This window comes from Alkalibacillus silvisoli, assembly GCF_039521975.1.
In the GTDB taxonomy this organism is placed as follows: Bacteria; Bacillota; Bacilli; order Bacillales; family Alkalibacillaceae; genus Alkalibacillus; species Alkalibacillus silvisoli.
On the sequence record NZ_BAAACZ010000009.1, the window covers coordinates 115,343 to 173,013 of the forward strand.

The 57,671-nt window shown below is 35.5% G+C and carries 59 protein-coding genes, 2 tRNA genes and 2 other annotated features (2 of these 63 running past the window's edge); of the genes, 57 read left to right on the top strand and 4 right to left on the bottom strand.

Translation table 11 applies throughout. The features are described 5' to 3' along the window. The 17 genes from fadR to ABDZ63_RS04800 form a co-directional block, all read left to right on the top strand. On the top strand, positions 1-32 hold the 3' end of the coding sequence (gene fadR / locus ABDZ63_RS04720) for a fatty acid metabolism transcriptional regulator FadR (protein WP_343782118.1). Its footprint begins 559 nt before the window's first position; 32 of the gene's 591 nt are visible here — the last part of the coding sequence; its start codon lies off the left edge, out of view; the stop codon is at positions 30-32. A 14-nt stretch (positions 33-46) separates the two neighbouring features. Continuing rightward, positions 47-820: an enoyl-CoA hydratase gene (locus ABDZ63_RS04725; protein WP_343782119.1), complete on the top strand. Its 774-nt coding sequence runs from the start codon at positions 47-49 to the stop codon at positions 818-820. A gap of 27 nt (positions 821-847) precedes the next feature. After that, a complete protein-coding gene (locus tag ABDZ63_RS04730) occupies positions 848-1,621 on the top strand; it encodes an electron transfer flavoprotein subunit beta/FixA family protein (protein WP_343782120.1) in 774 nt (257 codons plus the stop codon). Between the two features lie 31 nt (positions 1,622-1,652). Further along, positions 1,653-2,624, top strand: a complete 972-nt coding sequence (locus tag ABDZ63_RS04735) for an electron transfer flavoprotein subunit alpha/FixB family protein (protein ID WP_343782121.1) — start codon at positions 1,653-1,655, stop codon at positions 2,622-2,624. A gap of 145 nt (positions 2,625-2,769) precedes the next feature. Next, positions 2,770-3,084 (top strand): thioredoxin, encoded by a 315-nt coding sequence (trxA, locus tag ABDZ63_RS04740; RefSeq protein WP_343782122.1) that lies wholly within the window; start codon positions 2,770-2,772, stop codon positions 3,082-3,084. Positions 3,085-3,188: 104 nt separating this feature from the next. Then, entirely contained in the window at positions 3,189-4,988 is a 1,800-nt protein-coding gene (gene uvrC, locus ABDZ63_RS04745) for an excinuclease ABC subunit UvrC (RefSeq protein WP_343782123.1), read from the top strand. Positions 4,989-5,152: 164 nt separating this feature from the next. Further along, on the top strand, positions 5,153-5,767 hold the full coding sequence (locus ABDZ63_RS04750; protein ID WP_343782124.1) for a succinate dehydrogenase cytochrome b558 subunit: 615 nt from the start codon (positions 5,153-5,155) through the stop codon (positions 5,765-5,767). Positions 5,768-5,821: 54 nt separating this feature from the next. Further along, on the top strand, positions 5,822-7,576 hold the full coding sequence (sdhA, locus tag ABDZ63_RS04755; RefSeq protein ID WP_343782125.1) for a succinate dehydrogenase flavoprotein subunit: 1,755 nt from the start codon (positions 5,822-5,824) through the stop codon (positions 7,574-7,576). Between the two features lie 18 nt (positions 7,577-7,594). Beyond that, complete coding sequence (sdhB, locus tag ABDZ63_RS04760) at positions 7,595-8,362, top strand: succinate dehydrogenase iron-sulfur subunit (protein WP_343782126.1); 768 nt, start codon at positions 7,595-7,597, stop codon at positions 8,360-8,362. A 92-nt stretch (positions 8,363-8,454) separates the two neighbouring features. Beyond that, positions 8,455-8,916 carry an acyl-CoA thioesterase gene (locus ABDZ63_RS04765; RefSeq protein WP_343782128.1) on the top strand — a complete coding sequence of 154 codons (462 nt, stop codon included), beginning with the start codon at positions 8,455-8,457 and terminating at the stop codon, positions 8,914-8,916. A 113-nt stretch (positions 8,917-9,029) separates the two neighbouring features. Further along, entirely contained in the window at positions 9,030-9,254 is a 225-nt protein-coding gene (locus tag ABDZ63_RS04770; RefSeq protein ID WP_343782130.1) for a helix-turn-helix domain-containing protein, read from the top strand. 140 nt (positions 9,255-9,394) lie between these two features. After that, on the top strand, positions 9,395-9,874 hold the full coding sequence (locus tag ABDZ63_RS04775; protein WP_343782131.1) for a MarR family winged helix-turn-helix transcriptional regulator: 480 nt from the start codon (positions 9,395-9,397) through the stop codon (positions 9,872-9,874). A gap of 2 nt (positions 9,875-9,876) precedes the next feature. After that, positions 9,877-10,683: a glutamate racemase gene (gene racE / locus ABDZ63_RS04780; protein WP_343782132.1), complete on the top strand. Its 807-nt coding sequence runs from the start codon at positions 9,877-9,879 to the stop codon at positions 10,681-10,683. Positions 10,684-10,862: 179 nt separating this feature from the next. Continuing rightward, positions 10,863-11,603 (top strand): ribonuclease PH, encoded by a 741-nt coding sequence (gene rph, locus ABDZ63_RS04785; RefSeq protein ID WP_343782133.1) that lies wholly within the window; start codon positions 10,863-10,865, stop codon positions 11,601-11,603. A 9-nt stretch (positions 11,604-11,612) separates the two neighbouring features. Further along, positions 11,613-12,221 (top strand): XTP/dITP diphosphatase, encoded by a 609-nt coding sequence (locus tag ABDZ63_RS04790; protein ID WP_343782134.1) that lies wholly within the window; start codon positions 11,613-11,615, stop codon positions 12,219-12,221. Between the two features lie 174 nt (positions 12,222-12,395). Beyond that, positions 12,396-12,469, top strand: a tRNA-Gly gene (locus ABDZ63_RS04795). Positions 12,470-12,484: 15 nt separating this feature from the next. After that, a tRNA-Arg gene (locus tag ABDZ63_RS04800) sits at positions 12,485-12,561 on the top strand. A gap of 269 nt (positions 12,562-12,830) precedes the next feature. On the opposite strand, the gene ABDZ63_RS04805 is transcribed toward ABDZ63_RS04800, so the two are convergent. Both ABDZ63_RS04805 and ABDZ63_RS04810 read right to left on the bottom strand, forming a co-directional pair. Then, a complete protein-coding gene (locus tag ABDZ63_RS04805; protein ID WP_343782135.1) occupies positions 12,831-13,034 on the bottom strand; it encodes an aspartyl-phosphate phosphatase Spo0E family protein in 204 nt (67 codons plus the stop codon). Between the two features lie 162 nt (positions 13,035-13,196). Further along, a complete protein-coding gene (locus tag ABDZ63_RS04810; RefSeq protein WP_343782136.1) occupies positions 13,197-13,568 on the bottom strand; it encodes a YuzC family spore coat inner layer protein in 372 nt (123 codons plus the stop codon). 630 nt (positions 13,569-14,198) lie between these two features. Here ABDZ63_RS04810 and ABDZ63_RS04815 point away from each other — a divergent pair. From ABDZ63_RS04815 to ABDZ63_RS04850, 8 genes are all read left to right on the top strand, one after another. Continuing rightward, a complete protein-coding gene (locus ABDZ63_RS04815; RefSeq protein ID WP_343782137.1) occupies positions 14,199-15,452 on the top strand; it encodes a C40 family peptidase in 1,254 nt (417 codons plus the stop codon). Positions 15,453-15,759: 307 nt separating this feature from the next. Continuing rightward, positions 15,760-17,220: an aldehyde dehydrogenase family protein gene (locus ABDZ63_RS04820; protein WP_343782138.1), complete on the top strand. Its 1,461-nt coding sequence runs from the start codon at positions 15,760-15,762 to the stop codon at positions 17,218-17,220. 253 nt (positions 17,221-17,473) lie between these two features. Beyond that, entirely contained in the window at positions 17,474-18,469 is a 996-nt protein-coding gene (locus tag ABDZ63_RS04825; protein ID WP_343782139.1) for a hypothetical protein, read from the top strand. 116 nt (positions 18,470-18,585) lie between these two features. Further along, positions 18,586-19,872: a trigger factor gene (gene tig, locus ABDZ63_RS04830; RefSeq protein WP_343782140.1), complete on the top strand. Its 1,287-nt coding sequence runs from the start codon at positions 18,586-18,588 to the stop codon at positions 19,870-19,872. 315 nt (positions 19,873-20,187) lie between these two features. After that, positions 20,188-21,465 carry an ATP-dependent protease ATP-binding subunit ClpX gene (gene clpX / locus ABDZ63_RS04835; protein WP_343782141.1) on the top strand — a complete coding sequence of 426 codons (1,278 nt, stop codon included), beginning with the start codon at positions 20,188-20,190 and terminating at the stop codon, positions 21,463-21,465. A 148-nt stretch (positions 21,466-21,613) separates the two neighbouring features. Further along, positions 21,614-23,989 (top strand): endopeptidase La, encoded by a 2,376-nt coding sequence (gene lon / locus ABDZ63_RS04840; RefSeq protein WP_425541939.1) that lies wholly within the window; start codon positions 21,614-21,616, stop codon positions 23,987-23,989. Positions 23,990-23,994: 5 nt separating this feature from the next. Continuing rightward, positions 23,995-24,576 carry a ribosome biogenesis GTP-binding protein YihA/YsxC gene (gene yihA / locus ABDZ63_RS04845; RefSeq protein ID WP_343782142.1) on the top strand — a complete coding sequence of 194 codons (582 nt, stop codon included), beginning with the start codon at positions 23,995-23,997 and terminating at the stop codon, positions 24,574-24,576. A gap of 180 nt (positions 24,577-24,756) precedes the next feature. Further along, a complete protein-coding gene (locus ABDZ63_RS04850) occupies positions 24,757-25,893 on the top strand; it encodes an MFS transporter (RefSeq protein WP_343782143.1) in 1,137 nt (378 codons plus the stop codon). A gap of 71 nt (positions 25,894-25,964) precedes the next feature. On the opposite strand, the gene ABDZ63_RS04855 is transcribed toward ABDZ63_RS04850, so the two are convergent. Then, positions 25,965-26,444: a LiaI-LiaF-like domain-containing protein gene (locus ABDZ63_RS04855; protein ID WP_343782144.1), complete on the bottom strand. Its 480-nt coding sequence runs from the start codon at positions 26,442-26,444 to the stop codon at positions 25,965-25,967. Positions 26,445-26,642: 198 nt separating this feature from the next. On the opposite strand from ABDZ63_RS04855, the gene hemA reads away from it, so the two are divergent. The 7 genes from hemA to ABDZ63_RS04890 all read left to right on the top strand — a co-directional run bounded on the left by hemA (position 26,643) and on the right by ABDZ63_RS04890 (position 34,235). Further along, positions 26,643-28,007 (top strand): glutamyl-tRNA reductase, encoded by a 1,365-nt coding sequence (hemA, locus tag ABDZ63_RS04860; RefSeq protein WP_343782146.1) that lies wholly within the window; start codon positions 26,643-26,645, stop codon positions 28,005-28,007. Positions 28,008-28,029: 22 nt separating this feature from the next. Further along, positions 28,030-28,857 carry a cytochrome C assembly family protein gene (locus ABDZ63_RS04865; RefSeq protein ID WP_343782148.1) on the top strand — a complete coding sequence of 276 codons (828 nt, stop codon included), beginning with the start codon at positions 28,030-28,032 and terminating at the stop codon, positions 28,855-28,857. A 19-nt stretch (positions 28,858-28,876) separates the two neighbouring features. Further along, on the top strand, positions 28,877-29,824 hold the full coding sequence (gene hemC / locus ABDZ63_RS04870; protein ID WP_343782149.1) for a hydroxymethylbilane synthase: 948 nt from the start codon (positions 28,877-28,879) through the stop codon (positions 29,822-29,824). Continuing rightward, positions 29,808-30,566 carry a uroporphyrinogen-III synthase gene (locus ABDZ63_RS04875; RefSeq protein ID WP_343782150.1) on the top strand — a complete coding sequence of 253 codons (759 nt, stop codon included), beginning with the start codon at positions 29,808-29,810 and terminating at the stop codon, positions 30,564-30,566. Before hemC ends, ABDZ63_RS04875 begins: the two co-directional genes overlap by 17 nt. Before the next feature lies 1 nt (position 30,567). Beyond that, entirely contained in the window at positions 30,568-31,545 is a 978-nt protein-coding gene (gene hemB, locus ABDZ63_RS04880) for a porphobilinogen synthase (protein ID WP_343782152.1), read from the top strand. Between the two features lie 13 nt (positions 31,546-31,558). Next, positions 31,559-32,839 carry a glutamate-1-semialdehyde 2,1-aminomutase gene (gene hemL / locus ABDZ63_RS04885; protein ID WP_343782154.1) on the top strand — a complete coding sequence of 427 codons (1,281 nt, stop codon included), beginning with the start codon at positions 31,559-31,561 and terminating at the stop codon, positions 32,837-32,839. A gap of 244 nt (positions 32,840-33,083) precedes the next feature. Beyond that, complete coding sequence (locus ABDZ63_RS04890; protein WP_343782155.1) at positions 33,084-34,235, top strand: LysM peptidoglycan-binding domain-containing protein; 1,152 nt, start codon at positions 33,084-33,086, stop codon at positions 34,233-34,235. A 2-nt stretch (positions 34,236-34,237) separates the two neighbouring features. Here ABDZ63_RS04890 and ABDZ63_RS04895 read toward each other — a convergent pair whose 3' ends face one another. After that, positions 34,238-34,426 carry a hypothetical protein gene (locus ABDZ63_RS04895; RefSeq protein WP_343782156.1) on the bottom strand — a complete coding sequence of 63 codons (189 nt, stop codon included), beginning with the start codon at positions 34,424-34,426 and terminating at the stop codon, positions 34,238-34,240. A 110-nt stretch (positions 34,427-34,536) separates the two neighbouring features. Then, positions 34,537-34,772: a binding site (T-box leader), on the top strand. 92 nt (positions 34,773-34,864) lie between these two features. Between ABDZ63_RS04895 and ABDZ63_RS04900 the strand changes: the two genes are divergently transcribed. From ABDZ63_RS04900 to ruvB, 25 genes are all read left to right on the top strand, one after another. After that, entirely contained in the window at positions 34,865-37,519 is a 2,655-nt protein-coding gene (locus ABDZ63_RS04900) for a valine--tRNA ligase (RefSeq protein ID WP_343782157.1), read from the top strand. Positions 37,520-37,695: 176 nt separating this feature from the next. Further along, entirely contained in the window at positions 37,696-38,982 is a 1,287-nt protein-coding gene (locus ABDZ63_RS04905) for a bifunctional folylpolyglutamate synthase/dihydrofolate synthase (protein ID WP_343782158.1), read from the top strand. Positions 38,983-39,022: 40 nt separating this feature from the next. Then, positions 39,023-40,747: a sensor domain-containing diguanylate cyclase gene (locus ABDZ63_RS04910; protein WP_343782159.1), complete on the top strand. Its 1,725-nt coding sequence runs from the start codon at positions 39,023-39,025 to the stop codon at positions 40,745-40,747. A gap of 156 nt (positions 40,748-40,903) precedes the next feature. After that, positions 40,904-41,734 (top strand): hypothetical protein, encoded by an 831-nt coding sequence (locus ABDZ63_RS04915; protein WP_343782160.1) that lies wholly within the window; start codon positions 40,904-40,906, stop codon positions 41,732-41,734. 158 nt (positions 41,735-41,892) lie between these two features. Further along, complete coding sequence (gene radC / locus ABDZ63_RS04920) at positions 41,893-42,579, top strand: RadC family protein (RefSeq protein ID WP_425541940.1); 687 nt, start codon at positions 41,893-41,895, stop codon at positions 42,577-42,579. Positions 42,580-42,801: 222 nt separating this feature from the next. After that, complete coding sequence (gene mreB, locus ABDZ63_RS04925; RefSeq protein ID WP_343782161.1) at positions 42,802-43,842, top strand: rod shape-determining protein; 1,041 nt, start codon at positions 42,802-42,804, stop codon at positions 43,840-43,842. A gap of 17 nt (positions 43,843-43,859) precedes the next feature. After that, entirely contained in the window at positions 43,860-44,726 is an 867-nt protein-coding gene (gene mreC, locus ABDZ63_RS04930) for a rod shape-determining protein MreC (RefSeq protein WP_343782162.1), read from the top strand. Then, entirely contained in the window at positions 44,726-45,250 is a 525-nt protein-coding gene (mreD, locus tag ABDZ63_RS04935; protein WP_343782163.1) for a rod shape-determining protein MreD, read from the top strand. Before mreC ends, mreD begins: the two co-directional genes overlap by 1 nt. 24 nt (positions 45,251-45,274) lie before the next feature. After that, positions 45,275-45,946 carry a septum site-determining protein MinC gene (gene minC, locus ABDZ63_RS04940; protein WP_343782164.1) on the top strand — a complete coding sequence of 224 codons (672 nt, stop codon included), beginning with the start codon at positions 45,275-45,277 and terminating at the stop codon, positions 45,944-45,946. A gap of 1 nt (position 45,947) precedes the next feature. After that, entirely contained in the window at positions 45,948-46,742 is a 795-nt protein-coding gene (gene minD, locus ABDZ63_RS04945; RefSeq protein WP_343782165.1) for a septum site-determining protein MinD, read from the top strand. Between the two features lie 320 nt (positions 46,743-47,062). After that, positions 47,063-47,806, top strand: a complete 744-nt coding sequence (locus ABDZ63_RS04950) for a peptidoglycan DD-metalloendopeptidase family protein (RefSeq protein ID WP_343782166.1) — start codon at positions 47,063-47,065, stop codon at positions 47,804-47,806. A gap of 1 nt (position 47,807) precedes the next feature. Continuing rightward, positions 47,808-48,650 (top strand): site-2 protease family protein, encoded by an 843-nt coding sequence (locus ABDZ63_RS04955; RefSeq protein WP_343782168.1) that lies wholly within the window; start codon positions 47,808-47,810, stop codon positions 48,648-48,650. Between the two features lies 1 nt (position 48,651). Continuing rightward, positions 48,652-50,067: a ribonuclease E/G gene (locus ABDZ63_RS04960; RefSeq protein WP_343782169.1), complete on the top strand. Its 1,416-nt coding sequence runs from the start codon at positions 48,652-48,654 to the stop codon at positions 50,065-50,067. Positions 50,068-50,109: 42 nt separating this feature from the next. Then, positions 50,110-50,195: a sequence feature (ribosomal protein L21 leader region), on the top strand. A 14-nt stretch (positions 50,196-50,209) separates the two neighbouring features. Beyond that, a complete protein-coding gene (rplU, locus tag ABDZ63_RS04965; RefSeq protein WP_343782170.1) occupies positions 50,210-50,518 on the top strand; it encodes a 50S ribosomal protein L21 in 309 nt (102 codons plus the stop codon). Positions 50,519-50,529: 11 nt separating this feature from the next. After that, on the top strand, positions 50,530-50,862 hold the full coding sequence (locus tag ABDZ63_RS04970) for a ribosomal-processing cysteine protease Prp (RefSeq protein ID WP_343782171.1): 333 nt from the start codon (positions 50,530-50,532) through the stop codon (positions 50,860-50,862). 14 nt (positions 50,863-50,876) lie between these two features. Then, positions 50,877-51,167: a 50S ribosomal protein L27 gene (gene rpmA, locus ABDZ63_RS04975; RefSeq protein WP_343782173.1), complete on the top strand. Its 291-nt coding sequence runs from the start codon at positions 50,877-50,879 to the stop codon at positions 51,165-51,167. Between the two features lie 168 nt (positions 51,168-51,335). Continuing rightward, a complete protein-coding gene (locus tag ABDZ63_RS04980; RefSeq protein WP_343782175.1) occupies positions 51,336-51,845 on the top strand; it encodes a Spo0B domain-containing protein in 510 nt (169 codons plus the stop codon). 27 nt (positions 51,846-51,872) lie between these two features. Then, entirely contained in the window at positions 51,873-53,162 is a 1,290-nt protein-coding gene (gene obgE, locus ABDZ63_RS04985; RefSeq protein ID WP_343782177.1) for a GTPase ObgE, read from the top strand. 109 nt (positions 53,163-53,271) lie between these two features. Further along, positions 53,272-53,889 (top strand): LysM peptidoglycan-binding domain-containing protein, encoded by a 618-nt coding sequence (locus ABDZ63_RS04990; protein ID WP_343782178.1) that lies wholly within the window; start codon positions 53,272-53,274, stop codon positions 53,887-53,889. A gap of 100 nt (positions 53,890-53,989) precedes the next feature. After that, on the top strand, positions 53,990-54,748 hold the full coding sequence (gene nadE / locus ABDZ63_RS04995; RefSeq protein ID WP_343782180.1) for an NAD(+) synthase: 759 nt from the start codon (positions 53,990-53,992) through the stop codon (positions 54,746-54,748). A gap of 52 nt (positions 54,749-54,800) precedes the next feature. Beyond that, positions 54,801-55,310, top strand: coding sequence for a YhcN/YlaJ family sporulation lipoprotein (locus ABDZ63_RS05000; protein ID WP_343782181.1), 510 nt, complete (start codon positions 54,801-54,803; stop codon positions 55,308-55,310). A 63-nt stretch (positions 55,311-55,373) separates the two neighbouring features. Next, on the top strand, positions 55,374-56,132 hold the full coding sequence (locus ABDZ63_RS05005; RefSeq protein ID WP_343782182.1) for an SDR family NAD(P)-dependent oxidoreductase: 759 nt from the start codon (positions 55,374-55,376) through the stop codon (positions 56,130-56,132). 21 nt (positions 56,133-56,153) lie between these two features. Beyond that, entirely contained in the window at positions 56,154-56,873 is a 720-nt protein-coding gene (locus ABDZ63_RS05010; protein WP_343782184.1) for a YebC/PmpR family DNA-binding transcriptional regulator, read from the top strand. A 136-nt stretch (positions 56,874-57,009) separates the two neighbouring features. Continuing rightward, positions 57,010-57,618: a Holliday junction branch migration protein RuvA gene (gene ruvA / locus ABDZ63_RS05015; protein WP_343782186.1), complete on the top strand. Its 609-nt coding sequence runs from the start codon at positions 57,010-57,012 to the stop codon at positions 57,616-57,618. A 12-nt stretch (positions 57,619-57,630) separates the two neighbouring features. Beyond that, positions 57,631-57,671: the 5' end (the start) of a Holliday junction branch migration DNA helicase RuvB gene (ruvB, locus tag ABDZ63_RS05020; RefSeq protein WP_343782188.1), read on the top strand. 961 nt of this gene lie beyond the right edge of the window; only the first 41 of its 1,002 coding nucleotides appear in the window; its start codon is at positions 57,631-57,633; its stop codon lies beyond the right edge, outside the window.

Below are 57,671 nucleotides of genomic sequence, written 5' to 3' on the forward strand. Positions count from 1 at the left end.
TAATCTATAACGGACTTCGCAAACATAATTAAAAGGGGTTGACGTCATGGACCATTTATCATGGGAAAAGCAAGACCAAATTGCAAATGTCCTAATTCAAAGTCCGCCTGCAAACGCTTTATCTTCTGGGATATTAAAAGACCTAGATCAAGTACTCGATGAAGTAGAAGCGGATCAATCTATTAAACTTATAATCCTAAAAGGTGAAGGGAAATTCTTTTCAGCTGGAGCAGATATTAAAGAATTTACTGCATTTCAACAAAAAGATGATTACAAGAATTTAGCGAAAAAAGGTCAACAGTTATTTGATCGAGTTGAACAATTTCACATTCCTGTAATCGCTTCAATTCATGGGGCAGCTTTAGGTGGTGGTTTAGAACTAGCGATGGCATGCCACGTCAGAATTGCAACAAAAGAGACGAAATTAGGTTTACCAGAGTTGAACTTAGGCATTATCCCTGGTTTTGCTGGTTCTCAAAGGTTGCCGCGTTATGTTGGGATCCCAAAAGCTTATGAAATGATTTTATCTGGAGACCCAATAACAGGTGAAGAAGCTGAAAAACTTGGATTAGTTAATCATGCAGTAGATGATTCACAATTAGAAGAAACAACAATGAAATTAGCTAATAAGTTTGTAGCTAAAAGCGGACCATCTATTCATGCAGTCATGAACCTATTACCATATGCAAAAACGTCGCAATTTTCAGATGGCGTTAACCAAGAAGCAGAAGAATTCGGTAAAGTGTTTGGTAATGAGGACGCTAAAGAAGGCGTTCAAGCTTTTATTGAAAAGCGTAAACCAAACTTTAAAGACCAATAGACCTATAGACCTAAAGGAGGTAATCCAATGAACATTTACGTTCTAATGAAAAAAACATTCGACACAGAAGAAAAAATTCAAATTAGCGGAGGCGCAATTGAAGAAGAAGGCGCCGAATTTATTATCAATCCATATGATGAATATGCGATTGAGGAAGCAATCAATATTAAGGACACACATGGTGGTGAAGTCACAGTCGTTACAGTAGGTGATGAAGATTCAGAACAACAGCTTCGAACAGCGCTTGCAATGGGTGCCGATCAAGCTGTACTAATAAACATTGAAGATGATGTAGAAGATGGAGATCAATATACTACTTCTAAAATATTATCAACTTATTTAAAGGATCAAGATGTAGATATTATTCTTTCAGGTAATGTTGCAATCGACCAAGCGAGTGGCCAGGTTGGACCACGAGTAGCAGACCAATTAGACATTCCGTATGTCACAACTATTACTGACATTACAATTGATGGCTCTCAAGTAAATATTGAAAGAGATGTAGAAGGTGACGTAGAAAAAGTTCAAACATCATTACCTCTTTTAGTTACTTGTCAGCAAGGGTTAAATGAACCACGCTATCCTTCATTACCAGGAATTATGAAAGCTAAGAAAAAACCTTTAGAAGAACTAGAACTTGATGATTTAGATTTAGATGAAGATGATGTAGAAGCGAAAACGGAAACGATAGATGTTTTCCTTCCACCTGAAAAAGAAGCAGGTAAAGTGTTAGAAGGCGAAGCTGATGATCAAGTGAAAGAGCTTGTATCACTACTAAGAACAGAAGCAAAAGTACTTTAATCAGACAGGTGTAGAAAGGAGCAGATATATCATGAGTAAGATTTTAGCATTTGGAGAAGCACGTGATGGAGAGTTAAGAAACGTTTCGTTTGAAACAATTGCAGCAGCAAGGCAAATAGATCAAGACGCACAAGTCGTAGCCGTTGTATTAGCTGACCAAAATACAACAGCATTAGCAGAAGAGATGATTCACTATGGTGCTGATCGCGCCTTAGTTGTCGAGCATACAGACCTTAAAGAATATACATCAGATGCATACACTCAAGCAGCAATGACTGTTATTAATGAAGAAGACCCAGATGGCATTGTTATGGGACACACATCTTCAGGGAAAGATTTATCTCCTCGAATTGCAAGTAAGTTAGATAACGGGCTAGTTTCTGATGTTACAGCAATTGAAGGTAGTTTAGAGGATGCTAAGTTTATTCGCCCAATTTATTCAGGTAAGGCATTTGAGAAGAAGGCATTAAATGATGGTGTTACATTCGTAACGATTCGTCCTAACAACATTGCCCCACTTGAAAAAGATGAAAGTCGTTCTGGAGAAGTGAGTTCACTAGATGTAGATATCAAGGATTTACGCACAACTATTCAAGAAGTGATCCGTAAAGCTTCAGAAGGTGTGGATTTATCAGAAGCGAACATTATCGTTGCTGGTGGACGTGGAGTTAAAAGCGAAGAAGGTTTTGAACCGTTATATGAACTAGCTGATGAATTAGGTGCTGCAGTTGGTGCTTCACGTGGTGCATGTGACGCTGGGTATTGTGATTATTCATTACAAATCGGTCAAACAGGTAAAGTGGTAACACCAGACCTTTATATTGCAGTAGGTATTTCAGGAGCGATTCAACACTTAGCTGGTATGTCGAACTCTAAAGTAATCGTCGCTATAAATAAAGACCCTGAGGCAAACATCTTTAACGTAGCTGACTATGGTATTGTTGGTGACTTATTTGATGTTATACCAAAGTTAACTGAAGAGATTAAAGGGTTAAAAGTATAAGTAATTAACAGGCTCTTCGCTCTTTTTAAATGGGGGAAGAGCCTGTTTTTATACCGCTTTATCTATTCACAAACAAACTATTGGCATGGATTCAGATTAACGTGCTATACTAAATTTGAATTAGAAAGTTTAGGAGGAATTACGAATGGCAATTGTAAACGCAACAGATCAAAACTTTAATAATGAAACATCTGAAGGATTAGTATTAGTAGATTTTTGGGCACCTTGGTGTGGACCTTGTAAAATGATTGCTCCTGTATTAGAAGAGTTAGACGCAGATATGAGCGATAAAGTGAAAATTGTAAAAGTTGATGTTGATGAAAACCAAGAAACAGCACAAAAATTTGGCGTAATGAGTATTCCGACTTTAATCGTATTTAAAGATGGAGAGCAAGTTGATCAGGCTCATGGTTTTCAACCAAAAGATGCACTAGAAGAATTAGTAAATAAAAATGCATAAAACGGTTTAACCTTTTTTAGAGGGCTGACTCATAAAGCGAGTTAGCTCTTTATTTTGAGTTTGACTTTATTTGACATTCAGCTTCGTGTAATGGGGTGGGTTTTATGAACGAGCGAATACAAGAGAAGTTAGCCATTTTGCCTGATCACCCAGGCTGTTATTTAATGAAGAATAAGAAAGATGAAGTTATTTATGTTGGGAAATCTAAAGTGCTGAAAAACCGCGTACGCTCTTATTTTACCAGTGCAAATGACTTAAAAACACAACGCTTAGTTAATGAAATAGTAGATTTTGAGTATATTGTTACAGGTTCTGAAATGGAAGCTTTAATTTTAGAGATGAACTTAATTAAGAAGTATGACCCTAAATATAACGTCATGTTGAAAGATGACAAAAGTTATCCATTTCTTAAAATTACAAACGAACGACACCCACGCCTAATCGTGACACGCCAAGTGAAAAAGGATCAAGGGCGCTACTTTGGCCCATATACTAATGTTTATGCGGCTCGTGAAACGAAAAAGTTATTAGATCGACTTTATCCACTCAGAAAATGTAACGTTATGCCAAAACGCGTTTGTTTATATTACCACATCAACCAATGCCTTGGCCCTTGTGAACATTTTGTTAGTAAAGAAACAAATGAAGAATTAGTACAAAGTATTTCAAGCTTTTTAAATGGCGGACATAAAGCCATTAAACAAGAAGTTCAGGGGAAAATGCTTAAAGCATCAGAGGAGTTAGACTTTGAGAAAGCTAAAGAGTATCGTGACTTAATTGAACATATTGAAACTGTCATGGAAAAACAAACGATGGATTTGCATGATTTAACAGACCGCGATATTTTCGGATATTCTTATGATAAGGGTTGGATGTGTGTTCAAGTGTTTTTTGTAAGGCAGGGTAAGCTAATCGAGAGGGATGTATCTATTTTCCCGTTTTATAATGAGCCTTCTGATGCATTTGTTAGCTTAATCGCAAGCTTTTATACACATTCTAATCATATAAAGCCTAAGGAAATTAATGTTCCAGTTGGTATTGACCATGAGTTAATCCAACAATATTTGGATGTTAAGGTTAAAACGCCCTATCGTGGCCAAAAGAAAAAGTTAGTCGATTTAGCACAAGAGAATGCACAAATCGCTTTAAATGAAAAGTTCTCGTTGATTGAAAAAGATGAAGAACGCACTATAAAAGCCGTTGAACAACTTGGTGACATATTGAATATTGAAACCCCTCATCGAATTGAAGCTTTTGATAACTCCAATATTCAAGGAGCTCACCCAGTATCTGCCTTAATCGTTTTTATTGATGGTAAGGCTAAGAAAAATCAATATCGAAAATATAAAATTAAAACAGTCGATAAGCCTGATGATTATGAAATGATGCGTGAAGTTATTAGACGCCGTTATAAGAGGGTGTTAAAAGAAGGCCTTCCTCTACCCGACTTAATTTTAGTAGACGGAGCTAAAGGTCAAATGTCAGCTGCAAATGACGTACTTGAAAATGAATTAGGACTAGACATCCCTTTATGTGGCTTAGCAAAAAATGAAAAGCATAAAACAAGTGAATTATTATACGGTGAGTCAGCAGAACCTGTAGCAATGAAGCGTAATAGTCAGCCTTTTTATCTAATACAACGCATTCAAGATGAAGTTCACCGGTTTGCGATCACATTTCATAGAGAGTTAAGAGGTAAAGGGGCAGTTCAATCTACTTTGGATGAAATTGAAGGCATTGGCCCGAAAAGAAGGCAATTATTAATGCAGCACTTTGGCTCAATTGAAGGAATCAAAAATGCTAGTCAAGAAGACTTCACAAAGTTAGGCATTCCAGAAACAGTCGCTTGGAGTATTAATCAATATTTTTATCATAATCAAACTGATTCACGAGAAGATAAATAATAAGGGTAGTGATTATGTAGCAAATAGTGTCAAAATCAGCCAATACTTTCTTGACGCTTTTACGCGTTAGAAGTACAATAAACATGTCATGTATACTATAATTTGCATAGAGTATGTGAATCTTATCGATGAATCAATTTTACATCAAATGAGGGGGGTAACACATGGCGGAAAACCGTGAGTTCTTTAATCGCAGGCTACATTCTTTATTAGGTGTTTTTCCAATTGGTTTATTCCTAATGCAGCATTTAGTAGTTAACCACTTTGCTACATATAGTCCAGAAGCATTTAATAATGCTGCACACTTTATGGAAAACTTACCTTTAAGACTATTTCTTGAGTTTGTTCTAATTTATATACCATTACTATTCCACGCAATTTATGGTGTATATATTGCCTTTACTGCCAAAAACAATTTAAGGCGTTATGGATATTTCCGAAATTGGATGTTCATGCTTCAAAGAGCAACAGGGATTATTACATTAATCTTTATTGTTTGGCACGTTTGGGAAACCCGTTTAGCTCATGCGATTTATGGAACAGAAGTTAACTTTGATATGATGGCTACCATTTTAGAATCAACGTTTATGTTCTGGTTCTATATTGTTGGTGTCGTTGCAGCCGTTTTCCACTTTGCAAATGGCCTATGGTCTTTCTTTGTAACTTGGGGTATTACTGTAACGCCAAGATCGCAAACGTTCTTAACTTATGCAACGTTAGGTGTATTCATCATCTTTACTTACATGGGTATCGCATCACTAATCGCTTTTGCTAATTAATGAGTATTAGATTTCAATTTTAGTAATTTGTTTAAAAGGGAGTGAAACTTCATTATGAGTAATAAAAATATCGTGGTAGTAGGCGGTGGCTTAGCTGGTTTAATGGCAACTATTAAAGCTGCAGAAGCTGGCGTACACGTTGATTTAATTTCACTTGTTCCTGTAAAACGCTCCCACTCTGTGTGTGCACAAGGTGGGATTAACGGCGCTGTTAATACGAAAGGTGAAGGTGACTCACCTTGGGAACACTTTGATGACACTGTATATGGTGGTGACTTCTTAGCTAATCAACCACCAGTAAGAGACATGTGTGAAGCAGCTCCAAGCATTATTCATATGCTTGATCGTATGGGTGTTATGTTTAATCGTACGCCTGAAGGTTTATTAGACTTCCGACGTTTCGGTGGAACTCAACACCATCGTACTGCTTTCGCAGGGGCAACTACAGGACAGCAATTATTATATGCATTAGATGAGCAAGTTCGTCGTCATGAAGCAAACGGACTTGTTACGAAATACGAAGGTTGGGACTTCTTAGAAGCTGTCATTGATGACGATGGCGTATCGCGAGGAGTAGTAGCTCAAGATATTCAATCACATGAAATAAGAGTATTCAAAGCTGATGCATCGATTATTGCAACTGGTGGTCCTGGTATTATTTTCGGTAAATCAACTAACTCTGTTATTAATACAGGTTCTGCCGCATCTAACCTTTATCGTCAAGGTGCGATTTATGCAAATGGTGAGTTTATTCAAATTCACCCAACTGCTATCCCTGGCGATGATAAACTTCGATTAATGTCAGAATCTGCACGTGGTGAAGGTGGACGTGTGTGGACATATAAAGACGGTAAGCCATGGTATTTCTTAGAAGAGAAGTACCCTGCATACGGAAACCTAGTACCTCGTGATATAGCTACTCGTGAAATTTTTGATGTATGTGTTAACCAAAAACTAGGTATTAATGGTGAGAATATGGTTTACTTAGACCTTTCTCATAAAGACCCTGAAGAATTAGACGTTAAGCTGGGTGGAATTATTGAGATTTATGAGAAATTCGTAGGTGAAGACCCACGAAAAGTACCAATGAAAATCTTCCCTGCTGTACACTATTCAATGGGCGGTCTTTGGGTAGACTATGATCAAATGACAAACATCCCTGGTATTTTCGCAGCAGGTGAATGTGATTACACAATTCACGGTGGAAACCGTTTAGGAGCTAATTCACTTCTATCCTGTATTTATGGTGGTATGGTGGCTGGTCCTAAAGCTGTTGAATATATCGATGGGCTAGAAGAATTAGCTGAAGACAAGTCATCACAACTATTCGATGATAAGAAGCAAGAAGAAGAAGAGAAGTTCGAAAACATTATGAACATGACAACAGGTAAAGAAAACGCTTATCAAATTCACCGTGAGTTAGGTGAATGGATGACTGATTACGTAACTGTTGTGCGTGATAATGAGAACTTAGTAAAGACAGATGAAAAGATTCAAGAATTAATGGAGCGTGCGAAAGACATTAACATTAATGACACGTCAAGATGGAGTAACCAAACAGTCATGTTCGTACGCCAATTAGATAGTATGTTGCAGTTAGCACGTGTTATAACACAAGGTGCTTATAACCGTAATGAAAGTCGTGGTGCACACTTCAAACCAGAATTCCCTGATCGTAATGATGAAGAATGGCTAAAGACTACAAAAGCGACTTTCAATGCTGAGAAGAATGGTCCTGATTTCGAATATGAAGATGTCGATACATCTCTAATCGAACCACGTAAGCGTGACTATTCTAAGACAAAATAAGCATAGGGGGTAAAGTGTATGGCGGAAGATCACAAAACAATTAAAATGATTATTCAGCGTCAGGATGAGCCTGAAGTACAACCTTATGAAGAGGAATTTGATATTCCTTATCGTAAGAATATGAACGTTATTTCCGCATTGATGGAAATCCGCCGTAACCCAGTAAATGCAAAAGGAGAACAGACAACTCCAGTTTATTGGGATATGGGTTGTTTAGAGGAAGTCTGTGGTGCTTGTTCAATGGTCATTAACGGTAAGGCGGTGCAGTCATGTACAGCTTTAATTGACCAATTAGAGCAACCGATTCGTTTAGAACCAATGAGAACATTTCCAGTTATACGTGATTTAGCTGTTGACCGTAGCCGTATGTTCGATTCACTGAAAAAGGTTAAAGCGTGGGTACCTATTGATGGTACTTATGACCTTGGAGAAGGTCCGCGAATGCCTGAGAGTAAACGTCAATGGGCTTATGAATTATCAAAATGCATGACTTGTGGTGTATGTTTAGAAGCATGTCCAAATGTTAATAGCAACTCTGATTTCATTGGACCAGCAGCATTATCACAAGTACGTTTATTTAATTCACATCCAACAGGTTCATACCATAAAGCTGAACGTATGGATGCATTATTAGATGATGGTGGTTTACAAGACTGTGGTAACTCACAAAACTGCGTACAATCTTGTCCTAAGGGTATTCCTTTAACGACATCAATCGCAGCACTTAACCGTGAAGCAACGTTACATTCATTCAAGAGCTTCTTTGGTAGTGACTATCAACACTAAAGCTAAAAAAGGCTGACAAAAGTCAGCCTTTTCTTTAGGTCTATCTATTCTGATTATTCTTAAATTTTAACAAACAGGAGTGAGTTTAAGTTATGAAAACACCTAGTTATATTGAGGATTTAAAACAGTGGAAAGACGAATTTACATTTTACATACCCATTAATATTCGCTTTTCTGAAACTGATCTCTTCGGTCATGTCAATAATGTATCTCCCTTTATATATTTTGAAGAGGCAAGAATTGCTTATATGAATGAAATTAACTTATTCGGGGATCTTAAACAAGGGGTTACTAAAGTACCTGTTGTCAGTGACTTACAATGTGATTATTTGAAGCAAATTTATTTTGGAGAACAAATCAAAATGTATGTAAAAACAGCTTATATTGGTAATAGTTCAATTGACATTCATTATATGGCTGTCAATGAACAAGAAGAAGTTTGTTTAGTGGGGCGTGGAAGGATTGTTCAGATTGATTCCACAACAGGTAAGGCTGAGGCATTTAATGAAGAGCAACAAGATCGGCTTTATCATAAAAATCCGATTAATCGTTAAAACTATGACAAATAACGCGAACGTAGAAACACCAACTGACATAAACTATGGTGACTAATCAAAATCCTCATGTAAGAAGTAGCTCACTTCTTAAATGGAGGAGGGGTTACCGCTTGGACAGCAAAAAGTATCGACCTAGCAATATATTAACAAAGAGAGAGAGAGAAGTTTTTGAATTGCTTGTTCAAGACAAAACAACTAAAGAAATAGCTGAAGAATTATTTATATCTGAAAAAACAGTAAGAAATCACATATCGAACACAATTCAAAAATTACAAGTAAAGGGGCGTTCACAAGCTGTCGTTGAATTAATACGACTCGGTGAAATAAAACTTTAAATGAACCGGCTATTATTATAGCCGGCTTTTTATTCATTTTGTTATAATAAAAGTGATTGCATTCACTATAGTTGGACTTGCATTTTTTGACTAAAAAAGTGAAAATAAATAAAAAGGTATGTTTTTAAGGGGGCAAACCATTGCATTCAACAATTGATTTAAAAGTGATTGCAGAGTTAGAGAAGGACGTAAGATACATATCTCATATGGTGAAGCAAAGAGGGCGTGAAATTTTAAATCATTATCCAATTACACCACCACAATTCATTGCTTTACAATGGTTATTAGACTCGGGGGATTTAACTATTGGTGAATTGTCAAAGAAAATGTATTTAGCCTTTAGTACAACGACAGAATTAGTTGATCGAATGGAGAAAAATGAGTTAATTGAACGTGTAAGAGACCCAAAAGATCGTCGTGTTGTACGAATACATTTATTAGACAAAGGTAAAGCAATTATTGATGAAGTGATTGGAAAACGTCAAGAATACTTGCAAGAAGTATTAAAAACATACTCTCTTGATGAAGTGGAAAAGTTACGAAGTTCCATGACACAATTATATGATGTAATGAAGGAGCATGAACAGGCTCAAGATACTAACAGCAAGAAGGAGTCCTAACATTGGAGAGACCAATCGGAGTTATTGATTCAGGCATTGGCGGTTTAACTGTCTTATATGAACTAAAACGACAATTACCGAAAGAGAAATTTGTTTATTTAGGCGATACTTTAAGGTGTCCTTATGGTTCAAAAGAGCCAATGGAAGTAAAACAATACACTTGGGAAATGGTTGAGCACTTATTAACTTTTGATATTAAATTGCTTGTCGTGGCATGCAATACAGCAACAGCAATAGTTTTAGAAGATTTAATACAACATTTAAATATACCGGTGATTGGTGTTGTTGAACCGGGTGCAAGAGCAGCGATAAAATCGACTGTATCACAGCATATCGGCATTATAGGAACAAAGAATACAATTTCAAGTCAAGCCTATGAGTATGCATTAAAACAAATTAACCCACATATTAAGACATTAGGAATTGCATGCCCGAGGTTTGTTCCGATGATTGAATCTGGTGACATTACAGGTGAAGAAGCATATCGTGTCGTATATGAAAGTTTAAAATCGATTGAACATAGCCCCAACATTGATACTTTAATTTTAGGGTGTACACATTACCCAATTATCCAGCCAGTTATTGAAGATGTATTAGGTGATAAGGTAACAGTGTTATCATCAGCTTTAGAAACTGGTGCTGAGGTAAGTGCTAGTCTAACATTTTATAATATGCACACAACTACTGATACACTTTTGTCAAATGATCCATTAATATTAACGACAGGTAGCCTACAAGTCTTACAACGTTTAAAGGATGAAATTTTTCATTTTACGAACAGCCAAGTAAAACAAGTAACTCTTGTATAAAGCTTATACCATCTTAAGTGGTGTAAGTTTTTTTATGTACATTAAATCAGTTAAGATAAAGCAAGTGATTGTTTAATTGGTATGTTATACTGAAACCTATGTATACACTGACTGTAGTGTAGTTAAAATAATAGTTGATGTTTTTTTAGGTTTAGAATGACTGATTGAGGAGGCAAATAATGAGAGTAGATGGACGTAGCAATAATGAACTTAGAAATATGACGATGACAACAAATTTCACTAAACATCCTGAAGGTTCTGTTTTAATTTCAGTTGGAGATACAAAAGTGATTTGTAACGCTAGTGTTGAAAAGAAAGTCCCTCCATTTATGAGAGGAGAAGGCAAAGGTTGGATCACAGCTGAATACGCGATGCTACCTCGTGCGACAGAACAGCGTAATATTAGAGAATCCTCTAAAGGAAAGGTAGCCGGTAGAACAATGGAAATACAAAGGTTGATTGGCCGTACCTTAAGAGCTATTATTGACTTAGAGAAAATTGGTGAGCGTACCATTTGGGTTGATTGTGATGTTATTCAAGCGGATGGTGGTACGAGGACTGCAGCAATTACTGGAGCATTCGTTGCAACAACGTTAGCTTGTGCCAAACTATTTAAAGAGAAATTAATAGAAGAGATGCCGATTACGAATTATTTAGCGGCTACTTCTGTTGGAATTTCATCAGAAGGTAATGCAATTCTTGATTTGTGTTATGAGGAAGATTCGAAGGCGGATGTTGATTTAAATATTGTGATGACCAATGAAGGTAAGTTTGTTGAGTTGCAAGGAACTGGTGAGGAAGCCACTTTTTCACCAGATCAATTGAATGAGATGCTTCAATTAGGCACAAAAGGGATCAAAGAAATCTTCGAAGTACAAAGAGAAGCCTTAGGTGAAACAGCAGACTTAATCAAAAGTTAGGGGTATTTCATGAAGACAATTTATGTTGCAACAACTAATAAAGGTAAAATTAAAGAGTTTGAGCAAATTTTATCTGCTCTTTCAATAAAAGTAGAAAGTCTTCAAGACCACGTTTCAAATATGGAAGATGTAGAAGAGACTGGTGACACATTTGAAGAGAATGCAATCTTAAAGGCTGAAACCTATGCAAAAAGACATCAAGTTCCAGTGTTAGCTGATGATTCAGGGTTGGAAGTCAATGCCTTAGATGGAGAGCCTGGTGTATATTCTGCACGTTATGCAGGAGAAGATAAAAATGATCAAGCGAATATTGATAAAGTATTAAATAAATTAAAAGGTGTTGAAATCGATCAAAGGCAAGGTGCATTTGTATGTGTCATGGCATATGCTGAACCAGGTGACAAAGCTGTTCTGACAGAAGGTAAATGTCACGGTGTTATTACTGAAACACGACAAGGGCATGATGGATTTGGTTATGATCCGATTTTTCAACCTAATGGATACGAGCAAACCTTAGCCGAACTAGGGGCACAAGTTAAAAATGAAATCAGTCATCGACGTCATGCTCTTAATGAAATGGTTCAGATATTAAGTGAAAAGGTTAAAGTTGAGGGGTAACCCCTCAACTCTTAACACATATTGTAATTGGTTTAAGGATGAGGAAATTAACTAGAAATTATTTTTTTAACATTATATTGTTGACATTTGGGCTCATATTTTTATATAATGATTCTTGTCCGCAACAAACGGGTCAGGATTAAAATAACATGAATGAACGTTGTTACATATGATGCGGGTGTAGTTTAATGGTAAAACCTCAGCCTTCCAAGCTGATGTTGTGGGTTCGATTCCCATCACCCGCTCCATTTTAATGTTTTCTTGTCCCGGTAGCTCAGCAGGATAGAGCAACAGCCTTCTAAGCTGTCGGTCGCAGGTTCGAATCCTGCCCGGGACGCCATTTAAACAATATGCTCAATCCCTTTAGTCACAAGGGATTGAGCTTTTTTAATGTCTTGTCCAACTCATTTTATTACGGCTCTAATATATTTGTTGCGGTAGCAGCAAAATTTTACGTTGCCGTATAGGTGAGTGTCTTTGATCGTGTTAGTTGGTGTTAGGTAAAAGGTTCAATAATTTTCAAATTAAGGTTCCCTCCCACAATAATTTAACTTAAATCATGAGTTGAGGGAATGATGAGAGATGTTCCTAAGTAATTGACTAAAATGATTACTTGTAGTTATCAGTTAAATTTTGATATTCATTTAATAATATATCTAGTTCTTGACTTAATTTAACAGTATTTGGATGATTTAACCCTTTTGTAACACCTGACTTAACCATTTTTATTCTTAAGTCTTTAATTTCTGTTTCAAGTCTTTTCTTTTTATTTGATTGAATATTGGACACCTCAATTAATTTGTGGGAGGACAATAAAGTAATTTCCTTATTATAAAGTGACAAAACAAAAATAAAAATTTAAAATAATTAGTTACTTTTGGTTTTTGGATCGTAAAGGAAGTTAAGTAATAGTAGTGTGGCAATCGATAGAGTGACCACTTTATCGTTATGCAAACTAAGTGGTGTCATCACTATTCACCATCTTAATAACATGGTTAAAACGCAACACTCTGCATCGTTTGCTCTTGTTTTCATTCTTAAGGTTAATCCACTGGGGGTATACTCAACTTCAAAGTCACTTTCAACACCTGTTTGTTTTAATAAGTTCTCTACACGTTTAATGTCATTAACTTGTGCTGCCTCCATCACCTCAAATGCTAATTCATCCGATTCAGATAATTCATCTAAAATGTGACTACCATCTGACATTAGGTGACTGAAAGCCTCAGCTGATTCTTTGAATTTAGATGGGTCAACTTCAGGGAATTGTTCTCTTTCGTTATTTAAAAAAGGTGTGTAAATAAAATGTGGGACTTGTGTTGGAGTGTGGTTGTATGGACCGTACATCAGGTTCTCCTCCTATTTTCTATGCTGATAACAATATATGTAAAGTAGATGTATATGTGAGATAAAAAAGTTACACTTATAAACAACTGACTTAAATAGAGAAGTCTTATTTTGATCATTTACACCACAAATTCATCCCCCAGTTTGGAGGTTTTGGCTTCGTTCCTAACTGGGGTTATGTTATTTTACAAGTTCTTTTAACTCGGATGATCTTTTACTAATAAACAACATTGACAGTCCTATTTGTAAACAGATCTATTGATCATATAAGTCACTTTAAAATGATGAAAAATTGTTAAAACTAATACTGTGACTGTCATTAAATTAAGAAACATTAGTCTTCTTAAAATTTTAGCTTGAAGCGTAGACAATGATGACACACACCTTTCAAATTGATTAGTTATTTGTCATGTTAGTATTTAATTTTAGGCAGGCCACTATACATCATAGGTAAAATAGAATAGCGTATTAGTAGGATGGATTATTCGACATAATTTGACGCAATTAAATAAATTGTCTGAACTTATTTTACAAAATGAAATATAATTGTAATGAATCTATTATCTATTTGAAAGAATATGTGTGTTATAATCTATTAAAAGAAATTTAGTAGATTAATGTTTGGGGGATATGAACGTGAATAAATTATTCTACTCAACTATTTTAACTTTTATTATTAGTGCGTTATTCGTCACAACTACATATGCAGAAACGGAAGAATTAAGAGATCGTGAATCAGAAATATCTGAAGAGCGGTCTGAGTTAGGTGAAGAATTATCAGAAGCAGAAGAAGAATTAGCAGGAGTTTTAACTGAATTAGAAGAGTTAAATAATGAGATCGAGCGCATGGATGATGCAATTGAAGAAAACGAAACAGTTTTAGAAGAAACTGAGTATAAGATTGACCGTACGAATGACGAGGTTGAAGAGTTAGAAGAAGAAATAGATGAAATACAAGAAAGAATTGATATCCGAAAAGATGTCTTAAGTGAACGTTTAGCAACGTTACAAAGAAATGGCGGTAACGTTAGTTATATGGATGTGATTCTAGGTGCAAGTAACTTTGGTGATTTTGTTAGCCGAGTTACTACTGTTAATAGAATTATGGATTCTGATAAAAATTTAGTAGACCAACAAGTATCGGATAAAAATGAAGTTGAAAGTAAACAAACTACTGTAGTCGAACGTTTAGAAGAATTAGAATCAATGGAAGAAGAATTAATTGGTATGAATCAATTATTAGAAGAGCAACGAGAGAGTTCAGAGGATAAACAAGTACAATTACAAGATAAAGAACAGGAGTTAGTAGCTTTACAGGAAGATTTAGAAGTGCAAGATCGTGAACTTGCTTCATTGCAAGAAGAAGTTAGAGCGGATATTGAACGTGCTGAAAGTGAAAGAATTACCCTAGCTTCCAACAATAATAATAACTCTAGTGATGAGAATTCAGATGGTAGTGGTGAAGTGAATCATTCGGTGCAAACTTCATCTAGTAATGTTAGTGTCAGTGGCGATGGAAGTATGGAAAGTGTAATTGAAGCTGGTATGACCCAATCTGGAACTCCGTACGTATTTGGAGGTGCATCGCCATCAGGATTTGACTGTTCAGGGTTTTTAACGTGGGCATTTAATCAAGGTGGTATTAATGTACAAGGTCGAAGTACAGATGATTTTGTCCATGTAGGTCAGCAAGTTTCACCTAGTGATATGCAACGAGGTGATCTTGTGTTTTTTGATACGTATAAAACAGATGGACATATTGGAATTTACTTAGGTAATGGACAATTTTTAGGGTCCCAAAGCTCTACAGGTGTAGCGGTTGCAAGTATGAATTCTAGTTATTGGGATGATGCTTTTAACGGTCATGTAAGGCGAGTTCAATAATTTAATGAAAGCACATTAAAGGCGATCTTTAATGTGCTTATTTTAAACTTAAGCAAAATAAGCGATAAGGTATAATCTGGCTTGTCACCACTTAATGTTGTGACAAGCTTAGTTTTTCACAATGTATTGTTTTTTAGGTGGCGTATCGAAATGGAACATACTATTAAACGAGTTATTGAAAGAATGAATGATCAATCAGAAAATTATAACTGATCACATCAAAGTCTTGCCTATTGCTATCACTTAGGAATAAATTCCCCTTCTATGCTAAGTCTAATAATTAGATTGTGTGGAAGGAGATTGTCATATGGAACAGTTCGAAAGTTATAATAAGAGTTTAATTAATGGCGATTGGATTGAAGGTGAAAGTGGTCGTAATTATCAAAATGTTAACCCGTACGATCAGTCCACAGTCAATACAATACCTTTAGCCACTAGACAACAATTGGAAGAAGCCTATTTAGCTGCTAAAAAAGCCCAGGAGAAATGGGCTGTGTCTTCAGCTGAACAACGAAAAGAAGTACTGAGGAAAGTTAATTCTTACTTGGATGGGCACCGAGATGAAATAATCCAAATTATTGCTCGTGAAACAGGTGGGAGTTTAATAAAAGCTAATGTAGAAGTCGATTTAACAATCTCTATAGTAGAAGAAGCTATTAACATGCCAGATGAACTTGACAAAGTTGATGAGCTTGATGCAGCTGTTGAGGGGAAAGTAAATAAGGTACACCGTTTGCCCTTAGGTGTAATTACGTCAATTTCACCATTTAACTTTCCAATGAATTTATCAATCAGAACGATCGCTCCTGCTATTGCTTTAGGCAATTCAGTTGTTCATAAACCGGATATTCAAACTGCGTTAACTGGTGGTTCTATAATAGCTAAAGCCTTTGAACATGCAGGGCTACCTCAAGGTGTATTTAATTGTATTTTGACTGACTTAGATGAAATAGGAGATTATATGTTAGAAACTCCGCATTCACCATTAGTTAGTTTTACGGGTTCTACCCCAGTTGGTAAGCATATTGCTGAAACAGCTGGGCGAATGTTGAAACGAGTTGCACTTGAATTGGGAGGTAACAATCCTTTTCTTGTATTAGAAGATGCCGATGTTGAACGGGCTGTTGATGCAGCTATTTTCGGTAAGTTTATTCATCAAGGTCAAATTTGTATGATTATCAACCGGTTTATTGTTCATGAGAAACATTATGATACTTTTATTGAAAAGTTTGTAGAACGTGTGAAAGAAATCCCAAGTGGTGACCCAACAGAAGAAGGTGTGATTGTTGGACCTTTAATTAATGAAGAGCAAGTCAATAATGCACTTAAAATTATAGAAACAGCAAAACAAGAAGGCGCTAACTTAATCTTAGAAGGTAAAAGAGAAGGAAATTTATTAACGCCATATGTATTTGTAGATGTTGAAAATGATAGCACTCTCGCTCAAACGGAATTGTTTGCACCAATTGCAACAATTATTAAAGCTAAATCTGATGAAGAAGCGGTTGATATGGCAAATGATACACCATATGGTTTAAGTTCGTCCTTATTTACAAATGATTTGGAACAAGGTGAACAATTAGCTTTAAAAATTGAAAGCGGTATGACCCATATTAATGACCAAACAGTAAATGACAACCCAACAATTCCCTTTGGTGGAACGAAAGAGAGTGGAGTAGGGAAATTTGGTAACCCTTGGATAGTAGAAGAGTTTACAATTACTAAATGGGTATCTGTTCAAAAAGAAATTAGAGACTTTCCGTTTTAATTTAAATTTGAGAAGGCGGTCTATTACTGCCTTCTTCCTTTAAGTTATTCAACTCTTGGCGTAATAGGTTTCGGATTTTTCATTTTTAAAAATTATAAAAGTACATGATTCTGGTGAAAATTAATATGTATACATATTTTTATTTATTATTTTTGGTACAATGAAAAGTACGACACTTTTTAAGACCTTTGTGTTTTTATCTGAATGGTTAAGGGTAAATTGTGTTGTAGAAGTTAATAAAGGGGGTGAAACCATGAGCACAGAGCGTCAAGGTGTTGTGATGTTTCCAGGTTGGCGAAAAGAGCTGGAACAGAAAACATTTGATGCGATCCAACAAAAATATTATGAAGAAGCCTTATTACATATTAAGAAGTTAGAAGATTTCAATGAAGCTTCTAATGATATTTTAACAGCAAAGGTAATCGCATTTATTGAACTATCAAGATACGATGAAGCCATTAGTTTATGTCGGAAACTAATGAAAGAAGATGACGATCATTATTATAAGTACTTACATATTTATTTGACGATTCTTTTTCAATCAAGTCAATATACGGAGTTAATTGAGTTATTAGATGAAATATTTGAAAATGAAACAATTCCATTTGAGTATGAAGAAGCTTTTAAGCAATTGTATGAAGTGGGACAAGATCTGCAAGCTTCTAGTGCTAAACAAGAGTCAGAGAAACATATTAACCATTTCTTAGAGTCATTAGAGAATGGTAACTTCCAAGAGCAATGGAAATTATTATCAATCCATCGTAAGTATGACGTAGAGACACACTTAGAGACCATTAAACCTTACTTAAGTGATACACGATTGAATCCTGTTATTAAAACAGGCATTCTGCAATGGTTAATGGATTTTAAAGTGGATAAAAAAATCGAAGTAGAAAAATTCGGTGAATCTAACTATGTCATTCCAGCAGAACTGAAAGATGTATTGGATACAAAATTTGCTAAAAATGTACTAGAGTATCTTGAGAAGGTTGAGCAAGGTGACCCGACACTTTATGAATTTGTTAAGCAAGTTTTATATCGATATTTGTATATTAAATATCCGTTCGAACCATTTGATGATTCAAAGAACGTGAAAAACTTAGGTGAGGCAGTACTTACATTGTCACAAAAATATTTGCAGTTGAATGAGGAAGCTGATGTAGCTGACCAAGCAACCGATGAACAAAAAGGCTGGATGAAAGAAATTGAACGCTTAGAAAAAATCTATTTTTCACAAATAGAGGGTTAAAATTTACTGTTTCATGAGTATTGAACGTCAATATTTCTATGTTATAATATAGTGGTTGCATTATGCATGAAACATACGAACATATAATGTATGAATAGATGTTGGAGGGAAGATTTATGTCAGCAAAATGGGAAAAGAAAGAAGGTAATGAAGGTGTCTTAACTGTAGAAGTCGAAGCTTCTGAGTTTGATAAAGCACTAGATCAAGCCTTCAAAAAAGTTGTGAAAGATGTTCAAGTACCTGGCTTCCGTAAAGGTAAGGTACCTCGTTCAATGTTTGAAAAGCGCTTTGGTGTAGAATCACTTTATCAAGATGCAGTTGACATTGTATTACCTGATGCTTACATGAAAGCTGTTGATGAAACGGGTATTACACCAGTTGATCGTCCAGAAGTTGACGTTGACCAAATTGAAAAAGGGCAACCTTTAGTGTTCACAGCGACTGTAACAGTTAAACCTGAAGTTGAGCTTGGTGAATACAAAGGATTAGAAGTAGAAGAGCAAGAAACTACTGTATCAGACGAAGAAGTTGAGGAAGAGTTGAGCTCTCTTCAAGAAAAACAAGCTGAACTAGTGGTTAAAGAAGAAGGTCAAATTGAGAATGGTGATACTGTAGTAATTGACTTTGAAGGTTTCTTAAATGGAGAAGCATTTGAAGGCGGTTCTGCTGAAAACCATACACTTGAAATTGGTTCAGGCTCATTCATTCCAGGATTCGAAGAGCAACTAGTAGGTAAAACATCTAAAGAAGATACAGAAGTATCAGTTACGTTCCCAGAAGATTATCACGCAGAAGAGTTAGCTAATCAAGAGGCAACTTTCAATGTGAAAATTCATGAAGTAAAAGCAAAAGAAATTCCTGAGTTAGACGATGATTTTGCTAAAGACGTTGACAATGATGTTGAGACTTTAGATGAGTTAAAAACGAAAACTAAAGAACGACTACAAGAGCAAAAAGATACAGAAGCAGATAATCAGAAGCGTGAAACACTAGTAGAAAAAGCGTCTGAAAATGCGACAATTGACCTTCCAGAAGCAATGGTTGATTCTGAATTAGATCGTATGCTTCAAGAGTTTGAACAACGCTTGCAAATGCAAGGTATGACATTAGATATGTACTACCAGTTCTCTAATCAAGATGAGGATGCATTAAAGGAACAAATGAAAGAAGATGCAGAAAAGCGTGTTCGCACTAACTTAACTTTAGAGGCAATCGCATCTCAAGAAAACTTAGAGGTTACAGAACAAGATGTTGAAGACCAACTTCAAGAGATGGCTTCTATGTATCAAACAGATGTAGAGCAGTTAAAACAAATGCTTGGCGGAAATACTGATGCATTAAATGAAGATCTTAAACTTAAAAAAGCAATTGATTTCTTAGTTGAACAAGCAAAAACAGTATAACTGAATATATATAAGCGAGGCGCGTAAATTACGTGCCTTGTTTTGCACTATCATTAATGTTTTTACAATTTTGAACATAGGCTGTAGTAATATCAGCTTGAGTATTGATCAAATTGTTCGAACAAATCTAATTCAAACACATATAATAAGAATAGGTTTTTCTTTTGACTAAATTGTTTTAGAAGTACATAATGGAGACAGTGTAGGTTAATGAATAAGAAACAGGCAGAAAATAACCTGACTAAAGAAATTGCTTTTTATTAAAATTAATGATAAATCGTAGTGGTTAAATATAGATCATTATGGGGTGAATGTATGTTTAAATTTAGTGATGAAAAAGGGCAGTTAAAATGCTCATTCTGTGGTAAAACGCAAGACCAAGTCCGCAAATTAGTTGCAGGACCAGGTGTTTATATATGCGATGAATGTATTGATTTATGTACAGAAATTGTTGAAGAAGAATTAGGTACAGTTGAGCAAGAAGATTTTAAAGAAGTACCTAAACCGAAAGAAATCTGTGACATATTGGATGACTATGTAATTGGTCAAGAAGAAGCAAAGAAATCCTTATCAGTCGCAGTTTATAACCACTATAAACGTGTTAATTCTAATGTGAAAAGCGATGAAGTCGAAATTTCAAAAAGTAATATTCTTCTACTTGGACCAACAGGTAGTGGTAAAACGTTACTAGCACAAACGTTAGCTCGAATATTAAATGTACCATTTGCAATTGCTGATGCAACTTCATTAACTGAAGCAGGTTATGTTGGTGAAGATGTTGAAAACATTTTATTAAAGCTAATTCAAGCTGCTGATTATGACGTTGAAAAGGCAGAAAAAGGAATTATATACATCGATGAAATAGATAAGGTAGCCAGAAAATCTGAAAACCCATCTATTACACGTGATGTTTCAGGTGAAGGTGTACAGCAGGCATTATTAAAGATTTTAGAAGGAACACAAGCAAGTGTACCCCCACAAGGCGGTAGAAAGCATCCACATCAAGAATTTATTCAAATTGATACAACGAATGTTCTATTTATCGTTGGTGGTGCTTTTGATGGTATTGACCAAGTAGTTAAACGTCGTCTTGGTGAACGTGTTATTGGCTTTGGTTCTGAATCAACAGGAGAACAGCTAGAAGAATCAGAATTATTAACGAAAGTCTTGCCTGAGGACTTATTACGTTATGGACTAATTCCTGAATTCATCGGGCGTTTACCAGTAATTGGTAGTTTAACTCCTTTAGATGAAGATGCTTTAGTTGAAATTCTAACCAAGCCGAAAAACGCACTATCAAAGCAATATGAAAAATTATTTGGGATTGACGATGTTGAATTAGAATTAAAAGATGATGCATTACGTGCGATTGCGAAAAAAGCAATTGAACGTAATACAGGAGCTAGAGGCTTACGTTCGATTATTGAAGGTATTATGTTAGATGTTATGTTTGAATTACCTTCAAGAGATGATATTGAAAAGTGTATTATCACTAAAGATACAGTTGAATTAGAGAATGGAAAACCAACATTAGTCATGGAAGATGGCTCTGTTGTAGACCAAAATAAGGAAACCCCTAGAGAAAGTGCGTAAATGCTAAGGTTTCAATGAGTTAGAGGGTACTCTCCTCTTTATAAGTGAGAGTACCTTTTTCTTTTGTTGTTCTGAGGATAATTTTAACAAATAACATTGATTAGTAATGAAAATAGATTAAAATGAAATGTATATAATAAAGATAGCTATGAAGTTATACAATGTCCATAGTGTCGTAACCGTACTTGGAGGTGTGACTAAATTGTCAAATGAGATCAATCAGGAAATTCCGTTATTACCTTTAAGAGGAGTGATTATTTACCCTTCAATGGTTCAACATTTAGATGTTGGACGTGAACATTCAGTTAAAGCGTTAGAACAAGCCATGGTACAAGATCATAAACTCCTTTTAGCAGCACAGCGTAACTCATCTTTAAATGAACCTACAGAAGATGATCTATATGAAATAGGTACGATTGTCTATATTAAGCAGATGGTTAAATTGCCGAATGGTACAAGCCGTATATTAGTAGAAGGGTTAGAAAGAGCAGAAATTAAGTCGTTTGAACAACATGATCCTCATTTTACTGTTACATATGAAACAGTTGATGATGAACATGGTGATGAAGTAGAGGAACAGGCATTAATGCGCACTTTAATTCAACAGTTTGATGACTATACTAAAGTGTCTAAGAAAACAAAAAGAGAAACTTATGAAACGGTTAAAGACATTAATGAATCGAGTCGTTTGGCAGATCTTATTACATCACATTTATCGTTACAAATTTCTCAAAAACAGCAAGTATTAGAAACGCCGTACGTACCCAATCGTATAGAACAGCTTATTCAAATGATTCATAATGAAAAAGAAGTTCTTTCTATGGAGAAGAAAATTGGTCAACGAGTTAAACGCTCAATGGAACGTACACAAAAAGAGTATTATTTAAGAGAGCAATTAAAAGCAATCCAAAAAGAATTGGGAGACCGAGATGGTAAAAGTGGTGAAGTTGAGCAATTAAAAGATAAGATAGAACAAGCCAGTATGCCCGAAAGAATTGAAGAAGTTGCTTATAAAGAGCTTAGTCGGTATGAAAAAGTCCCACAAAGCTCAGCAGAAAGTTCGGTTATTCGTAATTATGTTGAATGGTTAGTGACATTACCATGGACAGATGAAACAGAAGACAATTTAAATGTTAACCGTGCAAAAGGCGTCTTAGATGAAGATCATTATGGTTTAGATCGTGTGAAAGAACGTGTTTTAGAATATTTAGCCGTTCAACAATTAACTGAATCTGTTAATGGTCCCATCTTATGCTTAGTAGGACCACCAGGTGTTGGTAAAACATCATTAGCGAAGTCGATTGCACGATCTGTTGGGCGCAACTTTGTTCGTGCATCATTAGGCGGCGTTCGAGATGAAGCGGAAATAAGAGGCCATAGAAGAACGTATGTTGGTGCAATGCCAGGACGTATTATTCAAGGTATGAAAACAGCAGAAACTGTTAATCCAGTCTTTTTATTAGATGAAATTGATAAGATGGCTAGCGATTTTAGAGGTGATCCATCTTCTGCAATGCTAGAAGTACTCGACCCTGAACAAAACCATTCCTTTAGTGATCATTTTGTAGAGGAACCATATGATTTATCAAACGTTATGTTTGTTGCAACAGCCAATAATTTAGCAACCATTCCTAGTCCATTACTTGATCGAATGGAAGTTATTACGATTGCAGGATATACAGAGTTAGAAAAGCTACACATATCTAAAGAACATTTAATCCCGAAGCAAATTAAAGAAAACGGCTTAATGAAATCAAAGTTACAATTCCGTGATGAAGCGATTTTGAAGTTAATTCGCATGTATACGCGTGAGGCGGGTGTTCGTAATTTAGAGCGTGAAATTGCGTCGGTTTGTCGTAAAGCTGCAAAAATTATTGTCTCAGGAGAAAAGAAGCGCGTGATCTTAACTGAAAATCAATTAGAGGAATTACTAGGCAAACCTAAATTCCGTTACGGTCAAGCTGAAGAGGAAAACCAAATCGGTGCTGCAACAGGTTTAGCATATACTCAAGCTGGTGGTGATACGCTAGCGATTGAAGTGTCAATAGTTGATGGCACTGGAAAGTTGACCTTAACAGGGAAACTAGGAGATGTTATGAAAGAGTCAGCACAAGCCGCTTTTAGTTATGTTCGCAAAAGAGCAGATGAATTTGGTTTAGAGCAAGACTTCTATGAGAAATATGATGTTCACATCCACATTCCTGAAGGTGCAACACCAAAAGACGGGCCATCTGCAGGTATTACGATCGCAACAGCATTAGTATCCGCTTTTACTGAACGCCCGGTTCGTAAAGAGGTAGGAATGACAGGTGAAATAACATTAAGAGGTCGCGTATTACCAATCGGTGGCTTAAAAGAAAAATCATTAAGTGCACATAGAGCAGGTCTTAAAACGATCATTATGCCAGAAGAAAATGATAAAGACTTAGAAGATATCCCTGAAAGTGTACGAGGTGAGTTGTCATTTGTGAAGGTTAAGCATTTAGATGAAGTGTTAGATCATGCTCTGTTGCCAAAGGAGTAAATACTATGAAAGTAAATCAAGCTGAAATTGTTATAAGCGCGGTTAGTAAAGCGCAGTACCCAGGTGATCAATTTCCAGAAATCGCTTTAGCCGGTCGTTCAAACGTTGGAAAGTCATCGTTTATTAACCGCATGATTCAGCGTAAAAATTTAGCTCGTACATCATCAAAACCCGGTAAGACCCAAACGTTAAACTTTTACATGATTAATGAATCCTTTTTCTTCGTCGATGTTCCCGGCTATGGCTATGCTAAAGTGTCCAAAAAAGAAAGAGAAGCTTGGGGCCGTATGGTGGAGGAGTACTTTAAGACGAGAGATACTTTAAAAGCAACGGTACTTTTAATTGATTTTAGGCATCCTCCAACTGAAGATGATCTAATTATGTATGACTTTCTCAAACACTTTGAGTTACCAGTCGTTGTGATTGCAACTAAATTAGATAAAATAAATAAAACAAAGCGTCAAAAGCACTTGAAAGTTATAGAAGAAGCATTAGAAATAGAACCAGAAGATGTTATTATTCCTTTTTCAGCGGAGACAGGTGAAGGAAAAGAACAGGCATGGAATAAATTGAAAGAGTTTTTATAATTTTGGTGGATCTAAAAGAGGTGCTGATTTTGAATAGCACCTCTTTTTTAGATGGGACTAGTTCACTAAAATGTCATTCAAATTTCAGCCAACTGTGACTTAAATCATATATTCTATTCATTTTTAATTTTATAATGGAATTATTAGAGTGAAGAAATAAAAAACGGAGTGCGAATCGTTATGGTTAAGTATATTTATTTCATTGTCGTAGTAGCTTTTCTAGACACTTTTATTCAACTACCAATTATAACCCCATACGCTCTGAGTCTTGGAGCAAGTGAAGTGCTAACAGGGTTTATTGTAGCTATTTATTCATTATCTAATGTGATTGGGAATGTTATAGGCGGTCATTTCGTAGACCGAGTAGGTAGGAAACGAATATTAATAATAGGGATGTTCTTAGTCAGTGTTGTGTTAATGACGTACCCTTTAGCTCAAACAGGTGAGCAATTATTTATAATCCGTTTTCTACACGGTATTGCGGGTGGTGTGTTAGTTCCTAGTGCTTTTGCTTTAATTGGAGATCGTTCAAAACGAAAAGGTAATCAAAATTCAATGGCATTTGCAGGAGCAGCAATTGGGATTGCGGCTATTTTTGGTCCTGCATTAGGTGGAATGTTAGCAGCTATTGGACGAACTGAATATGTATTTATTTTTGTTGCTGTATTGTTTTTTGTTAGTGCTATCTTTGGACTTAAACATATTCCTGAGTCCATCAAAAAAAGCGATCGTGGTGAAGTCGCGTTGTCTGTATTTTTATCTTTACTTAAAAACACCAGATTGCTACAAGCATCATTAATTGCTTTTACGTTAATGGTTAGTAATGGGACATTAGCGTTTGCATTACCTATTTTAATTGAGAGTATTGGGTTTACGACGGCTACTACTGGTCTATTGCTAAGTTTATACGGAGTAACGGCTTTAGTGCTATTCGTAACGGCGTTAAATCGTATTTATATTAATTATCTACCAAGAAATTTAGCTGTTTCGGGTTTACTTATTATTGCGAGCTCTATGCTTTTACTAAGTTTAGCATCCAATATTTTATTAGCGATGGTCGCTATGATTGTTTATGGAGTTGGATTTGCCTTTGTGTTTCCATCGATGAATCAGATGGTGGCTAATGCAACTGACCAATCTAATCGTGGAAAAGCTTACGGTGTTTTTTATGCCTTTTTCTCAATTGGTGTCATAACTGGATCTAGTTTTTCAGGTTTGATTACACAAATGTTTGGCCTTCCATTCTTATTCTGTATGTTATTGATTGTAGCCATCTTTATTTTGCTACAGTTAATGAATAAAAAAATCCATTATTAGTCCTTTTCTAATAATGGATTGCATAATTAAAATTGGATAAGGTTAGTTAAAAATCACATACTAATGGTAACTCACTTTTTAAATAACAAGGTTAAACCAATGATGATTAAAAGGAGAGGCCAAAATTGTTCAATACTGTTAAACAGGAAGTCTAACCAACCGAACCAACTTGGCATTGCAAATGACGATAAAGCGACAAAAGAAATAATGATTAATATTATTCCAATAATTGTACCTTGATTCGTTTTTTGAGCTCGTAAAATAAATGCTACACCAATAATCAAAGTATACATCCCCCAGTGATCAATCCAATTTGCACTATGATTGATCGCATGGAAATGAATACCTAACCCAAATAATATGATACCTGGTAAAATATTATCGTACTGTCGATTGCCATAGGCGCTAAATAAAAAGGCAACACCTAAAATAACTAAAATGGTTGGCCAAGTATTAAATTGTGACAAAACTGGAATGGTGTACTGCTGCATTAAAAAATAGAAACCGAAGCCTATTAAAATGATTGCTACAAAGGATTTATTTTGTCTCATAATTAACCGTCCTCTCTGGACATATTTCTTGATGGTTCGATACGGATATGATAGTCTACATATAGTTATTAATAATTATTCTAAATAAATAGTATCATAAATCTTCATAATTTGTTCAATCAAGTGAAGTTTTTCTTTGAATAATTCTTGTTACAATATATTTAGGAAGTTTGACCGACGATTAAGGGGTGAAAAAAGATGCATTTTGTTGCTGTAACAATTAATTACCGAACTGCCCCAGTAGAAATAAGAGAGAAGCTAACCTTCTCAGATGACCAACTAAGTGATGCGATTTCTAAGTTAAATGAACAGAAAAGCATTTTAGAAAATGTGATCGTTTCAACTTGTAACCGTACAGAGCTATATGTTGTTTCTGACCAGTTACATACTGGTCGTTATTATGTGAAGAAGTTTTTAGCTGATTGGTTTTCAATGGATGTTGATTATTTAGCTAATTTCATTGAGTTAAAAGAAGAAAATGAAGCTATAGAACATCTATTTAAAGTAGCTGCTGGGTTAGACTCGATGGTGCTAGGTGAAACTCAAATTTTAGGACAAGTTAAGGATTCTTTCGATAAGGCACAGCGTCATCAATCATCTGGCCTAATGTTTAATCAATTATTTAAACAAGCCATTACTAATGCTAAACGTGCCCATAAAGAAACAGAGATTGGTGAAAATGCAGTATCTATTAGTTATGCTGCTGTTGAATTGGCCAAAACGATTTTCGACCAATTAAAGAATCAGCATGTTGTCATTTTAGGTGCTGGTAAGATGGGTGAGCTGGCTGTTCAAAACTTACACGGTTCAGGCGTTCATAATATTACAGTCGTTAACCGTACATTAGAGAAGGCAGAAGAGGTAGCGGCTAAATTTTCAGGACGAGCTAAGCCAATGGATGAGTTAAGTGACGTGCTAGAAGAAGCTGATATTGTCATTACATCAGTTGGTACAGATCACTATATTTTAAATGATTCAGATCTTAAACCGATTCTTAAGAAGCGTAATGGAAAACCGTTATTTATGGTTGATATTGCTGTACCACGCAATCTAGATCCTGCAATTGAACAGTTAGAAAATATGTTCTTATATGATATTGACGATCTTCAAGGAATTGTTGATCAAAACCTTGAAGAACGTAAACAAGCAGCTATAGAAATTGTGAACTTGATTGAAACTGAAATGAGTGACTTTGAAGAGTGGGTTAAGACCTTAGGGGTTGTCCCAGTAATCTCTGCTCTTCGTAAAAAAGCTTTAACAATCCAACAAGACACGATGGCATCTATCGAAAGAAAAATGCCAGATTTATCACCGAGAGAGAAAAAAGTACTTAATAAACATACTAAAAGCATCGTTAATCAAATGTTAAAAGAGCCGATTTTACAAGCTAAAGAAATGGCTGGAGAAGAACATGCTGATGACATGTTAAAGATGTTTGTCCGTATGTTTGGCATTGAAGGAGAAGTCCAAGAAGAATTACAAGAACAGAGTAAGAAGCACCCTAGTCATGAATCAGTTAATCAGTCATTACCCATTGCTAACTTAGTTAAAGCTATGCAATAGGTTAAGTGAGAGGAGCTCTCTCATGGGGATATTTGAACAATTTAAAATATATGAATTAATTGTATTGTTATATGGCTTGAGTTTAACTTTTTATTTTTATGATTTTGTAGAGAAAAACCGGAAGGCAAACCAGCTAGCCTTCTGGTTACTTTTATTGGTCTGGGTCCTACAAACAGTATTCTTATTTGTTAATATATATGTGTTAGGCTTTTTGCCGGTTTTTAACGTTTTAGAAGGTTTATATTTCTATGCATGGTTAATATTATTAGTATCTATTGTTGTGAACTATTTTTATAAAATGGACCTAGTTGTATTAATCATTAATGTTGTTGGATTTTTAGTCATGATGATGTTTTTAATGAACTATGCATCGAGCGGACAGTCACAATTATCAGGTGACTTCATAGGCGAAATATTAGTTGCTCATATTGTATTAGCTTTTGTGGCTTATACATTGTATACACTATCGTTCGCTTTTGCAGTCTTATATTTATTGCAATTCTATCTTTTAAAAAAGAAAAGATGGCGTCAATTAATTAAAAGAATAGGGAATTTAGAGCAATTGGAAAAACTCTCATTCTTAATTGTTGTTTTTGCTACTCCAGTCTTGCTCATTTCATTAGTTTTTGGACTGCTATGGGCTTATACGACTGACGATTTATTTTATTGGTTAGACGCTAAAACAGTAGGGTCCTTTATAGTAATTGGTATTTACTCTATTATTATTTATATGAGAGTAACTAAAAAGCTAATTGGTAAATCCATCGCTAGACTGAATATCATAGCCTTTTTAGTGCTATTTTGTAATTATTTACTATTATCCATGCTGTCTAACTTTCATGGATTATAATATTTAGGAGGCAAATGAAATGCGTAACATTATTATTGGTTCAAGAAGAAGTAATCTCGCTTTAACTCAAACAGATTGGGTTATTGATCAGTTAAACAAAGTGTCTGATCAGTATAGCTTTGAAGTGAAAAAGATCGTTACAAAAGGTGATCAAATTCTAGATGTAACGTTATCTAAAGTTGGTGGGAAAGGCTTATTCGTTAAGGAAATTGAACAAGCCATGTATAACCATGAAATCGATATGGCTGTACATAGCATGAAAGATATGCCTTCTCAAATACCTGAAGGACTAACAATAGGTTGTGTACCTGAGCGTGAGGACCATCGTGATGCATTTATTTCAGAAGATCACGTTAAACTTGATGATTTAAAAGAAGGTGCTCTTATTGGTACAAGTAGTTTACGCCGTGGTGCTCAACTACTAGCATATCGCCCAGATTTAGAGATTCAATGGATCAGAGGAAATATTGAAACAAGGTTACGTAAATTGAAAGAAGAGAGCTTTGATGCGATTATTTTAGCAGCTGCAGGTCTTAAGCGCATGGGATGGTCTACAGAGCTTGTGACAGAATTTTTGGAACCAGAAGTATGTTTGCCTGCTGTTGGACAAGGTGCTCTAGCATTAGAATGTCGTGAAGATGATGAAGATTTACTACAGTTAATTAATAAGATTAATGATGAATATACAGCAAAGACAGTTAAAGCAGAACGTAAATTTTTAAGTTTATTAGAAGGTAGTTGTTCAGTTCCAATCGCAGGGTATGCTGTATTAGATGGAGATGATATCGTACTACAAGCCTTAGTATCTTCTTCAGATGGTAAAACGGTTCTTAAAGAAACTGTTCGTTCAACTGACCCGATTGAAGCAGGTGAAAAAGCTTCTGAACTCTTAATTAATCGAGGCGCTAAGAAGCTAGTAGAAGAGGCTAAAGAGGAGTTAGAAGCTAATAATGGAGAAGGTCAGTAAACAAGTTTTACTTTCAAGAAGTTTGGAAGAAGCTATACCATTTCAACAAATTGATACCGATAAACTTAGTATAAAAGGAATTCCACTTATTAAGTTCGCTCAATATGAAGACTTTCATGTTGAGCGAACTCTAAATACTTTACACGCGTTTGATTGGATTATTTTCACTAGTCATAATGGAATCCATTATTTTTTCAAAACGTTAGAACAGTATAATCATCGCCTAGAAGAACTTAACCATTTGCGTTTTGGTACAGTAGGAAGTAAAACAGCTGAAACTTTAAAACAACATGGTTTCGAAGTTGATTTCGTACCAGAAGTATTTGATGCGAATCAAATGGGTAAGCAAATGTTAGAAGAAGTGGAAATGGAAAATGTCCTATTAGTGAAAGGGACACGATCACGAATTGTGTTAGATGAAATGTTTGAAGCTCATAACATTGCTTTTTCAAACTTAATCGTTTATCAAACTACAACGAACTCTGAAGTAAAGCATGCAGTAAAGCAATTATTAGATGATGAGTTACATGCTTTTGTATTTACTTCACCATCATCTATTCAAGCCTATATGGAATTAGGAGAAGGTTTAGTTAAAAGAACTTATCACTTACCCTGCTTTTGTATTGGTGAAACGACAGCGAGTTATGCACGTGAAGTTGGATTTGAGCAAATTATTATTCCAGAAGAATACACTATAGATTCATTAGCATTAGAAGTTGAAAATTATTTCAAGGAGGGCTAGCATGTCGAACTTATCGTTTGCACGCCATCGTAGGTTAAGAACAACTGAACATTTAAGAGATATGGTTCGTGAAACGCAATTACATACTGAAGATCTAATTTTTCCGATTTTTGTTTTAGAAGAAGAAGGGCAAAAAAATGAAGTCCCTTCAATGCCGGGTGTTTATCAAGTCTCACTTGATTATTTGTTAGAAGAAGTCAATGAAGTGGTTTCATTAGGTATTCGTTCGATCATTTTATTCGGTGTACCAAAGACGAAAGATGATGTTGGTTCAGAAGCTTATCATGATGAAGGTGTTGTACAAAAAGCAACGCGTATAGTTAAAGAAGCACACTCGGAGTTAGTCGTTGTAGCGGATACGTGTTTATGTCAGTATACATCTCATGGCCATTGTGGTGTAATCGAAAATAATTACGTCAATAACGATCAAACGTTGCCATTACTCGTGGATACTGCGATTTCCCAAGCTAAGGCTGGTGCAGATATTATTGCACCTTCAAATATGATGGATGGCTTTGTTGCTGCAATTAGAAAGGGCTTAGATGAGGCTGGTTTTGAACATATTCCAATCATGTCCTACGCTGTTAAGTACGCCTCTGCATTTTATGGGCCTTTTAGAGATGCAGCCCACAGTACACCACAGTTTGGTGATCGAAAAACGTATCAAATGGACCCAGCTAACCGTATTGAGGCGAAAAGAGAAGCACATTCTGATGTAGAAGAAGGTGCAGACTTTTTAATTGTTAAACCTGCATTAAGTTATTTAGACATTATGCGAGAGTTGAAAAACGATTATAACCAACCAATCGTCGCTTATAATGTGAGTGGAGAATATTCATTAATTAAAGCGGCTTCAAAGAACGGTTGGGTTGATGAAAAAGAAATAGTATTAGAGAAAATGACATCAATGAAACGCGCTGGAGCAGATTTGATTATTACTTATTTTGCAAAAGATATCGCAAAATGGATTAATGAATAGGGAGGACATATAAATGACTAATCGTTCAAAGCAATTATTTGAAGAAGCAGTCGATTTATTCCCAGGGGGAGTAAACTCGCCAGTAAGAGCTTTTAACTCTGTAGATCATGACCCAATTTACATGGAAGAAGGTAAGGGGTCAAAAATTAAAGATGTAGACGGTAAAGAGTATATTGACTATGTATTAAGTTGGGGACCTTTAATTGTTGGACATGCCCATGAACAAGTATTAGAAACATTACAAGAAGTGATGAAAAAAGGGACAAGCTTTGGTGCTAACGTTGAATATGAAAATAAACTGGCGAAGTTGTTGATTGACCGCGTTCCTTCTATTGAAATGATTCGTATGGTTAATTCAGGTACTGAGGCAACAATGAGTGCATTAAGATTAGCTAGAGGTTACACGAAGCGTAGTAAAATCTTAAAGTTTGAAGGTAATTACCATGGCCATGGAGACTCTTTATTAATTAAAGCTGGCTCTGGAGTTGCCACTTTAGGCCTTCCAGATAGCCCAGGTGTCCCAGAGTCGATAGCGAAAAATACCATTACAGTTCCATATAATGATCAAGAAAGCGTTAAATATGCATTTGAACAATATGGTGATGATCTTGCAGCTGTTATTGTTGAGCCGGTTTCAGGTAATATGGGTGTTGTACCACCGATTAATGACTTTTTAAGCTTTCTACGCGATATGACAAATGATTACGGATCGCTATTAATTTTTGATGAAGTTATGACAGGCTTTCGAGTTGGTTATAACTGTGCGCAAGGTCATTTTGGTGTAACACCAGACTTAACTTGTTTAGGTAAAGTAATTGGTGGTGGATTACCAGTTGGTGCTTATGGTGGTAAACGCGAAATTATGGAAATGATCGCGCCTGCTGGTGACATTTATCAAGCTGGTACTTTATCAGGTAACCCATTGGCAATGGCAGCTGGTTATGCAACTTTAAGCCAACTAACAGAAGCTTCGTATGAAGAGATGAACCGTAAAGCAGATCGTCTCGTTGAAGGAATTAAGAAAGCAGCAGAAGAAAATGGTGTACCACTACAAATTAATCGAGCTGGTTCAATGTTAGGTTTCTTCTTTACAAATGAAGAGGTTATTAACTTTGAAACTGCAAAATCATCTGATTTAGAATGGTTTGCTAAGTATTATAAGGTGATGGCTGATGAGGGAATTTTCTTACCTCCTTCTCAGTTTGAAGGAATGTTCCTATCGACAGTTCACACTGATGCTGATATTGAAAAGACAATCGAAGCAATTAACAAGGCGTTTAGGCAGTATAAGTAATTCTTTAGAGTCAGGGAACGATATTGAATCTAAATAATCAGAACGAGTTCATTTACGGTGAACCGTTCTGATTTTCTATATATTACAACTATTTTTTTCTCCACCTTTTTGTATAGTCTAAAATGCAATAACTTCCTCTCCCTTAGGTGAATTGAAGTTATAAAATGGACATAGTTCTGTTCCTTTTGTAATACACATATAGTAAATAGTAATGGATAAAGTGACCATATGAGGGGGATTTATATTGAGTAACTACGAACAAGTGCCATATCAATTTGAAGTTCGGGAAATTATTAATTTCAAACGAGGGGAGGAAATTGATGACCTTTATAGCATCGCGATCGACCCTGATGTTAAGGTCATCCACGAAAGTAATTATGTTCAAGTACGTGGTGTTTTAGTTGTACGAGGTGATTATCAAACCACTCACTTAAATCAAGAGTCACAATACATTATGGATGAAGATGAGCAAAATACGGTTCAGCAAGTTCGTACACTAGACAATGGGTTTATGGAGTTTCAGTATCCTATTCCTATTGATATAACGATCCCACACAATCGAATTAGAACAGATGACCATATTCAAGTAGTTATTGATTATTTTGATTATGAGTTACCAGAATCAAAAACATTAAAAATCTATTCCAATGTTCGGTTAGACGGTACAGCTATTTTAGAAGCGGAAGAGCGATCAGATGACCCTGCCGTTCAGTCAGATTTTGAACTTAAAGAATTTCCAACCATTGAACAAGAGGAACCGTCTTACGATGATCAGGACTACGAGACAGATGAAGGTCATGAAGATCCTTATTATTATGATAGTACAGCAAATTATAATGAACAGGTGAACTATGAAGAAAGTGCTGAGAGTGACCCTGTAGAAAATGAAGGTGAAAAAGGCCGAGATTTTTGGAAGAAGAAAGAAGGTCAGTCATTACATGAATTTTTCCATAAAGGTAAAGTGGATGGAGATAGTAGTCAAGACACGTCTCAAAATGTAGAAGAGGTCACTGTAGCGGCGATGAATGAACCTTCTGATGAAGTTCATGATTATGGTGAAGAACATGAAACACATGATGCTGATGAAGACACAGATACAGACACAGACACATTTGCAGATGGGTCTGAAGGAGAGGAAGACGAGAAGAAAAAAGAATCAAAACCTAAAAAAGGTTTAGGTTATTTATCAAAGTTCTTCAGAGAAGATGAAGAATCAAGTCGTGTCAAAATGCGTATGCGCTTTGTCCAAGAGAATGATACGCTTGAGTCAATTGCTAATTATTATCAAGTTTCTGTAAGTAAATTAGAAAGGTTAAATGATTTAGAAGTAGGTGACTCTCTGAAAGCGGGAGATGTACTTTATGTTCCGGCTGAGGTTAGACAGTCTAGTGAGTAAAGTTAGATCCATTCTAAATAGAAAGCAATAAATATACCAACTAATGCTCCAGATAAAAAGACATCTAATGTAGAAGGAAACAGTAATGTACGAATCAATTGGAAGATCATGATTGGTAAAATACAACGTTCGATTGTGAAAATGCATTGTCTAGCCCAAGGTGGTAATCGGTATCGGTAATATTTACTCATCTAAATTTCCTCCTCTTTAGCTACAATATGTTGGTAAAGGGAAGTTGTGCTTTAAATTCATTGACTTTTTATGATGAATTTGTATACAATAATAGCAAACTTAATTTTACGCAAATGCTAGTAAGAGAGGAGTACAGGTTGGAACCTGAACAGAGAAAGAAGCCTTGGCTGAAAGCTTCTACTGGTGGAAAACTTGGAAAGTCGCTCTGAAAATAGCAATTCCTTTGAAACTTAAGTAGAAGGGATCGGGAAGACCGTTATCTTACTTGAGTGTGTGGGTTACAAGTGTAGCTCATGAACAAAGGTGGTACCGCGAAATATTCAATCAAAGCTTTTCGTCCTTTTTAGGATGAAAGGCTTTTTTTATTGAGTAACTACCTGTTTGTTATAACCATTTTTAATTGAAGCTTAGCTAAATAAACTAAGGAGGAATTTATTATGAGTGAACACAATGATACTTCGATGGCACCGAAGTACAATCCAAATGAAGTTGAACAAGGCCGTTATCAATTTTGGGTGGAGGGTAAATATTTTGAAGCAAAAAATGATGAATCTAAAGACCCTTTCACAGTTGTTATTCCACCACCAAATGTTACTGGTCGTCTACACTTAGGCCATGCTTGGGATACCACTTTGCAAGATATTATTACACGTTATAAGAGAATGCAAGGTTATGATGTATTGTGGTTACCTGGAATGGACCATGCTGGAATTGCGACACAAGCAAAAGTTGAAGGAAAGTTAAAAGAAGAAGGTCAAAGTCGTCATGATTTAGGGCGTGAGCAGTTCTTAGAAAAATCATGGGACTGGAAAGAAGAGTATGCCTCTTTTATACGTGCACAATGGGAAAAGCTTGGATTAGGTGTAGACTATTCTAGAGAACGATTTACTTTAAATGAAGGGTTATCAAATGCTGTTCTTGAAGTATTTGTTTCTTTATATGAACAAGGGCTTATTTATCGTGGCGAATACATCATTAACTGGGACCCAAGCACACAAACGGCTTTATCTGACATAGAAGTAATCTATAAGGAAGTACAAGGTGCTTTTTATCACATGAAGTATCCGCTTAAAGATGGTTCTAATCATATTGAAGTCGCAACAACCCGTCCTGAAACAATGCTAGGTGATACCGCGGTAGCCGTACATCCAGAAGATGAACGTTATAAAGACTTAATTGGAAAAACAGTCATTCTTCCAATTGTCGGGCGTGAAATTGAAATTGTTGCAGACGATTATGTTGATATGGAATTTGGTTCAGGTGCTGTAAAAATTACCCCAGCTCATGATCCAAATGACTTTGAAATTGGAAACCGTCATGATTTAGAACGTGTACTAGTCATGCATGAAGACGGTACGATGAATGAAAATGCTGGTAAATATGAAGGTATGGATCGCTTTGAATGTCGTAAACAAATTGTTAAAGACTTACAAGATGAAGGTGTTTTGTTTAACATTGAAGATCATACTCACCAAGTAGGCCATTCTGAGCGTAGTGATGCAGTTGTGGAGCCTTATCTTTCAACGCAATGGTTCGTTAAAATGGAACCATTAGCAGAAAAGGCGGTTGAACTACAGTCAACAGATGATCAAGTTAACTTTGTTCCCGATCGATTTGAGAAGACTTACTTACACTGGATGGAAAACATTCGTGATTGGTGTATCTCTCGTCAGTTATGGTGGGGGCATAGAATTCCAGCGTGGTATCATAAAGAAACAGGAGAAGTTTATGTTGGACGTGAAGCACCTGAAGACTTAGAAAACTGGGAGCAAGATGAAGACGTACTCGATACTTGGTTCTCATCAGCGTTATGGCCTTTTTCAACGATGGGATGGCCAGAGGAAGACAGCTACGACTTAAACCGTTATTTCCCAACAGATGTATTAGTAACAGGTTATGATATTATTTTCTTCTGGGTATCTCGTATGATCTTCCAAACGAAACATTTTATGAAGCGTCGTCCATTTAAAGATGTACTAATACACGGTTTAGTACGTGATGCAGAAGGCCGAAAGATGAGTAAGTCATTAGGTAATGGTGTTGACCCAATGGATGTCATTGATAAATATGGTGCAGACTCATTACGTTACTTCTTAGCAACTGGATCTTCACCTGGTCAAGATTTACGTTTCCACTGGGAGAAGGTTGAATCGACTTGGAACTTTAACAATAAAATTTGGAATGCTTCTCGTTTTGTTATAATGAACCTAGGTGATTTTAAATATGAGGATATTGATTTAACCGGTGAAAAGTCAGTTGCAGATGAGTGGATATTAACTCGATTAAATGAAACGATTGAAAATGTTACACGTAATATTGACCGCTATGATTTTGGTGAAGCGGGTAGGTATCTTTATAACTTTATATGGGATGAGTTCTGCGACTGGTACATTGAAATGGCTAAGTTACCACTTTACGGTGAGGATGAAGCGGCTAAAAAGACAACAAAGTCAGTGTTAGTGGTTACCTTAGATCACATTTTACGTATGTTACATCCATTTATGCCGTTTATTACCGAGGAAATTTGGCAACACATTCCACATGAAGGTGAATCAATTACGATTCAAGACTGGCCAAAAGTAGATGAAACATACAGTAATCACCAATCAAGTAAGGAGATGGAACGTCTAGTTTCTATTATTCGTTCTGTTCGTAATGTAAGAGCAGAGGTCGATACACCAATGTCAAAAGAAATTAAAATTATGATTAAAGCAAATGATGATTATGTTGTTTCTGAATTAAACAAAAATGAAACTTATTTAAATCGTTTTTGTAATCCTGAAGAATTAATAGTTGGTACAGACGTTGAAGCACCTGAACAATCAAAGAGTGCAGTCGTTACTGGTGCAGAAATTTTCTTCCCGCTTGAAGGATTAATTGACCTTGATGACGAAATTAACAGATTAAAAGAAGAGTTAAAGAAATGGAATAGCGAAGTAGAGCGCGTTCAAAAGAAATTAGCGAATGATAATTTTGTTAATAAGGCTAAAGAAGCAGTCGTGCAAGAGGAACGAGATAAAGAAAAAGATTACCTTGAAAAGCATAGGTTAGTTGAAAAACGTATTAATGATTTAGAAAATATAAGAAATTGATCATTAAAGTGAGTTGCTTCTTTGAATAGAGGAGCAACTCATGTTTTATCCGTATAGCAAGTTTAACTTTGTCAATGGATTAAAGTATGAGTTGTATAGGGCTGTTGTCATTTAAAAAAGGTAACAAACCGTGTAACTCTCCTCCAAATTTACCCGATTAGAGATAGGTGACTTTGATGAATGAACGAGAAGCAATAGATTGGCTCAACTCTCAATTAACACATGGAATTAAACCAGGCTTAAGCCGAGTTCAATATTTATTAGAACAATTAGGAAATCCACAAAATCAAATAAAAACCATCCATGTAGCAGGAACAAACGGTAAGGGGACAACAACATTGTTCTTAAACAACATGTTAGAGCAACATGGATATAAAGTTGGCTCTTTTACTTCACCTTATATAGAAACAATGAATGAGCGAATTAGCATTAACAAACAACCGGTAAACGGCTGTGAGCTAGCTGAACTAGTAACACAGATTCAACCTATTTGTGAAGAAGTAGCTAAGTCAGGTGAAGGTCCACCGACAGAATTTGAAATTATTACAGTGATGGCGTATGTATATTTTGCTAAGAAACAGGTTGACTACGCTATTATTGAAGTAGGATTAGGAGGTCGATTAGATTCTACTAATGTGATCCAACCTATTATTAGTATTATTACAACGATTGGTTATGATCACGTTAATGTATTAGGGAACTCACTAGGAGAAATTACACAAGAAAAAGCAGGTATTATTAAAGAGAATGTCCCAGTCATCACGGGTGTTAAACAAGAGGAAGCCCAAAAGGTAATCCAAGAAGTGTCAAGAAGATGTGAAGCACCTGTTAAATGGTTAAATCAAGATTTTCATATTAAAATAATTGAATCAACCCAAACAGGAGAAACATTTGACTTTACCCGTCAAGATTGTTCATTAGACCGTGTTCAGCTATCTATGTGTGGTCATCATCAAATCGAAAATGCTGCATTAGCAATTGAAAGCTTTTTAACAATAGCTGAATTAGAAGGTGGTGGCTGTCGTAGTGATGCGATCTATCAAGGTCTTAATCAAAGTTATTGGCCAGGTCGTTTCGAATATGTTCAAACGAATCCAGACATTATTTTTGATGGCGCTCACAATGTTGAGGCGGTGAAAGCTTTAATAGAAACAATTAATGAAAGGTATGACCCTTCGAAAGTCCGTATTATTTGTGCTTTTGTGAAAAATAAACCTATTGACCAGATCCTTAGCATGATGTCTAAGAATTTTACAAATATAACGCTTACAACATTTGACTTCTTGAATAATTGTGGGTATTATGAACTAAATGAAAAGTATGAAAATTATAACGTTAGTATAGTAAGAGACTGGAAAATAACATATGACACAGCTGTAGAGTCTCTAGATCATAGTGAAGTATTAGTCGTTACTGGTTCTTTATATTTTGTATCAGAAATTAAAAGAAAGTTGAAGCTATGAACTGATTTCACTTTCCTGATAAAGAAGGGGCCTTATTTATATGTCAAGATCTAAAAATATAACGGTTTGGCTTATATGGTTAGCAGTGTTTCCAACCTCTATGGCTTATTTATATTTCGCAATTGAACCAAACTTCCAAGGGTATTGGTTTGATTTAATTGCATTTGCTATTGTTATGTGTGCGGTATCCGTATTTCCTATACAAGTTGGTTCGATTACCATTCTGTTTGTTAATGGTGTAAGCTTTGCGGTCTTCTTATACTTTGGTCTAATTGCTGAAATTATTTTAACTCAGTTAGCTTTAGTCGCTCTCTTTATAAGTATAAGGTTAAAGAAATCAGAGTTTTATAGGATTGCTACTAACTCCACGATGCTCTTTCTAACTTCAATATTTGCTGCAGTAGTGTATTATACTTTGGGTGGTACACATGGTGTGCTTTCATTAAGTACTTTAGATGAAATCATTCCTCTAGTTGGTTATGTTATAGGATCAATTGTCGTCAACCAGTTCTTATTAACGATCATTGATGTTTTTGTCAAAGGTAACAAGTTCTCGGCTGTCCCTAAGTCTTTATTTATTGATGGTCTGACAACGATGATGATTTTCCCGTTTGGATTAATACTTTATATTTTATATTTAGAAATTGGAGTACCTGGTATTTTTATCGTTGGATTCCCGGCAATTCTTTTGTCAGTAGTAATCTCCACATACCATAAAGGTAGGAAGGTCAATACTTATTTACACGATACAAGTCAAATTGGCCATGAATTATCTAAAAAACTTAATGTGAAAAGTGTTTTAGATACCTTTATTACTGAAGTGGAGAAGTTAATACCTATGTCCAATTTATATGTCTATGATATTTCAAATTCTTCTCGTTCTATGACTGTGATTAGACATGTCGACAGAGAACAAGATAAAGGGTTAGAAGATTTATCTTTAGTTTATGGCGAAGGATTTGCAGGGAGAATTTATAAAGATCAAAAAGCTTTAATCATGTTAAGTAGAAAGCAATTAGACAAAATCCCAGACCTTGAGTTACCAGATGAAGTACATAGTGCAATTGGTGTTCCTATTTTAAGGGGTAACTCTGTGGTTGGTGTCATAGTCATTGCTTCAAAACAAATTAGAGCATATGAAAAGTATCACTTAATGTTACTTGAAATACTAGGGAACTTCTTGTCGGTTGCTATTGAAAATGCTAGACATTATCAATCTGAGAAGAATAAAAGTCAAAGGGACAGATTGACAGGCTTATACAATTACCGCTATTTCACAGAGCACCTGGAAGGGTATGCTCTTGATTTAATGGAAAAAGGTTTAGAAGAAAAGCTATCTGTTGTATTGTTCGACTTAGATTCATTTAAAAAGCTTAATGATACATATGGTCATGAAGCGGGTAATGAAGTATTAATAGAGTTAGCGAGACGTCTAGAGGCTTATATTGGTGAGAGAGGCATTGTTGCAAGGTATGGTGGTGAAGAATTCACAGTTTTACTTAAAGGTATTGAACATAGTGAGGCTATACAATTAGCTGAAGATATAAGATATATGATTGCTCAGGAGCCCTTTGTCATTCAACAGCATATGATAGAAGGAGAAGATCAAGTTAAAGTTTATGTTACAGCAAGTATTGGTGTCGCCACATATCCAGATCATTGTGAGTCACCAGAAGAGCTAATTAGACAAGCTGACCGTTCTATGTATGTTGGAGCTAAAAGAAGTGGTAAAAACCGAGTCGCCTCAGCTGCCGTTGCCATGTAATATCTTGAATAATTAATGTGCCTATTTGGATTATATTAAATTAATCCAAGTAGGCATTTTTTGTCTTAAATTGGAGAAGTTATGTGACAAGATTTTAGTATTTTTTTAATTGAACTATGATAGGATACAAGCAACAAAGATGAAGGTGGTTATAAAATGGACGAGCGTAAAAAAGTAAGAGTTACGATTAACCAAAATTCTAAAGACCATCGTTCACATGATTTAGAACAAGTACTAACACCTAAAAATCGTGGTATACATAAGTTTTCTAACAGAAAGAAGTTTTCAGTTACTATATTAAGAGCAGTCCTTTTAGCAGTCGCTTTAGGAACATTATTCGGTTTTGCGATGATGTACTTTTTCGATTTATCAACTGAGCAAACGCCTGTTAATGCACCGGTGGAAACAATTGCTGACCAAGATGAAGATGAGGATCAAGAAGTGGACGAGTCCGGTAATGAAGGTAATGGTAACGCTGTATATCAATTAGAACTAAATTCACATCACGTATTTCAATTGGGCGTATTTTCTACAGAAGAAAATGCTAGGGAATTACAGAACGAGTTATCTAGCATTCCATCTGTTGTAACGGAAAATGAGGGGCAATTTGTTTTAGTATCATCATTGATTACTGACTCAACAGTTGAAAGTGAAGTTGCGAACTATTTTGAGTCTATCGGATTAGAAGAAAATGAAGGCTATATAGTTAAACCATGGACATTTTCGAATGTTGAATCAGAAGTTCCGGATGATGTTCGCGATTGGCTCGCTCAAGGGGAGCAGTTGATAAGCGTTGAAAGCTTAAATGATGAATGGATTAATGAAACAGAAGACTGGTTGTCGCAGCTTCCAGGACACTATAGTGATGATGTTTATTTGGATGAGGCGATCAATATTGTGACTGCTCCTGAAAGTGAGGATGGGGCTATTCAGGTTCAGCGACAAACATTAATTTTGGCGATCTATTTATTCTTTGATTCAATATAATCAAAAGACGTATAAATGTTATTTTAATGTTTAACTTATCAAATATATAGGGTTTAATGGGTGATTATAAAAGGGAAAATGCTTTTTTCCCTTTTTGTTTTATTTTTAATACTTATTTAAAATATACATGTTCAATTCAATTGAGAGGAGCATGTATCGTGAGTGCAAATATTTTAATACGAGATGTACCAGAAAATGATCGACCGAGGGAGCGTTTAATTCAAGTGGGCTCTCAAGCTTTATCAAATCAAGAGTTGATTGCTATTTTATTGGGTAGCGGTTCAAAAGGTTACTCGGCGCTATCCTTAGCTACAAGAGTGCTAAAGCATTTTGAGGGGTTATTGTTACTTAGGGATGCCTCGATTGATGAATTAACATCAATTAATGGTATTGGAACAGCTAAGGCTGTACAACTAATGGCTGCTTTGGAATTAGGAAAGAGAATACAAACATTTAAAACGAGTGAACAATATGTTATAAAAAGCCCAGAAGATGGAGCTAATTTTTTGATGGAGGATTTAAGAGGGCTTAAACAAGAACACTTCGTAGCACTTTACTTAAATACGAAGAATCAAATCATACACAGGCAAACGATTTTTATTGGCAGTTTAAACTCTTCAATAGTCCACCCACGTGAAGTATTTAAAGAAGCTATTAAACGTTCAGCAGCTTCAATCATCTGTGCTCACAACCATCCATCTGGAGACCCTTCCCCCTCTAATGAAGATATCCATGTTACAAGACGGCTTTATGAGTCTGGAAAAGTAATAGGAATTGAGCTTTTAGACCATTTAGTTATCGGAGATCAGAAGTACATTTCAATGAAAGAGAAAGGATATTTATAACTAGATTTGGCAAACTTAGACCTTAGAAAAATAGTTATAAAATCACACATATTTGAGGTATGTAAACCTATCTATTTTCCCTTATTTTTCGTATAATATAACTATTAATATAAAAATAAGCACCACTATAAGTCGATTAAATGAATTGTGGTGCTTATTCATGTTTTACAAATTCATAGCGTATTTTATAGTATCAATCTTTTTAAAGAGGGGCGATCAAGATTGGGAACATCATTTATGAACCGTGATTTCGGTATAGATTTAGGTACAGCTAATACGCTTGTTTATGTTAAAAACAAAGGTATTGTTTTAAATGAACCTACTGTCGTTGCAGTTAATAAAATTACAAATGAAATATCTGCAGTAGGAAATGAAGCTAAAAAAATGGTCGGAAGAACGCCAGAGAATATATCGGTCATCAGGCCGATGAAAGATGGTGTGATTGCAGACTTTGATACGACAGCTGCCATGATGGATTATTATGTCAGTAAAGTTCATAAAGCAAAATCCATTTTTTCGAGTAAACCGAATGTCATCGTCTGTGTTCCTTCTGGTATTACGATGGTAGAAGAGCGTGCTGTGTTAGATGCAACAAAGCAGGCTGGAGCCAAAGGTGCCTATCCCATCTCAGAACCGTTTGCTGCAGCGATTGGTGCTGGTTTACCTGTATGGGATCCGACTGGTAATATGGTAGTGGATATTGGTGGAGGTACCTCAGAAGTTGCGATTATCTCACTTGGTGGTACAGTGACGAGTCGGTCAATTCGTATGGCAGGCGATACAATGGACCAACAAATTATTACTTATATTCGAAAAAAACATGGCTTATTAATTGGAGAATCGACAGCAGAAAAGTTAAAATTAGAATTAGGTTCTGCACGTGTAGATGATGAACGTGATAAAATGAATATAAGAGGCCGTGACCTAGTGACAGGCTTGCCACAAACAGTTACAATTCATAACGAAGAAATTGTAGAGGCTATTAAAGAAACGATTGAAGCGATTATTGAAGCGGTAAAAAATACTTTAGAGTCAACACCACCAGAGCTTTCATCCGATATAATGGACCGAGGGATTGTTCTAACAGGTGGTGGTGCCTTATTGAAAGCTTTAAATGAAGTGCTTAGTGAGGCTACTGAAATGCCAGTATTTGTTGCCGAAAATCCATTAGAATGTGTAGCAATTGGTACAGGGAAAGCTTTAGATCACATTGAACATTTTAAAAATGCACCAAATGTTGCAGATCGAAATCCGCTAAATTAAGAGAAGGTGTACGTATTATGCCAGCGTTTTTGAGAAAGAGAAAATTAATTGTATTTTTATTAAGTTTTATATTAGTTGTAGGATTAATTGGTTATTCATTAAGAACTGAAGACTCAACAAGCTTACCGGCGCAGTTTGCTATGGACACAGTTGGTTTTTTTCAAAATATAATGCATACACCAATTAATGCTGTAGTTGAGATCTTTGACTCTGTCAATGATATTCGAAACGTATATGATCAAAATAAAGTTTTAAAAGAAGAATTACAAGATTATAAAACATTAGCTTATAAAGTTAATGAATTAGAAAATGAGAATGAAGAGTTAAGAGCGATTTCTGAAATAGATACAACAATTAGTGATTACGAATCTTTAAATGCATCAGTGGTTGCTAGAAGCCCTGAACGTTGGTTCCAGCAAGTTACGATCAATCGAGGTAAGCAACATGGGGTTGAGGCTAATATGGCTGTTAGAACAGCTGAGGGGATGGTTGGAAAAGTCGTTAATGTTTCTCAATTAACATCAACAGTTCAGTTATTAAGTGGTTTTGGAACAGACCATCAAGTCTCTGCTATTATTGATGGAGATGATTCGGTTTTTGGTTTAGTTGAAGGATATGATAGTGAAACTGAACAGCTTGTATTTCGAGACCTTACAGGCGATGATGAAATTGAAGAAGGACAAGCTGTCGTTACCTCAGGATTAGGTGGAGTATTCCCACGTGGTATTTTGATTGGGGAAATAAGTTCCGTTGAGTTAGATTCTTATGGCTTGACTATGGTGGCTTATGTTGAGCCTGCAGCCAATCTACATGATATTAGTCAGGTAATGGTTGTTGATCGAGACTTGCATTCAACAGTAATCGATGAAGAGGAGGAAGAGTAATGAAAGTCTTCCTTCTACCTTTATTCATGTTTTTATTTTTCGTATCGCAAAGTGTAGCAGCAGAATTGATCCCGGATTCTGTTTGGTTAGGTAATTTATACTATATACCACATTGGACATTAATTTTTGCTATATTAATTGTTACATTTTATGACAAAGAGCATAGCTATGTAGGTTTGTTAAATGGTTTGGCATTTGCATTTTTGACTGACTTAGTATACACAAGTATATTAGGTGTTTATTTGTTGGCTTACGGCTTATCGCTATATTTCATACACGTTTTAAAACGATTTCTTCATAAAAACTTTTTCGTTGTGTTGCTATATTCAATCGTAGGATTAGCGTTATCAGAAGTGATGATTTATGGGATGTATTTCTTAATTGGCCAAGTATCTTTAGATTTTACTGCATATACTTTTAGCCGACTTATTCCTACTATATTAATTAATATAGTATTTTTATTAATCATTTATCCTATTTTCGTTAAGAAACTAGTAAAATGGAAACATGAAACAGAGAAATAATAGGCGTAACGGGGTGTCCCTAAAATGACAGATTCTAATCTATACCTTACAATGAAAGGTACAAACGAAGGAATTATTGTATATTTAGATGATCAATGTGCGTTTTCAACTTTACTGAACGAACTGAAGGAAAAAGTGCAGTCTGATACAGTAAACGATAGAACAGACATTACAATTCACTGTCAACATCGGTATTTAAAAGATTGGCAGCTAGATGAAATACGGAAAGTTGTTGAAGAAGATAGTTCTCTAAAGATAAAGTCAATCGAGTCAAATGTCTTATCACATCAAGAAGCATTAACATGGTTTGATGAAACGACTGTAAAAACTTTTATCAAAACGATACGTTCAGGACAAATCCTTCGTGTTGATGGAGATGCATTAATCATTGGAGATGTGAATCCTGGAGCTACTGTCATTGCAACAGGTAATGTTTTTGTTTTAGGGCAACTAAAAGGAATTGCCCATGCAGGTTCTGATGAACAAGCTAACAGTGTTGTAGTAGCATCATATATGAACCCAAATCAAATCCGAATAGCGAATAAAATTAGTCGTGCTCCTGATTATGAAGTAGAAGGGTCTGAACGTGAATTTGCCTATATTAATGAGATAACAGGGCAAATAGAGCTAGATGATATACATAACCTTCAAAAAATCCGTCCAAATCTTACGGATATAGTAGAAAGGGGATTATAATATGGGGGAAGCAATTGTTATTACTTCTGGTAAAGGTGGCGTAGGGAAAACAACGACTACAGCAAATGTGGGTACAGCTTTAGCATTACAAGATAAAAAAGTGTGTTTAATTGATACTGATATTGGATTAAGAAACCTTGATGTCATTCTTGGTCTAGAGAACAGAATAATTTTTGACATAATTGATGTCATTGAAGGCCGTTGTAAATTACAAGCTGCTTTAGTTAAAGATAAGCGGTTTGATTGCTTGCATTTACTACCTGCAGCACAATCTAGTGACAAAAATGAAGTGACACCCGAAGGCATTAAAGAGTTAATTGATGAATTAAAACCGGACTATGATTACATATTAATCGATTGTCCAGCAGGGATCGAACAAGGCTACAAAAATGCTGTAGCTGGAGCAGATAAAGCTATTGTTGTCACAACACCTGAGAAGTCAAGTGTAAGAGATGCAGATCGAATTATCGGTTTGTTAGAACAAGAAGAGTTAGAGCCGCCTCACTTAATTATTAATCGAATTCGTAAGCATATGATGGATACAGGAGACATGTTAGGAGTTGATGATATTGTATCAACATTATCAGTAGAACTCTTAGGTGTCATATTGGATGATGAGGATGTCATTCGCGCTTCACATCATGGCAACCCTGTAGCATTTCAACCAGATACAAAAGCTTCTATATGTTATCGAAACATCTCGAGAAGGATTTTAGGTGAATCTGTACCTTTAATGTCTTTTGATGAAGATAAAGGCCTGATGGTAAAAGTTAAGAAATTATTAGGAATGAAATAGATTAATATAAAGGAACGTATGGCTATTAATGGTCATACGTTTTTTTAAAATTCTAAAGATAGAGGTGTAATTTAAATGTATTGAAAAGGGTGTCTTCTTGGACTTTAGCCCGTTGTTGTCAGGCAATTTGCTTATGGTGGATGATTTCCATAAGACCTGGATAATCTAGTGTTGGTCTTGACCACAAAAGCAAAATTGAATCGCAAGGGTCGATCAGTATTACAAGATTTCAAATATTATAGTTGATGTTTAATAGTAGTTAATCATATTTTCACTGTTTGTGAATAGGCTAGTACAAATGAGAAAAGGAATGGTGAAATATGAGTAGAAAACTAAATGAAATTAGACACAGTATTTCAAAAAGAAAAAAAGATAATCATTCAAAACGAGGAAAAAATGCTCCTTATTTACCTTCTAGAGAAGAAAGTCATGGTTATATGCCGATGTCTGATTATGAATCGCAAGGTTTTCCAAAACTAAAAGCTTCCTTTGTGTCCAAGTTATTAGCATCTGCACTCGTTTTTTTCTTAACTTTCTTTATCTATCATTCACCTGCCCCTTGGATGAACCAAGCCCAAAATCAAGTACATGGGTGGTTAACAGAGGACATGCCTTTTGCAACGGTACAAGCTTGGTATGATTCTCACTTTAGTTCTCTATTTGTCTCAACAGCCCTAGATCAGCCAGCTAGCCAGCAGGATGATGGAATGGATACAGTGCCGGTTAGTGGGTTACATATGGACCGTCTAACTGAAACAACAGAGGGAGTTTATATAGAAATACAAGAGGAAAAAGGCGTTTACCCTGTAGATCGAGGAACAGTTTTGTTTGCTGGGAATATGCCTGATACTGGTCGGACAATTATTGTTCAGCATGAGGATGGACAAAATACAGTTTATGGTAATTTAGCGGATATCGATGTTTTTCATTACCAATTTGTTGACCCATCTAAGAAGATGGCTACTGTTAAGCCAGATGAATTAGTTGGCTATTCGAATCTTTACTTTGCAATTCAAGATGGCGAGCAATATATTGATCCTGTTCAAGTTATTTTAGGAGATTAGCATGAAGTTAATTCATACCATACAACTTCATCCTTTATTTTTAATTTTTAGCGTATTAGCCTATTTTTTTGGTATGTTTATCGAGTTACTTTGTCTAACGATTATTGTCTTAATTCATGAATTAGGCCATTACTTAGCCGCTAAGTCATTTGGTTGGAATGTGTCTAAAATCGTTATTTGGCCATTTGGTGGTGTTATGGAAACTGAGGATTATTTTAATCGTCCTAATAAGGAAGAATTTATAGTAACTATTGCTGGACCCATTCAGCACATTTGGCTTTATGGAGTTATATATTTATTAAGTGTGATTGGGTTAAATGAAAGTGTCGTATCATTATTATATTTTATTAATACGACCATATTAGTGTTTAATTTAATTCCAATTCTTCCGTTAGATGGCGGAAGGTTTATTTTTATTGCTATGAACAAACTGATGGCTTTCCATAAATCAATTGCATCTATGACGATTATTTCTATTATTATAATTGGAATTATTAATGGTATATTATTATTTATTGGATGGTATAATATTCAACTAGCATGGATTTCAATATTTTTGTTGTTGGATAATTGGTTTACTTGGCGGGATAAACATATCTTCCTACTCAAACATTTGCTATCTAGGTATTTTGTTAACGGTGTTGATCGATCTGATTTCCATTTACTCCAAGTACCAATGGACACACCAATATCAGAGCTAGTTAAGCAGTTTAAAAAAGGGTGTTATCATTTCGTTCATATTGGACAAGATACTGTTTTAACTGAAGATGAATGTTTGAGATTATTGTTTACTGACTATCATCGCAATTTATCTCACCCTAATTTAAATGCAAAGGTTGTCTAAATTGAGAAAAATTTATTTACAAAAGAAAACAAACCACCAGCTATTATATGAATTTATTGATGGAACACTTGAGAACATTAAGTTTCAAACAGCTTCAGATTTACGGATTGGTGATATAGCTTCTGGTGTTGTCCACCAGGTTGATCAAAGGTTAAAAGCGTGCTTTGTTGATATTGGTCAATCGGAGTTAGCTTATTTGCCTTTTGACAAAATATATAATAATCAAGTCCATAGAGGTGAACGTCTAATATTTCAAGTTGAACGGTTAGCTACTAATAGTAAGAAGTTATCTCTTACTACCTTTGTTAAAGTTAGTGATCAATATTTAGTCTATTCACCATTTGAAAGTTCAATAAATATATCGAAAAAACTAAGTGATGAAGTTCAAGAACAGATTAGGCAACGATTAAGTGAAATAATTACTAGAGAAGGGATCATCGTCCGAACTAAAGCTGTTAATCTTACTAATAGTGAACTCCACCAATCACTAGAGCACTTACGACAAAAATGGCATACCATTAAACAGTCAAAACAGAGTAAAGGAATTATTTATCGTTCAAAAGATCAGTTTAATCAGTTTATTCAATTTACACCTCATAATCAGATTGATGAAATTATTGTAGATGACCAACAAGTTTCACAAAAATTAAAAATAGATAATCCAGAATTAGCCGATCAAATCTATTACGATCGGCAGTTTTACGTTCACAAGCCCTATCACTTAACAACAATTGCTGATAAGCTAACTGGTCGTAAAGTGAAAATGAAAAATGGTGCTTATTTGACTATTGATCGAACTGAAGCATTAACAGCAATTGATGTTGATTTTGGCTCATATCTAAGTCATTCAGGGAAAAATGCTCCGTACATGGATATTAATTCTCAAGCTGCCAAAGAATGTGCCAAACAACTTAGATTAAGAAATATATCTGGGGCGATTGTTATTGACTTCTTGAATATGAAATCGAAACGAGAGCAGCAACAAGTCAGCAACATATTTAGAGAAGAAGCTAATCAGGACGGTGTTGAAGTTTACATTGTTGGGTTTACTCGCTTAGGGATGTTAGAGGTGACTAGAAAGAGAATGGATGAGAATATCTATCAATTTTTGGGAATTGATGAACGAACTCTAATAGAGGATGACGAGTTTAAGCTTAAACATTTAGAAGAAGATTTGTTAGCTTATGACTCGAATCCAGACATTGAATGTGTTCATATTGAAATGACTTCTGGACGATTATTTAATTGGAAGTTAAAACTGAATCAATTAAACGAGCTTCATCGTTTTGAGTTTGAGTGTTATATAAGTCAAAATGATACTTTACATGAACCTTATAAATTATATAAAATAGGTGATGTCGATTGGTTATTATCACGAGCTAAAGAGCGTGAAATTAATGTTGACAAACTTTTTTAATACGTGGTAATATCAATATGTTATGTTTTTAGATGTAGCACCCGTATGCTACAACCGCACAGAAAAGGTTTTAAAACTTATAACTAATAAGTTTATAAGTACCTTAGATGGCGAGTCTGAGTAATTAGAGGAGGTGCAGAGAATGTACGCAATTATCGAAACAGGTGGTAAGCAAATTAAAGTAGAAGAAGGTCAATCAATCTTCATCGAAAAGCTAGACAGTGAAGCCGGTGAGGAAGTGACTTTTGACAATGTACTATTCGTAGGTGGAGACAACGTTAAAGCTGGTTCTCCATACGTAGACGGTGCTTCTGTTATTGGTAAAGTTGAAAAGCAGGGTAAAGGACGTAAAATCACTGTTTTCAAATATAAGCCAAAGAAAAACTACAAGCGCAAACAAGGTCATCGTCAGCCGTACACGAAAGTAACAATTGATAAAATTAATGCGTAAGGGTTTTGTTCATGGTTGAAGTAATCATTGATCGTCAATTAGATGGTACAATTAAAGGATTTCAAATGTCAGGTCATGCTAATAGTGGCCCGCACGGACATGATTTAGTTTGTGCTGCAGCATCTGCTGTGTCATTTGGTACAGTTAATGCGATTATTTCAATATGTGAATGCGAACCTATTATTGAACAAAGTGAAAATGGTGGCTATCTAAAAGTTTACTTATCTGATGACTTGTTAGAAGACAACCTAACAAAGGCACAGACACTTTTAGAAGGCATGGTTGTTTCACTAAAAACAATTGAAAAAGATTATGGACAATATATACACATCACAAAGCCTTAAGGAGGTGCATGTCAATGCTACGCTTAGACTTACAGTTCTTCGCACAGAAAAAAGGTGTAGGTAGTACGAAAAACGGTCGTGACTCTGAATCTAAACGTTTAGGAGCTAAACGTGCTGATGGTCAGTTCGTTTCAGGTGGTTCAATCCTTTACCGTCAACGTGGAACTAAAGTATACCCTGGCCACAATGTTGGCATTGGTGGAGACGACACTCTATTTTCAAAAGTTGATGGTGTTGTTAAGTTCGAACGTTACGGACGTGATCGTAAAAAAGTAAGTGTTTACCCAGAAACACAAGAAGCATAAATGCTATTAATGCCGACTCTAGTGATTAGGGTCGGCTTTTTTGTTTCAAACTGAGTTAATCGTACATAGATCAGTGATTTGTCTAAATCAGCAAGTTTCCTTTAAATATATGGCCTGTTCATGAATTATGGTATGATGATAGTAAAATAATAAATGAAGGTGATTCTGTTGAATCAAAGTGATTTTTTAGAATGGTTAAGGTTATACCGTCATGAGTTAATGAATGATTTGCAAATTATACAAGGCTATGCGACTATGGGAAAATATGAGAAATCGAATGATAAAATTAACCAATTAGTTGAAAGGTTAAAACATGAACGTCAATTACAAACGTTAAATGCAGACCAATTTGTTAATTGGTTATTAACTGTTAGCTTATCTGTAAAGCAGTTAGACATAAGTTATACTATTGAAACAAGCAAAACAGATCTAGCGGATGTTGATGACGATATGAAACTTGATAGTGAATTAGTGATTAACTATTTATTACCTTTAGTTGGTGAATTCGATGTGATACCTGTTCAGATTACTATAAGTGGTGAGGATCGAATTCAGTTACTATTTGAAATTGAATTACTTAAAGAGAAGCAACATGATTTAATAAATTCATTAAAAACTAAAGGGATATTATCGAATACAACAAACGATAATTGTTTAAGTTTAACAATTAAATATTAATGATTGGATACAAGTAGGTGAGTATAAATGTTCGTGGATCGTGTACAAGTATATATAAAAGCAGGTGACGGTGGTGATGGTTTAGTTGCTTTTCGCCGTGAGAAATATGAGCCGATGGGTGGTCCTGCTGGTGGTGATGGTGGCCACGGTGGTGATGTTGTTTTCGAAGTTGATGAAGGTTTAAATACTTTGATGGACTTCCGTTATCAACGGCACTTTAAAGCTTCTCGTGGTGAAAATGGTATGAGTAAGGGAAAGCACGGTAAAAATTCTGAAGCTTACATTATTCCAGTGCCTCCAGGAACAACTGTTAGAAATGTAGAAACAAAAGAAGTGATTGCTGATTTAATCGAGCATAAACAACAAGCTATTATAGCTAATGGTGGTCGTGGTGGCCATGGTAATATTCGTTTTGCAAATGCAAGAAATAGAGCGCCAGAATTAGCTGAAAAAGGTGCACCTGGTGAAGAGTTAGATGTAGAGTTAGAACTAAAAGTTTTAGCTGATGTTGGGTTAGTCGGTTTTCCAAGTGTAGGTAAATCAACTCTCTTATCAGTGATCAGCGCCGCCAAGCCTAAAATTGCTGATTATCATTTTACGACATTAGCCCCGAACTTGGGTATGGTTAGAACAGAAGATGACAGAAGCTTTGTTATGGCTGATCTACCTGGGTTAATTCAAGGTGCGCATGAAGGTGTCGGTTTAGGTTATCAATTCTTAAGGCATATTGAACGAACACGTGTTATCGTTCATGTCATCGATATGTCAGGGGTTGAAGGTCGAGATCCATTTGAAGATTATCAGGCCATTAACCACGAACTTGAAGAGTATGATGTAAAGTTAATGGAAAGACCGCAAATCATTGTGGCTAATAAAATGGATATGCCAGATGCTAGGGCGCATTTAGAATTGTTTAAAGAACAACTGCAAGAAGACCTACCAATATTCTCAATTTCTGCTATTACTAAAACAGGTCTACGTGATTTGTTATTTGAGATTGCAAATACGTTAGAAGAAGTTCCAAAAGATACGTTTGAAACGACCGGACAAGAAGAAAGTGAAGAACGGGTTATTTATAAATATGAAGGTGATGATGACAGTTTTGATATTACACGTGACCCTGATGGAGCTTATGTCTTATCGGGTCCTAAGATTGAGCGTCTGTTTAAGATGACTGATTTTAATCGTGATGAGTCAGTTAGACGTTTTGCACGGCAAATGCGTCATATGGGAATCGATGATGCACTTCGTAAGCGTGGGGCAGAAGATGGTGATCTTGTTCGCTTATTGGATTTTGAATTTGAGTTTGTTGAGTAACTCTCCTATACTGAATACTTAAAAATAAATATATTCCTGTCAACATTTACGTATTGGTGCATAATTTGTTAGTAGCGCCTAGGTACGAACAGAAAGGGGATTGTTGACAGTGAAAATTCATATTGTCAAAAAAGGAGAGTCAATGGCTTCAATCGCAAAGAAGTATGAGGTTTCAGAAGCTGAGTTGCATAACATGAACAAACAGCTTTCAGAACCTGAAAATGTGATGGAAGGTATGAAGCTAAAAGTACCAAAAGAAACATCATCAGATTTAAAAGAAATGAAAAAATATAATACAACAGATGATCAAGTGGCGACTACCGTAAAGGATCATGTAGAAGTTACGGAAGAGGTAGATGAAACTGAGATAGAAGATATTCATGGTGAGGTTGAATATAATCGTAATGATCGTTTTCCTTTACCTAATGATAACGAAAATCCAAAGCCTTTGCCTTATATTCGTGAAGATGAGTATTTCGATAAACAAATAGTTCCTTATAATGAAACTTCTTATGATGAATTAGTTGAAGCAACTAATTATAATTATACGCCTAATTCATTCGAAGACTCATGGTCACAAGTTACTTATGAGCCCATTCAATATTTTGACCCATATGCAATTACAGAGCAAAACACTTACAACCGCTTGTATTATTCATCTTATCGTAATGGGTGTGGATGTAAAGCGGCACCAATGAATTATGGTTATATGAATTATTATTATTAAACAAATTAAGTCGTAAATGTACTCATTTGCGACTTAATTTTATTCTTCTTTCCTTTATGATAAAATAAGTATAAACTTTAGGGATTAAAGGAGCTTGTAGATGGATCAACATATCAAGCAATTAACGCAGTGGTTAAAAGAGACAGTTAAAGAATCAAAAACAAATGGTTTAGTCGTCGGGTTAAGTGGCGGCATTGATTCAACAGTTGTAGCTTATTTAATTAAAAGGGCATTTAAAGACGATTCTTTAGGTGTCATAATGCCTTGTAAAAGTACTGAGGCTGATGCAGAAGATGCCGAGTTGGTCGTTGAAGGGTCTGGTATTAACCACTTAACAATTAACTTAACTGACCAACATGATGCTTTATTTAATAATATCAAACAACAAATAGAAAAAAACGGTGAATGGAACGAGGACAAGCAGCAATTAGCAGACGCTAATTTACGTGCTCGCTTAAGGATGAGTACTTTATATACGATTGCAACGAATTACAATTATTTAGTCGTAGGAACTGATAATCAAGCTGAATGGTATACAGGCTACTTCACAAAATATGGTGATGGTGGCGTTGATTTAGCCCCATTATTACACTATACCAAGTCAGAAGTTCGTGAATTAGCAAGAACATTAGGTGTTCCAGAACAAATTATTAAGAAAGCTCCGAGTGCTGGATTATGGCATGGTCAAACCGATGAAGAAGAAATGGGTGTATCGTATAATTCAATTGATGCTTTTTTAAATGGTGAAACAGTAAGTGATGAGGATGCAGAAATTATTGAAAGTATGCATCAAAGAACAGCACATAAACGTGCTTTACCGAAATCGCCACCTGATTTCCATCATTTCACACTTGAATAGATGCATGAACTAACACCTCTCATTTCAAACTAATGAAACGGAGGTGTTTTCCATGTTCAAACAGCTAACCTTAATGGCTACATTGGTCTTTATATTATCAGCTTGTACGTATGTTAACCCAAGCAAGGTCGACTCAGATCAAGACAGTGTAACTAATAGTCAACAATCTACACAAATGCAACAAGATCAGAAGTTGACAGATGAAGAGCAGATCCGGTTAAATATGTATGAGAACCCATATGAATACTTTAAAAGAAGAGATGTTGATGATACCCTAGATAATTCAGACTCTCGTCCACATGTTTCAGAAGAAGCTTCAGACAGAATTGAACAGGAACGACAGTTATATTATCGCATTATGCAATTAGATGAGATTCGTCAAGCTGGTATTTCTTATCAAGATGATCATATTTATGTAGCCGTTAATTTAAAAACAAGAACATCAGAACCAGAAGCGATTGAGAGTGTGACTGAAGTTGTTGAGAATGTTACAGGTAGAACAGACGTCACAGTATATGTCGATCGTGAGTTTCACAATAGAATTGAAGACCGAAAATATTAAATAAAACGTTGAACAGGAGCATGTCAAACTCCTGTTCAAATACATAAACTGGGGGATTGTCTAATGAAATTTGCAATTGTAACTGGTGCATCTAGAGGTTTGGGAGAAGAAGTCGCAAAAAATTTATTATCTAATGAGCACCACGTCATTACCGTCTCACGTAAACGAAAGACAAACGATTTTAAAAATTATGCTAATGACAACCGCAAATCCTACTTTCATTTCTCTTGTGACTTAAGTGATTTGGAGTCATTAAGTGACACGGCTCATGAAATTGTTAAAGTATTACAAAAGCATCCTGTAGAGGAACTTTTAATTGTAAATAATGCCGGCATGGTAACACCTATAGGAACGGTTGGTCACTTGGAAAATCATGAAATCGCAAGGCATGTATCATTAAATTTAACAGCACCCATGTTACTCGTTAATACAATGAAGGCAAATAGTGGAGCTGAGCGTTTAACGGTGATTAATGTGACATCTGGCGCAGCTGAAAAAGCGATCTATGGATGGAATGTTTATAGCTCGACAAAGTCAGCTGTTAACAAATATACTGAAACGGCTGCTTTAGAAGCCCAAGAATTAGGATCAAGAGACATTCATGTTGCTTTTAGCCCAGGTGTGATGGATACAGATATGCAAGGTGAGATTAGAGAAGCTGATGCAAAAGACTTTAAAGATGTTGTTTCCTTTAAACAATTAAAAGATGAAGGTCAACTAAGAAGCCCTAAGGAAGTCGCTGATTTATTACAATCATTAGTGAAGAGCCAAGATTCTTTAGAAAACGGTAAAATCTATAAAGTATATGACTTAATCAAGTAAGCTAAAAGGGAGGGGGATAACATGGCGGGTCATTCTAAATGGCACAATATTAGACATAAAAAGAACGCTAAGGATGCTAAACGTGGAAAGTTATTTATGAAATTAGCTAAAGAAATATATGTAGCAGCAAGGCAAGGTGGCGCGGACTTAGAGACGAATGCTTCATTAAGGCTAGCTATTGATAAAGCAAAATCAAATAATATGCCAAATGATAATATTGATCGTGCCATTAATAAAGCTACAGGTAATTTAGATGGCGAGAATTATGAAGAATTTACTTATGAAGGTTATGGACCTGGTGGCGTAGCTGTTATGGTTGATGTACTAACTGATAATAAAAACCGTACAGCAGCAGAGATTCGTCATGCTTTTAGTAAAAATAACGGTAATTTAGGGGAAAATGGTTGTGTCTCATTTATGTTCCAACGTAAAGGTTATATTGTAATTGAGCAATCTAATATTGATTCTGATGAGGAAGAGTTTATGTTAGAAGCAATTGAATCAGGCTGTGAAGAGATTGAGTCAAATGAAGACGTTTTTGAACTATTTACTGAGCCTGAAGGTTTTGAGGCAGTAAGAAATACTTTAAAAGAGCAATACCAGTTGGAAGCTAGTGAATTAACAATGGTGGCTGATAATTATACACCTATAGACGAAGGCCACAAAGAAAATATGGAACAGCTAATTGATATGTTAGAAGACCTTGATGATGTTCAAGAAGTTCACCATAACATGCAATAAGTATGTGACTGACCCAAACCCTCCTCAGAAAATGAGGGGGTTTTTCAATTTGACTTCTATAAATTAAGGACGATTTGTAAAAGACATGTTAAACTATTTAAAGAGAACGTTTGTTCATACAATTAGGGGGAGCAATATGTACGCATATATAGAAGGTGAACTTAAATTAGTAAACGAAGATTTTATAGTTATTGATGTTTCAGGGATAGGATATGAAATATGGTGTCCCAACCCATTAAGGTTCCAATCTAAATTAAATCAAGAGTTAAAGGTATTTACATATTTCTATGTCAGAGAAGATATACAAATGTTATATGGTTTTAAGCATAACGAGGAAAAAGATCTATTTAAAAAATTATTAAACGTTTCTGGAATTGGTCCTAAAAACGCTTTAAGCATTGTGAGTCAGACTGCAGTACAAGATTTCGCTTTAGCAATTGAACAAGAAAATGACGCTTATTTAACAAAGTTCCCAGGAGTAGGGAAGAAAACTGCACGTCAGATGATTTTAGACTTAAAAGGTAAAGTCGATCAGTGGATGCAAGTTCAAACAGATGACGTCTTTACAATTGAACATGAAGTAACAGCGAATGACCATCATATATATGATGAAGCGGTTGAGGCTTTATTGGCTTTAGGTTATACGAAACGAGAAATCGATAAAATTGGACCAAAACTGAAAGCACAACCATCAACTTCAACCGATGACCTTGTTAAACATGGTCTTCAACTATTAATGCGTTAAGGGTGATCTTAAATGGAAGAACGTATGGTTTCAAGTGAGGAACAATGGGAAGA

Coding starts and splice junctions, on each gene's coding strand:
- ABDZ63_RS04875 (WP_343782150.1), top strand. CDS start 29,808: ATGGAGAAGGTCAGTAAACAAGTTTTACTTTCAAGAAGTTTGGAAGAA.
- ABDZ63_RS04950 (WP_343782166.1), top strand. CDS start 47,063: ATGAGTAGAAAACTAAATGAAATTAGACACAGTATTTCAAAAAGAAAA.
- ABDZ63_RS04735 (WP_343782121.1), top strand. CDS start 1,653: ATGAGTAAGATTTTAGCATTTGGAGAAGCACGTGATGGAGAGTTAAGA.
- sdhA (WP_343782125.1), top strand. CDS start 5,822: ATGAGTAATAAAAATATCGTGGTAGTAGGCGGTGGCTTAGCTGGTTTA.
- ABDZ63_RS05000 (WP_343782181.1), top strand. CDS start 54,801: ATGTTCAAACAGCTAACCTTAATGGCTACATTGGTCTTTATATTATCA.
- ruvA (WP_343782186.1), top strand. CDS start 57,010: ATGTACGCATATATAGAAGGTGAACTTAAATTAGTAAACGAAGATTTT.
- minC (WP_343782164.1), top strand. CDS start 45,275: ATGACAGATTCTAATCTATACCTTACAATGAAAGGTACAAACGAAGGA.
- ABDZ63_RS04915 (WP_343782160.1), top strand. CDS start 40,904: ATGGACGAGCGTAAAAAAGTAAGAGTTACGATTAACCAAAATTCTAAA.
- ABDZ63_RS04750 (WP_343782124.1), top strand. CDS start 5,153: ATGGCGGAAAACCGTGAGTTCTTTAATCGCAGGCTACATTCTTTATTA.
- ABDZ63_RS04865 (WP_343782148.1), top strand. CDS start 28,030: ATGGGGATATTTGAACAATTTAAAATATATGAATTAATTGTATTGTTA.
- tig (WP_343782140.1), top strand. CDS start 18,586: ATGTCAGCAAAATGGGAAAAGAAAGAAGGTAATGAAGGTGTCTTAACT.
- ABDZ63_RS04725 (WP_343782119.1), top strand. CDS start 47: ATGGACCATTTATCATGGGAAAAGCAAGACCAAATTGCAAATGTCCTA.
- ABDZ63_RS04970 (WP_343782171.1), top strand. CDS start 50,530: ATGGTTGAAGTAATCATTGATCGTCAATTAGATGGTACAATTAAAGGA.
- ABDZ63_RS04810 (WP_343782136.1), bottom strand. CDS start 13,568: ATGTACGGTCCATACAACCACACTCCAACACAAGTCCCACATTTTATT.
- minD (WP_343782165.1), top strand. CDS start 45,948: ATGGGGGAAGCAATTGTTATTACTTCTGGTAAAGGTGGCGTAGGGAAA.
- obgE (WP_343782177.1), top strand. CDS start 51,873: ATGTTCGTGGATCGTGTACAAGTATATATAAAAGCAGGTGACGGTGGT.
- hemB (WP_343782152.1), top strand. CDS start 30,568: ATGTCGAACTTATCGTTTGCACGCCATCGTAGGTTAAGAACAACTGAA.
- ABDZ63_RS04955 (WP_343782168.1), top strand. CDS start 47,808: ATGAAGTTAATTCATACCATACAACTTCATCCTTTATTTTTAATTTTT.
- ABDZ63_RS04790 (WP_343782134.1), top strand. CDS start 11,613: ATGAAGACAATTTATGTTGCAACAACTAATAAAGGTAAAATTAAAGAG.
- ABDZ63_RS04820 (WP_343782138.1), top strand. CDS start 15,760: ATGGAACAGTTCGAAAGTTATAATAAGAGTTTAATTAATGGCGATTGG.
- hemC (WP_343782149.1), top strand. CDS start 28,877: ATGCGTAACATTATTATTGGTTCAAGAAGAAGTAATCTCGCTTTAACT.
- yihA (WP_343782142.1), top strand. CDS start 23,995: ATGAAAGTAAATCAAGCTGAAATTGTTATAAGCGCGGTTAGTAAAGCG.
- rplU (WP_343782170.1), top strand. CDS start 50,210: ATGTACGCAATTATCGAAACAGGTGGTAAGCAAATTAAAGTAGAAGAA.
- mreD (WP_343782163.1), top strand. CDS start 44,726: ATGAAAGTCTTCCTTCTACCTTTATTCATGTTTTTATTTTTCGTATCG.
- nadE (WP_343782180.1), top strand. CDS start 53,990: ATGGATCAACATATCAAGCAATTAACGCAGTGGTTAAAAGAGACAGTT.
- ABDZ63_RS04905 (WP_343782158.1), top strand. CDS start 37,696: ATGAATGAACGAGAAGCAATAGATTGGCTCAACTCTCAATTAACACAT.
- ABDZ63_RS04895 (WP_343782156.1), bottom strand. CDS start 34,426: ATGAGTAAATATTACCGATACCGATTACCACCTTGGGCTAGACAATGC.
- rph (WP_343782133.1), top strand. CDS start 10,863: ATGAGAGTAGATGGACGTAGCAATAATGAACTTAGAAATATGACGATG.
- lon (WP_425541939.1), top strand. CDS start 21,614: ATGAAGTTATACAATGTCCATAGTGTCGTAACCGTACTTGGAGGTGTG.
- ABDZ63_RS04910 (WP_343782159.1), top strand. CDS start 39,023: ATGTCAAGATCTAAAAATATAACGGTTTGGCTTATATGGTTAGCAGTG.
- ABDZ63_RS04850 (WP_343782143.1), top strand. CDS start 24,757: ATGGTTAAGTATATTTATTTCATTGTCGTAGTAGCTTTTCTAGACACT.
- hemA (WP_343782146.1), top strand. CDS start 26,643: ATGCATTTTGTTGCTGTAACAATTAATTACCGAACTGCCCCAGTAGAA.
- ABDZ63_RS04825 (WP_343782139.1), top strand. CDS start 17,474: ATGAGCACAGAGCGTCAAGGTGTTGTGATGTTTCCAGGTTGGCGAAAA.
- clpX (WP_343782141.1), top strand. CDS start 20,188: ATGTTTAAATTTAGTGATGAAAAAGGGCAGTTAAAATGCTCATTCTGT.
- ABDZ63_RS05005 (WP_343782182.1), top strand. CDS start 55,374: ATGAAATTTGCAATTGTAACTGGTGCATCTAGAGGTTTGGGAGAAGAA.
- ABDZ63_RS05010 (WP_343782184.1), top strand. CDS start 56,154: ATGGCGGGTCATTCTAAATGGCACAATATTAGACATAAAAAGAACGCT.
- ABDZ63_RS04730 (WP_343782120.1), top strand. CDS start 848: ATGAACATTTACGTTCTAATGAAAAAAACATTCGACACAGAAGAAAAA.
- rpmA (WP_343782173.1), top strand. CDS start 50,877: ATGCTACGCTTAGACTTACAGTTCTTCGCACAGAAAAAAGGTGTAGGT.
- ABDZ63_RS04900 (WP_343782157.1), top strand. CDS start 34,865: ATGAGTGAACACAATGATACTTCGATGGCACCGAAGTACAATCCAAAT.
- hemL (WP_343782154.1), top strand. CDS start 31,559: ATGACTAATCGTTCAAAGCAATTATTTGAAGAAGCAGTCGATTTATTC.
- uvrC (WP_343782123.1), top strand. CDS start 3,189: ATGAACGAGCGAATACAAGAGAAGTTAGCCATTTTGCCTGATCACCCA.
- ABDZ63_RS04815 (WP_343782137.1), top strand. CDS start 14,199: ATGAACGTGAATAAATTATTCTACTCAACTATTTTAACTTTTATTATT.
- ABDZ63_RS04855 (WP_343782144.1), bottom strand. CDS start 26,444: ATGAGACAAAATAAATCCTTTGTAGCAATCATTTTAATAGGCTTCGGT.
- mreC (WP_343782162.1), top strand. CDS start 43,860: ATGCCAGCGTTTTTGAGAAAGAGAAAATTAATTGTATTTTTATTAAGT.
- ABDZ63_RS04765 (WP_343782128.1), top strand. CDS start 8,455: ATGAAAACACCTAGTTATATTGAGGATTTAAAACAGTGGAAAGACGAA.
- trxA (WP_343782122.1), top strand. CDS start 2,770: ATGGCAATTGTAAACGCAACAGATCAAAACTTTAATAATGAAACATCT.
- sdhB (WP_343782126.1), top strand. CDS start 7,595: ATGGCGGAAGATCACAAAACAATTAAAATGATTATTCAGCGTCAGGAT.